The sequence below is a fragment of the Streptomyces sp. NPDC029296 genome (genome assembly GCF_055569255.1).
The window spans coordinates 1-56628 of record NZ_JBVHXT010000014.1 but is presented as its reverse complement, the minus strand read 5'-3'; the positions used below and the strand labels follow the sequence as shown (position 1 = coordinate 56628).

Sequence of the window (56628 nt, the reverse complement as noted above, 5' to 3'; positions counted from 1 at the left end):
GCCGTGCGACGCCCGCGCCCGCCGAACCCGGTTCCACCGCGAGCCGTTCGACGCCCGCGTCCGCCGAAGCCGGTTCCACCGGGAGCCGTGCGACGCCCGCGTCCGCCGAGCACCCCCGCCGCACCGAACGAACGGCGCCCACCGCACCCCCGGCACCACCCCGGCCCCCGGCGGCACCCCGGCCCCCCGTCACCCCCCGCGTGCCGGCGCCCCGGGACACCCCGGGCCCCCGCCCCCCGGCCGCCTCCGCCCCGGACACCCCGGCGCCGGACGCGGTGCTGCCCGTGCGCCCGGGCAAGCCGGTGGCCCCGCGTCCGGTCGTACGGCCCGTGGAGGCGCCGGACGAGGTGGCGGGGACGCCCTGCCCGGCGTGCGGCACGCCCAACCCGCCGGGCCGCCGTTTCTGCCGGCGCTGCGCGGCCGCGCTGACACCGCAGGCGAAGCCGGCCCCGCTGCCGTGGTGGCGGACCGTGTGGCCGCTGCGCCGCCGGGTGCGGGCGAGTTCCGGCCGGGGCGTGCGGTTCCTGGTGATCCTGGCGGTGCTGGTGGCGCTGTGCGCGGCCGGCCTGTTCCTGCTGCCGGCCGGACGCGCCCTGTTCGAGGACACCCGGGACAAGCTGAGCAAGACCAAGCCGGTGACCCCGGTGAGCGTCCGGGCGAGCGCGGAGGTGCCCGGGCACCCGGCGAGGAACACCACGGACGGGGTGAGCAACCACTACTGGGGCGCGCCCGCCGCGGGCGCGTCGGTGACGTACACCTTCCAGCAGCCGTTCCGCCTGGTGGACCTGATCATCACGAACGGCGCGTCCAAGTCCCCGGAGGACTACGCCAAGGAGGGCCGGGCGCTGCGGATCGACCTGGAGGTGACGACGCGGGACGGTGAGCGGCACCACAGGCAACTCGCCCTCGGCGACAAACCGGGCCCCCAGACGATCCCCACCGCCTTCAGCGACGTCACCACGGTCCGCCTGTCCCTGAACTCCCCGACGGGCCTGACCGGGGGCCGCCACCTGGCCCTGGCGGAGGTGGAGTTCTTCGCCCGGAGCTGAGCGGACGGCCCCGTGCGGCGGCCGGCGTCACCGCACGGGGTCCAGGTGGATCCCCTCGATGCCCTCGTCCCAGAACGCGGCCAGTTCCCGGGCCTCGGCGTGGACGGCCTCCCGTTCCGGGGCGGTGAGGGGGCGCAGGGGGCTGACGCGGAGGCGGTGGTCGCGCACGGTCCAGGTGGCGGTGACGCGTCCGTCGACGAGGACCATGCGGTGGCCCGCGACGGACAGGCCGAGGTGAGGGGCGTCGATGACGCGGCCGCGGTCGTGGTAGCCGAGGATCGCGTTGTCGAAGGCCGGCAGGAACCGCACCGGCGCCGGGGTGCCGGGGTCGGGGCGCGGCGCGTCGGGCAGGTCGAGCAGTTCGCGACCGCGTTCGTCGCGGAAGGCGACGAGTTCCTCGCGGACGGCCCCGACCGCGGCGGGCAGGCCGGCGAGGCCGCACCAGGCGCGCAGGTCCGCCGTCGCGGCGGGACCGTACGCGGCGAGGTAGCGGCGCACCAGCCGCTGCCCGACGGGATCGCCGTCCCCGGTGGGCAGCGGGTCGACGTCCCGGCCCAGCCAGGCGGCCAACGGCAGGTTGCGCACGCCGGCGGACCGCCGCCACAGGCCACGCGGCGGAAGCTGGACCATCGGGACGAGGGCGGCGACCAGCAGCTCGCCGAGGGCCCGGCGCGGTCGCCCGGGCCAGCGGTCCTCGACGGCCCGCACCAGCTCGCTCATGGTGCGCGGCCGCTGGTCGGCCATGACCGCACGGTCCGCGGCGGCCAGTTCGTCCAGGTCGACACCGGCCAGCTCGCGGCGGTAGGCGCCCAGCGCACGCTGCCGCAGCATCGCGTCGTGGCGGGCACGCCAGGCGAGCGCGTCGTCGGCGGTGACGAGGTGGACGGTGCGGCGCATCAGATGGGTGCGCACCACGGCACGGCCGGTCAGCGCCTCGTCCAGCAGCCCGGGCGTGAAACCGGCCAGCCGGGACCACAGCCCGGTGAACGGCTCCTGCGGCTCCTGCGCCTGGAGCCCGCACAGATGGGCCACCATCTCGGACACGGAGGTGTCGGCGCGCGCGAGCAGGTGCTGCCGGGCGAGGGTGGCACGGTTGAGGGCGCGGTGGTCGAGCACGGTCATGGCACTCCCGGGCTGGTGGTCCGTACGTGGGGTGGCTCGCTTCGGAGGACGCCCTCACCGTCGCGGGGATAGAGGACAGGGCGTGTCCTCTACCGGCCGGCGGACCTCATGGACCGGCAGACGCGCTCCACCGCGCCCGGGCCCTCCCGCGGGCAGCGCTGATTCCCGCATCGGCCCCGGACATGCGTCATTCCCCTCCTTCGGAGACATGGCGCACAACCCCCGGCGAAACGGCCCGCCACGGGGTATCCGAACCCCGGCGGCAGTCGTCCGACGTACTGTTGCTGTTTGACAACAATAGCCGCGAGGCAACAAAGTAACCGTGTCGGACGTGCACGGGGAAGGACCTGGAATGCTCCGGTGGACGGAGGTCGCTCCGTGTGCCGGCCACCATCGCCGAGAGGCAACGGTGGTACCGGTGCCGCGAACGGTGGCTCAGGCGGTCTGGCTGCCGGAACCCGAGGCGTCGTCGAGTATCTGCGTCGCCGCGGTGGCGCAGAACGCTTCCAGCCCCTCCAGCAGCGCGATCCGCTTGGCGGCCGGCATATCCGCCAGCACCTTGCTCAACTCCCGCTCCCTGCGCGCCCGCAGGTCGGCGAGGAAGGCGCGGCCCCGGCCGCTGAGGTGCAGCCGCACCTCCCGCCGGTCCTCCGGGCTCGCCACCCGCTCGATGAACCCGGCGGCCTGCAGCCGGTCGCACAGCCTGCTGGTGGACGGCGGGGTGGACGCCAGCGACTCGGCGAGCGTGCGCAGGTTGATGCCGTCGTGGTGCTCCAGGATGTGCAGCACACGCAGTTGGGACGCGGAGGTGGGCGCCGTCGAAGCGCGACCCCACACGACTTCCAGCAGCTCGACGGCCGTGGTGGTCACACGCGCGACCTCGTCGGGCTCTGGGCGGCGGCGGAAGGCAGTCACGGTCACACTCTCGCAGGCACTGGGGCGCCTGTCAGCGTACTAGGCACGCGCTCCGGCCTCAGGCGGCCCAAGGGGGCCGACGCGGCTCGCCCGGCAGACCGGCCCTCGTGGACGAGGCATGTACGCAGTCCGGCAAAGGATAGGTGATTCTTCCCTTATGAACAGATTCGTGGCCGCTGAACGCGCACTGCGCGCAGCGGCTCCCGACGCGTTGCTCGACGTCACCCGTGCCGTACTGATGGAGCAGTACGGTGCGGAGGACATCGAGCTGTACATGGCCGACTACGGTCTGAGCGTCCTGCAACCGGTGTCGGTCCTGCCGCACACCCTGGAGCCCCTCCCGGTGCACAACAGCCCGGCCGGCCGCGCCTTCGGCTCGCAGCGGCCGTACTGCGAGGACGGCCGGGACGGACGGGTCCGCCTGCACCTCCCGGTCAGTGTGCGCGGCGACCGGCTCGGCGTGCTGAGCGTGACCCTGTCCGGGGGCGACGCCGTACGCCGCTGGGAAACAGAACTGGCCGAGATCGCCGACGTGCTGGGGCACGAGGTGATCGTGGCCGAACGCGACACCGACCTGTACCTCCAGGCGCGCCGCAAGGACCGGCTCACCCTGGCCGCCGAGATGCAGTGGCAGCTGCTGCCCGGCCGCTCCTCCTCCCGCCCGGAGTACGAGCTGGGGGCACAACTGGAACCGGCGTACGCCATCTTCGGCGACAACTTCGACTGGTCCGCCACCGCCGACCACCTCATGCTGTACGTCACCAACGGCATGGGCGAGGGCATAGAGGCGTCGCTGCTGACGAACCTGGCCATCAACGCGCTGCGCAACGCCCGGCGCGCCGGCATCTCCATCGCCGACCAGGCGGCCCTCGCGGACCAGGCCGTCTACGCCCACTACCGGGGCCGCTGCTATCTGTCGGTCCTGATGTTCGACTTCGACCTGGCCACCGGCCGGGCCGCGGTCGTGGACGCGGGCTCCCCCCGGCTGCTGCGGCTGCGGGACGGCTGCGTGGAGCACGTCAACTTCGAGGCCCAGCTCCCGCTCGGCATGTTCGAGGAGACCGACTACGTCGCCCAGGAGTTCCGGGTCGAGCCCGGCGACCGCCTGGTCTTCGTCAGCGACGGGGTGCACGCGGTGGCCTCCCCGAAGGGCGAGACGTACGGGGACGCGGCCCTGGCCCGGGCGATCCAGTCCACCCGGCTGCTGCCCGCCGCCGACGTGCCGCGCGCGATCCTGCGGGAGCTGACCGGTCACCGCGGTAAGCCGGCGGCCGACGACGACGCGCTGGTCCTGTGCCTGGACTGGCGCGGGAGGCCCGCCGCCGGGTGAGCGGCGGGACCGCCCGATTGTGACGATCGCGTGTTGGCCGGCTCACGCCCTCGCGTTGTTGCTTGCCATCTGGCAATGATTGTCCTATGGGCCGCCATCAGGCCGGCCGAACCGCACAGCAGGGAGACGATGCAGGTGCCGGAGCACGACTCGACGCTCGAAGCGGCCGAATGGCTGGGCGCGTTCATGGAGCGGCGCCGGGAGCAGATCGCGCAGCGCTGGGCGGACTCCGCGCTGTTCCGTACGGTCTTCACCGTATCCCGCGACGAGGCGGTCGAGGCGTGCAAGGCCGTGGTCGGCGCCCTGGCGGAGGTGGCCCGCACCGGACGGCTGGAGGACGCCGGCGCTCCCGGCTTCGGCGCCGTCAGGGAACAGCTCGGCCGTATGGCCGCCGTCCGCGCGCAGGCGGGGTTCAACCCGTCCCAGGTCGCCGGGGAGGTCGCCGATCTGCGGGAGCCGGCCGCCGCGTTGCTGCTGGCCGAGTTCGAGGACCCCGCCGACGAGCGGGCGTACGCGGGTGTGCTCGCGCTGACGGTCCTGATGGGCACCCTCCGGCTGGTGGTCATGGAGACCACCGTCAGCGCCGGTCAGGAGCTGATAGCCCGGCAGCGAGAGCAGTTGCTGGAGGTGGCCACCCCGGTCGTCAAGCTGTGGGAGGGCGTCGTCGCCGTACCGCTGATCGGCACGCTGGACAGCGCCCGCAGCCAGGTCGTGACGGAGAGTCTGCTGGAGGCGATCGTGGCGGAGCGGGCCCGGTACGCCATCCTCGACATCACCGGTGTGCCGGCCGTCGACACGCTGGTGGCCCAGCATCTGATGCGGACGGTCGCCGCCGCCCGTCTGATGGGCGCGGAGTGCGTCGTCTCCGGGATCCGTCCCGCCATCGCGCAGACCATCGTCCACCTCGGCATCGACCTCGGCGCGATCACCACGCGGGTCGGCCTCGCCGACGCGCTGGCGTACGCGCTCGCCCGCCAGGGAATCGTTGTCTCCCCGGGTCCGGTCGCGGGGGCGGACCCGCGGTGACGGGCCGCTCCGCCGCCCCGCGGGGCCCGGTGCGGGTGCCGGTGCCCGCACCGGTGCCGGGAACCCCCCTGCGGTCCGCACCGTACGACGGGACGGCCGGACAACTCCCGCCCCCCACCACCCGCCCCGCCACCCCCGAGCCGGCCGCCGGGCCGCCGACCGGCATCCCCCGCGCGGAGGCCGCCGGCTCCCGCCCCGGCCGTCTCACGGCCGGGGCCCTCGCGTGCGCGCGTCCGCCGGCCGTCCGTGCCGGCCGGGCCGGGACCGTGGGGAGCGGGTGGCCGCCGGTCGTCCGCGGTGCCGGGGCCGTCGCGGGTGCGCGTCCGCCGGTCGTGCGTGGTGTCCGGGTCAAGGCCGTCGGGGGCGGGTGCCTGCCGAACGGCCGTGCCTTCCGCACCGGGACCGCCGTGCGCGCGTGCTTGCCGGCCGGGGTCGCCCCGTACGCGCGGTTCCCGGCCGCCCCTGCCGGGCCGGTCCGGTTACGTCCCGCCGTGGTCCCCGTCCCGTCCGGTCCGGGGCTCGCCCGTGCCGGCCCGGACGCCGGACGGGCGGGGGCCCTGCCGGACCGTGGCCTTACGGCGACCCCGTCCGCCCACCCGGAAGAGGGTGCGTGATGCATGCCCCACCCGCCTCGACCACCTGCCTGCCCATCGGCTCGGACGCGGACCTGGCCCAGGTGCGCCGGCACGTGCGCCAGGTCGCGACCGACCTCGGATTCCGTCTGGTGCAGCAGACCAAGCTGGTGACCGCCGTCAGCGAACTGGCCCGGAACACCCTCGTCCACGGCGGTGGCGGGCACCTGGAGATCACCCGGCTCGACGAGGGCACCCGGCGCGGGCTGCGGCTGTCCTTCGTCGACGCCGGTCCCGGCATCGGCGATGTCGGCCTGGCGATGACCGACGGCTACACCTCGGGCGACGGCCCCGGGCTGGGCCTGAGCGGCGCCCGGCGGCTCGTCCAGGAATTCGCCCTGGACAGCAGCCCCGGCCGGGGCACCACCGTCACCATCACCGACTGGGTCTCCGGCCTCCCCTCACCCCGCACGGGTACGCCATGAGCGCGGCCCGGGGCATCCCCGACCCACCGGACGGACCACCATGACGGGAACCCCTGCCCTGTGGACCATCGCGTCGGTCACCGACGCGGCCCTGGCCCGGGCCGCCGCCGCGCACGCCGCCAGGGCGGCGCCGGCGCTGGAACGGGCCCGCTTCCTCAGCTCGCTGACGGCACGGCTGCGCAGCTGCCTCGGCACGGGCGGCGGATGGGAACTGCTGCTCCGCGTCCGGCGGGCCACCGCCGGGCACGACGCCCGGCTCGACGTGTCGTTGCGGCCGGCCGGCTCGTCCGCGCCGGACCCGGGCGACGAACCCGACCTCAGCTGTCCCCTGCCCCACGCGCCCGCCGGGGAGACCCCGTCCGCCGGACCGCCGCTCGCCGAGGCCCTGCTGCGCGCCGACGAGGACACCGCCGCCGTGCTGCGCCGCCTCGACGAGCAGGAGCGCCTCGTCCGGCTGCACCGGGAGGAACTGCACCGGACCGACCAGGGCGTGCTGGCCCTGCACTCCGAACTGGAGGCCGCCGCCCACGCGCAGCGCGGTCTGCTGGACGCCGAGCGGGCCGCACGTGCCGAGACCGAGCGGGCCCGGCGCCTGCTGTCCTTCCTCGGTGACGCCAGCGCCGCCGTCACCTCGTCCCTCAGCCCCTCGGCCGTGCTGCGCCGTCTGTCGGGACTCCTGGTGCCGCGGTACGCCGGACACCTCGACGTCTGGCTCTTCGACGAGGACGAGGTCCCGCTGTTCACCGGGGACGACGACGCGCTCCGCGGCGGCGTCCCGGAACGCTCCGCCGTCACGGTGGCCGCCGCCCGCACCGGCCGTCCCGTGCACGCCGCCGCACACCCCGGCCTGCTGCCCGGCGTGGACGACCTGCCGCCCTCCGCCCCGCCCCCGCGCCGCCCGCGGCTGGCCATCCCGCTGACGGCCCGCCGCCCGCTGGGCGTCCTCACGCTCACCGCGCAGGGCCCCCGCTTCGATCCGGACACCTCGGTGATGCTGGTCGAGCTGGCCCGCCGCGCCGCCATCGCCCTGGACAACGCCCGCCGCTACGAACGGCACCGCGACACCGCCGAGACCCTGCAACGCGCCCAGCTGACCGAGCTGCCCGCACCGCCCGGACTGCTGCTGGCCGCGCGGTACCTGCCCGCCACCCGGGGCCTGAACATCGGCGGCGACTGGTACGACGCCTTCCTCCAGCCCGACGGCGCCGTGCTCGCCGTCATAGGGGACGTCACCGGGCACGGCCTGCACGCCGCCGTCGTCATGGGCCGGCTGCGCACCGCCCTGCGCGCCTACGCCGTCGAGACCGACAGCCCCGCGGAGATCCTCACGCGTCTGCACCGCATGCTCCGGCACCTGGAACCCGAGCTGTACGCCACCGCGTTGATCGCCCGCTTCCGCCCCGGCGAACCGGAGGTGGTCTGGGCGTCGGCCGGTCATCCGCCCGCCGTCGTCCGCGGGGCCGACGGCGCCGTACGGGTGCTGGACGCCAGACCGGGCGTGATGCTGGGGATGCCGGCGCCGTACGTCCACACGGACCACCGGGCCGGCCTGCCGGCCGGCTCGTCCCTGGTGCTGTACACCGACGGCCTGGTCGAACGCCGGGCGCTGGGCATCGACCCGGGCATCGAGCGCCTCGGCCGGACCCTGGCCACGCTGAGCGCCCCGGAGCTGGAGCAGGACCCGGAGGCCGCCGCCGACGCCCTCCTCAAACCCCTCCTGCACGACTGCGCCCGCGATGACGACGTCTGCCTGCTGCTGTGCCACACCGTGGCGTGACCGTGCGGCAGGGGCCGCCCCGGTCAGGAGCGCGGTGCGCCGGGCTGCCGGCCGGTGGCGTCCCGGGCCGTCAGGAAGGCCCGCATGCCCCGGCTCAGCGCCTCCCGCTCGGCGGGCCGCATGCCGGCCAGCACCGCGGCGAGCGCCTGGGACCTGAGCGCGGCCACCTCGTCCAGCACCTGCCGGCCGCGCCCGGTGAGAACCAGCTGCACCTCCCGCCGCTTGTGCGGGTGCAGCAGCCGCTCCAGCAGACCCGCCGCCTCCAGCCGGTCGCACAGCCGGCTGGCGGTAGGCGGGCCTATCTCCATGCCCTCGGCCAGCGCCGTGAGATTGAGCCCCGGCTCGGCCTCCAGGATGCGCAGCGCCCGCAACTGATGCGGCGACAGCCTGAGACTCGCGCCCTGGGCGGCCACCGACCACAGATTCGCCAGACCGTCCACGGCATCGGCGATCTCCCGCGCGACGGACGGGGGATCGCCACCCGGTCCGTTCGGCCGGTCGTCCCCCGAGCCGCTGAGGCGAGTCACGAATGCATCACTTTCAGTAATTGCCTGCCCAAACCGATACCACCCTCATTCAAACGCGGTACCCGACGAGCCGTCGCACAACCACCACCGGCCGGGCCATCGTAGGGACTTCCCGCTCGCCCCGGGGCGTCCGCCCCGGCCGGTGCCGGTGTCCGTATTTCCGCCACATGGCCGAAATCAGCCCTCCGCTGCCGTCTGATCACATCCGCCTGAGACCGAACGGATCGCGGCAAGTACGCTTCATTCATTGCCGCATGGCAATAAGCAGCTCCGAGAGGCTCGGCCAAGGCGTTGGAGGGGAAGCAGGAACCGATGCTCCCAACACAGCATGGGCTTGCCGGCGTACCCGTTCCCCGCGACGCCGCCACCGCCGCGGACGCGGCCTGGGCCTGGCACGAGCCGTCGGTGCTCCTGATCGAGGACGACGAGGCGGACGCCCTCCTCGTGGAGGAACTGGTCGCCGACTGTTCCCCGGGGATGCGGCTGACCTGGGTCCGTTCCCTGGCCGAGGCGGGCGCCGCGCTGGCGGCGGAGGCGCCGGACTGCGTCCTGCTGGACCTGCACCTGCCCGACTCCCACGGCCTGGAGGGCGTGGCCCGGGTGCGGCGGTACGCGGACGTGGCGGTCGTGGTGCTCACGGGCCTCGCCGAGGAACGCACCGGGCTGGCCGCGGTCGCCGCGGGCGCGCAGGACTACCTGGTCAAGGGGCGCGTCGACGCGGAACTGTTCGCCCGCGCGGTCCGGTACGCCATCCAGCGCAAGCTGGCCGAGCAGGCGGCCGCGGCCCTCCAGGCGGGCCAGCTGCGGGCCGAGGAGAACCGGCGGCTGGAACGCGGCCTGCTGCCCACCCCGCTGCTCCGCGACGCGTCGGGCCTGGACATCGTCGCCCGCTATCTGCCGGGCCGGGAACAGGCGCTGCTGGGCGGCGACTTCTACGACGTCGTCCAGACCCCCGACGGCCACGTCCACGTCCTCGTCGGCGACGTCTCGGGGCACGGCCCCGACGAGGCGGCGCTCGGCGTGGGACTGCGCATCGCCTGGCGCACGCTCGTGGTCAGCGGTGCCGGCGGCGCCGGGCGCCTGAGCACGCTGGAGGAGATCCTCGTCGCGGAACGCACCAGTGACCACATCTTCGCCACGCTGACCAGCCTGGAGCTGCCGCCGGACGGCCGCTCGGCCCGGGTGACGCGGGCCGGCCACCCCGGGCTGCTGCTGCGCTCCGGCGACCGCGTGGACTGGGTCGAGGTGCCCGGGGGACCCGCGCTCGGGGTGCTGCCGGACGGCCTGGCCCGCTGGCCCGTCGCCGAACTCGCCCTGCCGCCCGGCGCGGGAGTCGTCCTCTTCACCGACGGCCTGTTCGAGGGACGGACCGGCCCCGGACACCAGCGCCTCGGCGAGCAGGGCCTGCTGGATCTGGCCCGCTCGATCGCGACCCTGCCCCCGGAGGCGTTCGTGGACGAACTGATCGGCCGTGCCGAGGCACTGGCCGAGGACCACGGCGGTCTCGCCGACGACGTGGCGGTGCTGCACCTGCGGTGGCACCGGCAGCCCGAATGAACGAGGAAGAGTGACGGTGACAACGCCCCCCGTATCGCCCGGCCCCCGCGACCGCGGCCGGCTCACCGTGCAGGGCTGGTTCCATCTGGCCCTCGCCGTGATGATCACCCTGGTCGTGGCCGGCTCGGTGGTCGGCACGGAACTGCTGGCCCGCACCTCGCGCGTCTCCGACCGGCTGACCGAGAACATCCAGCCGGCCCGCGCCGAGGCGCTCCGCCTGCAGAACGCCCTGCTGGACCAGGAGACCGGCGTGCGCGGCTACGTACTCGGCGCGGACCGCCAGTTCCTCGTCCCGTACACCGAGGGCCGGCAGGCCGAGCGCGACGCCGCGTCCCGGCTGCGCGCCCTCGTCGGCGACCGGCCGGTCCTGCGCGACGACGTGAACACCATCGAGCGCGCGGCGGCCGACTGGCGCCGCACCTACGCCGATCGCCTGATCGCGGGCGTCACCCCGGGCGCTCCCCGGCCCGCCGACAAGGCCACCACCGCAGGCGGCAAGGCCGCCTTCGACCACATCCGCGCGCTGTTCGGCACGCAGAACCGCAACCTGACCGAGGCCCGGGAGCACAGCCGCAGCGAGCTGTCCCACATCCGCACCGTACGGAACTGGGTGCTCGGCGGCATGGTCGCCGCCTTCCTGATCACCGCAGTGGTCCTGGCCGTCCTGGTGCACACCCTGGTCGCCCGGCCCCTGGCCGGACTGCGCGCCGCCTCCCGCCGGGTCGCCCAGGGCGACTTCCAGCACCGCATCGTTCCCGAAGGGCCCGCCGACATCCGGGCCGTGTCCGGTGACGTCGAGGCGATGCGCCGGCGCCTGGTGGCGGAGCTCGACGCCTCCCGCGTCCAGCAGGACCACCTCACCCGCCAGGCCGCCGACCTGGACGCCCAGGCGGTGGAGCTGCGCCGGTCCAACGCCGAGCTGGAGCAGTTCGCCTACGTCGCCTCCCACGACCTCCAGGAACCGCTGCGCAAGGTCGCCTCCTTCTGCCAGCTGCTGGAGAAGCGGTACGGCGACAAGCTCGACGAACGCGGCACGCAGTACATCGCGTTCGCCGTGGACGGTGCCAAGCGCATGCAGATCCTGATCAACGACCTGCTGACGTTCTCCCGGGTCGGCCGGGTCAACGACGCCCACGTCCCCGTGGCCCTGGACAAGACCCTGGACAAGGCGGTGGCCAACCTCACGGCGGCGGCGGAGGAGTCCGGCGCGGTGATCGAGCGCCCGGCCGAACTGCCCGAGGTGACGGGCGACCCGACGCTGCTGGTCATGCTGTGGCAGAACCTGCTCGGCAACGCCATCAAGTTCCGCCACCCCGAGCGCGCGCCCCGCGTCGTCGTCACCTGCGAGCCCGATCCCGACGCCGGCGAGGACGGCGCGGCCTGGCGGCTGAGCGTGACGGACAACGGGATCGGCATCCCCGAGGAGTTCGCCGAGAAGGTCTTCGTCATCTTCCAGCGCCTGCACGGCCGGGACGCCTACACCGGCACGGGCATCGGCCTGGCCGTCTGCAAGAAGATCGTGGAGTTCCACGGCGGCAGGATCTGGATCGACACCGCCCACACCGGCGGCACCCGCTTCAGCCTCACGCTGCCCGCCACCGCGGCCGGCCGCCCCGCGTCACCCGACGCGACGGCGCCCGCCCGCACCACCCCGGAAGGACAACCCGCATGACCACGCCCCCCACAGAGCCCATCGAGGTGCTCCTCGTCGAGGACGATCCCGGCGACGAGCTGATGACCCGGGAGGCGTTCGAGGACAACAAGATCGGCAACACGCTGCACGTCGTCCGCGACGGCGAGGAGGCCCTCGACTTCCTCTACCGCCGCGGGGACTACGCCGGGGCCCCGACCCCGGACCTGATCCTGCTCGACCTCAACCTGCCCAAGTACGACGGCCGGCAGGTCCTCGAACGCATCAAGTCCGATCCGGACCTCGCCCACATCCCCGTGGTGGTCCTGACGACGTCCTCCGCCGAGGAGGACATCCTGCGCAGCTACAAGCTGCACGCCAACGCCTACGTCACCAAGCCCGTCGACCTCGACCAGTTCATCGCGGCGGTCCGGCAGATCGACGAGTTCTTCGTGACGGTCGTGCGTCTGCCCCGGCCGAACATGTCGTAGCCGGGGCAGGACGCGGGGCGGGGCGGGGTCAGCCGGTGGCGAGCATCCCCGCGCGCAGTCGCGCCACGATGCGGGAGATGAGCCGGGAGACGTGCATCTGCGAGACGCCCAGCTCCTGGCCGATCTCCGCCTGGGTCCGCTCCTCGACGAACCGCAGGTGCAGGATCCGCCGCTCACGCTCGTCCAGGGACGCGACGAGCGGGGCGAGGGCGTGGAAGTCCTCCACCAGTTCCAGGGCGCTGTCCTCCTCGCCGATGAACTCGGAGAGGGCCGCCTCGCCCTCCTCGGCGTCGCCGGTGATCGCGGCGTCGAGGGAGGCGGAGGTGTAGCCGTTCGCCGCTATCTGGACCTCGACGACCTGCTCTTCCGTGAGGTTCATCAGGGCGGCCAGCTCCGAGACCCGGGGCGCGCGTCCCAGCCGGCTGCGCAGCTCCTCGCTCGCCTTGGCGAGTTCGGTGCGCGCCTCCTGGAGCCGTCGCGGCACGTGCACGGACCAGGAGGTGTCCCGGAAGAACCGCTTGATCTCGCCGACGATGTACGGCACCGCGAAGCTGGTGAACTGCACGTCACGGGAGATCTCGAACCGGTCGATCGCCTTGATCAGACCGATCGTGCCGACCTGGACGACGTCCTCCATGTCCTGGCCGCTGTTGCGGAACCGGCGCGCGGCGAAGCGCACCAGGGACATGTTCATCTCGATGAGCGTGTTGCGCGCGTACTGGTACTCGTGCGTGCCTTCCTCCAGCACGGCGAGCCGGTCCAGGAACGTCTTGGTCAGCTCCCGGGCGTCCTGGGGCGCGACCTTCTGCGGATCCGCGATCTCCGGCAGCTCCGTGCCGGCGTCGGTCGTCGTAGCGACGAGTCCCGTCGTCATCCCAGGCCCTCCCTGCCGTTCACGCCCACTCCGACGAGCGGGCTCTCTGGGCGGCGCCTACCCGGGCGGTCACCCATCATGCGCACTTTTTTTGATGTCCGCGTTTCCCGGCACACCCGCGGTGAACACGGCGACCGCGCAGGCTCCACGACACGTTCACGGAGCCCACCCTTGTTCGTTTAACTTTCCTTTCCTTTTCCCCTCATTGGATGGATCCGGCCACAGGGGTGACAATGAGCCCTGTCCCGGTCCGGGAGCACGGGGGTTCGGGGGGTTTCGTGCTCCGTCGTCCACGTATGTCCGGGTCGGTGCTCCCACCCGTCCGGCCTCGGCCGTCGGTCTGACGGCCCCCACGGTCGGTCTCAACGGAACGGGTGGACCAGCCTTGCAGCGTGACATAGAAGTGAAGCTCCTGCGCACCCTGCTGGCCGTCGTGGAGGAGGGCGGGTTCGCCCGGGCCGCCCAGTCGCTGCACGTCACCCAGCCGACCGTCAGCCAGCAGGTGCAGCGGCTCGAATCGATCGTCCAGGCCCCGGTGTTCCACCGCACCAAGCGCCCGCTGCGGCTGACGCCGGCCGGGCGGGAGCTGGTGAACCACGCCCGGCACGTGATCAGGCTCAACGGCGACGTGCTCGACCGGGTGTCGGCCCTGTGCAGCCAGGAGACGCTGAGCATGGGCTGCTCGATCCACTTCGCGGACGGGCTGGGCCGGATGTTCTCCCGGCTGGACGCCGAGATGCCCCACCTGCGGTGCGCGATGGTGACCGACCTCAGCGCCGCCCTCGCCGACCGGGTCGCCGAGGGCGACATCGACGCGGCCCTGCTGCTCGGCACCAGGACGCCCCGCTCGGAGATGCTGGGGCGGGTGCGGCTCGACTGGTTCGGCAGCCCGCCGCCCACGGCCGGGCGCGGGGTGCCCATCGCCCTGCTCGGCGGCAGCTCCGCGCTGAGCCGGCACATCGCCGAGACGCTCGACCGCAACGGCGTCGCCTGGTACTCCGTCCCCTGGTGCGCCGACCCGCACACCGTACGGGCCTCCGTCCAGGCCGGTCTCGCCTGCACGGCGCTGTGCGAGAACTCCCACCAGAAGCACCCCGGGATCCGCCCGACGCCGCCCGGTGTCCTGGGCCCCGCCCCCTCACCCCTCCCCGTCTACCTGGCCTTCTCGCCCGCCGTGCGCGAGTCCGTCGTGGACGCCGTGCGGGCGGTGGCCCGGATGATCCTGGCCGGTACGCCGGTCGGGCCGCCCTGACCGGCTGCGGAGACGTTTCTCCAGCGGCGGCGGGCGGTGGTGCGCTCCGGCGGCGGCCCGCGCCGCGAAGGCCCGGGGGAACGGCCGTCCGGGCACGGGCCGCCGCCGGAGGCGCCGGGGGCCGCTCAGTAGGAGCCGCGGCCCGCTCCCCGCGCCGACAGCTTCGGGCCGTACGGCGCGGAGTCCAGCCACTCGCCCGCCCTGCGGCCGGCCTCGGCCACCGCGGCGGCGGCGCGCTGGCGCAGCCAGAGGGAGGGGCTCTGGGCCAGCATGTGTTCCAGCGCGGCGGCGGCGCAGGCGCGGTTGTAGGCGGCCGCCTCCTTGCGTTCCCGGGCGAACCGCGCGATCGCCGCGCCGGCGGCGGCCCGGTCGCCGTCTGCGTCCAGGGCCCGGGCGATCGCCTCCACCGCCCGGACGGCGTCCGGGATGCTGGAGTTCATGCCCCGCGCGCCGAACGGCGCGAACAGATGGGCCGCCTCGCCGGTCAGCAGGATCCGTCGGTGGGTGTCCGTGAGACGCTCCGCGACCTGCTGGGCGAAGCGGTACGTCGACACCCAGCGGACCCGGTCGCCGTACGCCTCGGGAAGGATCCGCGGGATCCAGCGGCGCAGGCCCTCGGGGGAGACGAACCGCTCGGGGTCGTCGTGCACCAGCAGGTTGAGGTCGACCCGCCAGCCGCCGGTGAACGGCACGGTCAGCACGTTGCGGCCGCCGACGCCCGGATGGCGGTAGTGGAAGACGCGCTCCATCGGCAGCGGGTTGTGCTCCGGGTCGTCGTCGAGGTCGACGACCACGAACGTGTTCCGGGACCGCGGGCCCTCCAGGGGAGCGCCGATCGCCGAGCGCAGCGCGGAGCGGGAGCCGTCGGCCGCGACCACGTAGCCGGCCTGCCACTCGCGGCCGGCGGAGTCCTGGAGCAGGACGCCCTCGGGGGTGCTCAGCGCCGAGACGATCTCCACCCCCCAGTGGAACTCCACGCCCCGCTTGCGGCAGGCCGCCGCCATCAGGTCCTCGGTGATCACCTGCGGCAGGCTGGTGAAGTGCGGCAGACCCTCGCGGGTGCTCGGCGGGTAGGTGCGGGTGTAGACCTCCTTGCCGGCCCAGAACGAGCGTTTCGTCGCCCACATCACGCCGCGGCCCGCGATCTCGTGCCCGAGGCCGGGGCTCAGCCGCTCCAGTTCGCGCAGCGAGGCGCCGTGCAGATAGGCGGCGCGGCTGCCGGGCCGTACGGTGCTCTCCGTGCGGCGTTCCAGGACCACCGCGGGCAGCCCGGCGGCGCGCAGGGCCAGGGCCGCGCCGAGGCCGGCCGGACCGGCGCCCACGACGAGGACCGGGTGGCAGGGGGTGGGACCGGTGCTCGTGCTCACGCCGTCTCCTTGGCGAGGTGGAGGGTGGTGGGGGTGAAGCGGACGATGCGGCCGTCGAGGCCGCCGGTCAGGGCCGCGTGCCACACCGCGGTGCGGATCGCGGACTCGTCGCGGCGCAGCACGGCCTCGTCGGCGTCGGTGCTCAGTTCGAGGTAGTCGCCGGTCCGCCGGGCGGTCAGCCCGGCGGCCTCGGCGGCGTGCGCCACGGGCCGGAACTCGGGCACGTCGAGCACGTACAGGGCGAGGCTCACCGGCGGGCTCCTTCCGTCTCCTTGCGGATCAGCTCCGCCTTGCGCCGCCACAGCGCCTCCACCGACGGCCGCGGGGACTCGGCGACGTCGGCGAGCGCCCGGACCGTCAGCTCGGCGTCCCGGGCGTCGGTCCCCGTCATGGGCCGCAGCGGACGGGTGATCTCCAGCTGGATGCCGTTGGGGTCGTCGAAGTAGACGGACTCGATCAGTTCGTGGGCGAGCGGCCGGGTGACCCGGACGCCGTGGCCCTTCAGGCGCTCGCGCCAGGCGAGGAGTTCCTCCTCGGTGTCGACGTGGAAGGCCAGGTGCCGCGAGCGGTGCATCAGGTCGCTGGGGGCGTCCTCCTCGGGCAGTCCGAAGTAGTAGAAGAAGGCGATGCGGTTGCCCGCGCCCATGTCGAAGAAGAAGTGCACGAAGTCCGGGTAGTCCTCGGTGACCCAGCCGGTGGCGGTGATGGCGTGCACCAGCGGCAGGCCGAGGGCCTGGGTGTAGAACTCGACGGTGGCGCGGGGTTTCCAGGTGACGAAGGCGAGGTGGTCGACCCCGTCCACGCGCAGGACCGGCGGACCGGCCGGGGGACGGACGGGCGGTGACGCGGTTGCCAATGCTCCTCCAGTGGTTGGGGCAGGGGCGCTGCACGTGGGGCCGGGGCCGGTTCAGCTCGCGGGACGCCCCCGCAGGCCCGTCCCGGTGATGGCCGCCCCGAGCAGCAGGGTCAGCCCGCCGACGACGAGCGCCCACTTGGTGCCGCCGGCGTTGGTCGAGGACAGGTTGAGCACCACGCCGAGGACGGCGACGCCGAGGGAGGCGCCGACCTGGCGGGCGGAGTTGAGCGCGCCGGCCCCGATGCCGGCCAGCTCGGGCGGTACGGAGCTCGCCATGCCGGCGACCAGCGCGGGCAGGGCGAAGGAGACGCCGAAGCCGAAGGCGAGCAGACCGATCACGGTGGCGGTCAGCGCCAGGGCGGAGTCCCCGGTGAACGGCGCCTGGAGCAGCGCGCCGACGCCCATCAGGACGAACCCGAGGGTGGCGGGGCGGCGCGGGCCGACGCGGCCGACGAGGCGCCCGGTGTAGATCGGGTTGAAGGCGGTGGGCAGGGTCAGCGGCAGGAACGCCAGGCCGGCGCTGAAGGAGGAGTAGCCGCGGCTCTCCTGGAAGAACAGCGACAGCACGAACAGCAGCCCGGACAGGCCGAAGTTGGCGAGCAGGCCGGAGGCGAGCGCGGCGGAGAAGCCACGGCTGCGGAACATGCGCAGCGGCAGCATCGCCGCGTCCCCGGCCCGCGACTCCGCGGCGAGGAACACCGCGGCGGCCGCGGCGGCCAGCACCAGGGAGCCGACGACCCATCCGGCCCCCCAGCCCTTGGCCGGGCCCTCGATCAGCGCGTACGACAGGGCGCCCAGGGCGACGACCGCGCCGGCCTGGCCGGTGACGTCGAGGCCGCTGCGCTGCTTGAGGGCGGTCTCCGGGGCCAGCCGCAGTGTGATCACGAAGCTGACCAGCGCCAGCGGCACGTTGATGAGGAAGATCGCGCGCCAGCCGACGGTGTCGGTGAGCGCGCCGCCCACCAGGGGACCGGCGGCCAGGGCGAGTCCCGTGATGGCGGCCCAGTTGCCGACGGCGCGGGCGCGGTCGGCGGGGTTGCTGTAGGCGTTGGTGATCACCGCCAGGGAGGCGGGCAGCAGCAGCGCCCCCGCCACACCGAGCGCGAGGCGCAGGGCGACCAGCGCGCCGAGGGTGTTCGCGGCGGCGGACACACCGGAGAGGACACCGAAGGCGGCCAGACCCCACAGGAACACCCGCCGGCCGCCGAGGCGGTCGGACAGCCAGCCTGCCGTCAGCAGCAGGGCGGCGAAGGTGATGGTGTAGCCGTTGGTGACCCACTGCAGACCGCTCAGCCCGACGTGGAGGCTGGTGGAGATGGCGGGCAGTGCCACCGAGACGATCGTCATGTCCAGCAGGACCATGAAGTAGCCGAGCGAGAGCCCGACCAGCAGGGTCCGCGAGGGCTTGTCGGTTCGTGCCGGTGCGACGGAAGCCCGCTGCGGTTCCGCCTGCGTCGACATGTAATTCTCCTTCGTTCGATTGCGTGAATTACCGCCATAGAAGAGGAAGTTGCGGGGGCGGCACAAACCATTCAAGCGGACCGGAAAGGCGAATTGCCGCTGGTGACGACGGGAATGCCCTATGGGTAACATCGGCTGAGCCGATGGGTCGACCTAGGGGGAACCACGACGTGGAGCTACGGCATCTTCGGACGTTCGAGACGGTCGCCCGGACGCTCAGCGTCACCCAGGCGGCCAGAGAACTGCATTACGCGCAGTCCAGCGTCAGTGATCAGATCCAGGCACTGGAACGCGAGCTGGGGGTGGACCTGCTCGACCGTTCCCAGCGGCGGGTGCGGCTGACCCCGCAGGGCGAGACGCTCTCGGAGTACACCGGGCGGATCCTGAAGCTGCTGGAGGAGGCGCGCTGGGCGGTGTGCCGGCCCGGCACGGAGGTGGCGGTGGGCGCGCTGGAGACGGTGGGCCTGCATCTGCTGCCGGGGGTGCTCTCGCGGTACCGCGCGCTGTACCCGGAGGCGCGGGTCCGGGTGACGCAGGGCAACCGGGGGGAGCTGTACAACGCGGTGCGCCGCGGTGACGTGGACGTGTGCCTGACCTTCGGCGCTCCGCCGCCGGACGCGGGGCTGCTGGCCGAGACGCTGGCCGAGGAGCCGCTCGTGGTGATCGCCCCGCCGGACCATCCGCTGGCCGAGCGCGGCCGGGCACCGCTCGCCGAACTTGTCAAGGAACCGTTTCTGGCCACCGAACGCGGTTGCGGCTTCCGGGAGATGTACGACGGCGCGTTCTCCGGCGCGACCGCCAAGGAGCCGGTCGCGGAGGTGTCGAGCATCGGTACCCTCGGCGCGTGCGTCGCCGCGGGGATGGGGTGCGCGCTGCTGCCGCACGTCGCGGTGCGGGCCCAGGCGGACCGGCGCGAGGTCGCGGTGATCGAGGTGGAGGACGCCCGGTTGCGCACGGCGGTCACGATGACGTGGCTGGACCGCAACTCGGCCAACCCCAACCTGGTCGGTCTCCAGACGGTGCTGCGCGGGCAGCTGGCCGGCTGACGCGGGCCGCGCGCCGCCGGTCACGCTCCCGCCTCCGCACGGCTCGCGGGCGCCACCGGGGTGCGCCGGGGCGGTTGCCGGGGCAGCGGGGGCAGTGCGATGGTCCGCAGCCGGGCGCGGGCGATCTTGCCGGTCACGGTGGTGGGCAGCCGGTCGACGACGACGAGCTGTTCGGGGAGTTTGTAGGTGGCCAGGCCCTTGCCGGCCAGGTGCCCGGTGACGTCCTCCAGGGTGAGGCGCGTGCCCTCGCGCAGCGCCACGAGCAGGCAGGAACGCTGGCCGAGGCGGGGGTCGGGGCGGGCGACGACGGCGTGCTGGGCCAGTTGCGGCAGGTCGTCGAGGAGTGCCTCCACCTCCAGCGCGCTGAACTTCAGCCCGCCCCGGTTGATCAGCTCGTCGGCACGGCCCCGGTAGACGACCGAGCCGTCCGGCCGCAGCGCGGCCAGGTCGCCGGTGCGCAGCCAGCCGTCCGGGGTGAACGCGGCCCGGGTCGCCTCGGGGGCGCGGTGGTAGCCGGCGAACATCCAGGGGCTGCGGTACTCGAGTTCGCCGGTCTCGCCGGGCGCGGCCGGACGGCCGTCGCGGCGGACGCGTACGGCCGCGCCGCGGGCGGGCCGGCCGATGGTGCCGGTCGCCTCGGGCGGGTCGTCGGGGCGGGTGTACGTACCGGCGCCGATCTCCGTCATCCCCCACTGCACGACGAGCCGGGCGCCCAGCACGCGCCGTACGCCGTCGGCCAGTTCGCGGGGCACGGGGGCGCCGCCGGTGCGCACCTCGCGCAGCGTGGGCGGGGCGCCCGGCGAGCCGTCCGCCGGCAGGGCGAGCAGGTCGCGCAACTGGGCGGGGACGGCGAAGGCGGCGGTGGCGCCGCAGCCCCGCAGGGCGGCGGCGAAGGCGCGGGGCTCCCAGGCGCCGGACAGGCCCACCGCCCCGCCGGTGACCAGGGCGAGATGCACGGAGAGCAGGCCGAAGGCGTGGCTGAGCGGGCTCGCGGAGACGAGGGTGTCCCGGCCGTCGAAGCCGCCGTCCGCCGCCACGGCCGCGGCGTTGCCGAGGAGCCCGGCGTGGCTGTGGACGCACAGCTTCGGCCGCTGGGAGGTCGTCCCGGAGGACGCCAGCAGCACCAGGGGGGCCGCCGGGTCGGCGGGCGGGGGAGGCAGCCGGACGGCGGCCGGGTCCGGTGCCGCGTCGAACAGAGCGGCGAGGTCCGGCAGCCCGCCGGCGGCGGGGCCGGCGGGGACTGCGGGGCCGGTGGCGGCAGGATCCGCGGGGACCACCGGGCCGGTGCCGGCGGGTCCGGTGGCTCCGGCGGTGGTGGACACCCAGACGTGCCGCAGCCCGGGGCAGTCCGCGCGCAGGGCGCGGATCTCGCCGAGGCGGTCGTGTCCGCGCCGGCCGGCGGCGGCCACCAGCGCGACCGCGCCGGACTGCTCGATCAGCGCCCGCGTCTCGCGCGGTCCGTAGGCGGCGTGCAGGGGCAGCAGCAGGACACCGAGCCGGGCGGTGGCCGCGTGCAGCACCACCAGCTCCCAGGAGTTGGGCAGTCGGGCCGCCAGCACGTCACCGGCCGCGAGCCCGTGCCGGTGCAGGGCCGCCGCGGTGCGTTCGGCCCGGTGCAGCAGGTCCCGCCAGGTCCACCGGCGGTCGCCGTCCCAGACGGCCGGGGCCGAGCGGCGGCCGGCCGCGCGGACCAGGGCGTCGGTGAACGTGCCGGGCGAGGCGGGGAAATCGGGGGGTGGAGCGTTCACGAGGAAACCTCCGTCGCGGCAGAACGAATCAGGCGCTGCCTTGCGAGAGGGGATTCTGCGGGGCGCCCGATCGCCTCGTCCAGCATCGCCCGATAAGGAATTCCCATCTCGTCCGCGCGACCGGGCTCGATAAGAAAGCTCAATGAAGAGCGAAGACCTCGACGGCTGCCCAGGGTGTTCCGTCGTCACCCCCGCGATGTCGTTCGGCACCCCCGATGAGTCCCATCGGGAGCGACGAACCCCGGATTCCCCGACGGTAAGAAACATCAATAAGGAATGCGTGCGTTCCGCTTCCCCGGGGATCCGGAAAAAGTCCGGCCCGGATCGATCGCCACCCCCGATATAGGTCATCTACAAGACCGAATCATCGCGTTTGCGCAGCTCACGACGGTGCTACGGGCCGGTAACCCGCACTCTCCGCCTTTCTTGCACTCCGCGCCGGCGGATCGCTCTTGCCCGGAAACCGAAGAGCTGCACAGAATTCCGGCGGCCCTGAGGCAGGAGGTATCAATGGCCTTCGTTCAATCCTCCGGCACCACCCACCCGTCCTTCCGGCAGACCGCCGGTCCGGCCGCCGACGGCGCGTTCCGCGCGGCCGACCTGCGCCGCCTGGACGAGGTGATCCGCGACGCCCGGCACGCCAGTACCGCACCGGCGTCCGAACTTCTCGCCCCGCTGCGGCCGGACGGCCTGGCTGCCGCGCTGACCGAGCGGGAGTGCACGTTCGACCACTGCGCCGTCCTGTTGTTCCCCGTCACCCTCGACGCGGGCCTGCGCCACCTGGAGGAGCGGGGGCTCGCGCCCCTTCCCACCGTGCCCAGCACCGTGGTGCGGGCCCGGCTCGCGGCCCGGCACGGGCTGGACCCGGCGCGCTGCGAGGTCCACATCACCCGCCTGCGGCTCCGGCTGCCGGACGGGCGGCGGCATCCCGCCGTCGAGGTCTTCCTCTTCCCGCGCGACAGCGGGGCGTTCGACGAGCGGGTCGAGGCGGCGGAGTCCGCGTACGGCTTCGAGAACCACACCGCGTTCGTCGTGGACCGTCCCTCCGCGCCCCTGCTGGGCCGGCTCGTCACCGCCTGGCACACCGAGGCGGGGCTGCTGTGGGAGGGCGGTGGCCACAACCCGCACGAGGGCGGCCCGCTGGGATCGACCGTGACGTACTTCGTGCGCGACCACCGGCGTCCCGCCCGCCGGCGCCGCTTCGAACTGCACTGCGCCGGCGACCTGCGCGCCGCCGTCGCCGGCCTGCCCCGCCCGGCCGAGGCGGTCCGCCGCGCGTACGAGGCGTGGCCGGCCGCCCCGGACCACCCGGAGGCCTGAGCCGGACCCGCGGGGCCGCGGGCCCCCGCGCCCCGTCCCGTCGCCCCACCCTGCGCACCCATCCCCTAGACCACCGGGAGTACCCGTGCTGCGGAACGAAACGCTCAGGAACATCGCGCTCACGCCCGAACTCCACGACTACCTGCTCACCCAGGGCAGGATGGTCCCCGACCCGCTGCTGGCGGAGCTGGCGCAGCGGACCCGGGAGGCGATCCCGGACCAGGCGCACATGGTGGTCGCCCCCGAGGAGGCCGCCCTGCTGACCTTCCTGGTGCGGCTGCTCGGCGCCCGCACCGTCGTGGAGGTCGGCACGTTCACCGGCTCGTCCTCGCTGTGCCTGGCCCGCGGGCTGGCCCCCGGCGGCTCCCTGATCACCTGTGACGTCTCCGCCGAATGGACCGCGCTGGCCCGCGAGTTCTGGACCCGGGCCGGTGTCGCCGACCGCGTCGAGCTGCGCCTCGGCCCGGCCGTGTCGACCCTGCGCGCCCTGCCCGCCGAGCCGCACCTGGACCTCGCCTTCATCGACGCCGACAAGCCCGGCTACATCGACTACTGGGAGGAGCTGGTCCCCCGGATGCGGCCGGGCGGCCTGATCCTCGTGGACAACACCCTCTTCAGCGGCCAGGTGATCGACGAGTTCCCGGGGGTCAAGGCCGCCGCCGTCCACGCCTTCAACGAGCACGCCCGCAAGGACGAGCGCGTCGAACTGGTCCTGCTGCCGGTCGCCGACGGACTGACGCTGGCGCGCCGGCTGCCCGCCGACGGGTCGCCGTTCTGATGGCTCCCGCCACCGCGCCGCACGCGATCGCGCCGACCCCAGGAGGACGACCGTGACCGGGCTCACGCGCCCCGGGTATCCGCTGCACCCGCTCGCCGTCGAGGTGCCCCTGGACGATCTCGACGAGGACTTCCCCCGCGACCTCGGCGCGGCCCCGCAGCAGCCCGCCTGGCACGACCCCGTCCAGGCCGCGGCGGCCCGCGCCGAACTCGCCCAGCTGCCCGGCCTGGTGACCGGGGAGGAGGTGCGGCTGCTGCGGACCCTGCTGGCCGAGGCGGCGGCCGGCCACTACCTGGTGATCCAGGCCGGCGACTGCGCGGAGGACCCCGCCGAGTGCACCCCGTCGGCGGTCCTGCGCAAGGCGGGCCTGCTGGACGCGCTGGCCGGGGTGATGCTGGCGGGCACCGGCCGGCCGGTGGTGCGCGTCGGCCGGATCGCCGGACAGTTCGCCAAGCCGCGCAGCGCGCCCACCGAACGGGTCGGCGGACGCGACCTTCCGGTCTACCGGGGCCACTTGGTCAACGCGCCGGAACCGACCGAGGCGGCCCGCCGCGCGGACCCGCGCCGCATGCTGGACTGCTACTACGCCGCCCACCGCGCCGTGACGTATCTGCGCCAGCGCACCAGCGACTGGGCGCTGCCCACCGGCGCCCCGGTGTGGACCAGCCACGAGGCGCTGGTCCTCGACTACGAGCTGCCGCTGCTGCGGCGCACCACCGCCGGCCACGTCCTGCTGGCCTCCACCCATCTGCCGTGGATCGGCGAACGCACCCGGCACCCGGACGGCCCGCACGCCCGGATGCTGGCGCAGGTCACCAACCCGGTCGCCTGCAAGGTCGGCCCGGCGACCCGCCCGGCGGACCTGCTCGCCCTGTGCGCCCGGCTGGACCCGGACCGCGAACCGGGCCGGCTGACCCTGATCTCCCGGATGGGCGCGTCCGCGGTGCGCACCGCGCTGCCGCCGCTGGTCGGCGCCGTCCGCGAGGCCGGGCACCGGGTGGCGTGGCTGTGCGACCCGATGCACGGCAACACCGTCAGGGCGCCGTCCGGGGCGAAGGTCCGGGTGGTGCGGACGGTGGTGGAGGAGGTCCGCGCCTTCCTGGAGGTGGTCACCGAGGCCGGCGGCACGCCCGCGGGCCTGCACCTGGAGACCACCCCGTACGACGTCGCCGAGTGCGTCCGGACGGATCCGGCCGAACTCGGCGCCCCGCCGGCCGGGCCGGGGCCCGCCACCCTGTGCGACCCCCGGCTCAACCCCGAGCAGGCGCTGGAGGTGGCCCGCGCCTGGGCGGCCCCGCCCGCCTGACCCCCATGCCACCGCCATCCCGACGATGAGAGGAACCCCTGTCGTGTCCGAGACCGTGATCCGTGAGAACGACGGCACCTACGCCATGATCAACGTCTTCCACGTGGAACCGGAGAAGCAGCGGGAGCTGGCCGAGGTGCTCGGCGAGGGCGCCGAGAAGTTCATCCGGCACCGGCCCGGCTGCATCTCCGTGAACATCCTGACCAGCCTCGACGGCAAGCGCCTGGTCTACTACGCCCAGTGGCGCAGCAAGGCCGACATCAAGGCCACCATGGGCGACCCGGACGTACAGGTGTACCGGGACCGGGCCGCCGCGCTGGCCCAGCCCGACCCGCACGCGTACACCGTGTTCGCCGTCCACCACCCGGAGAGCTGACCTCCGCACCGCCCGCCCGCCCGGCTCCGCACCGCCCCCGCTCCCGCGGCGGTGCGGGGCCGGTTCCCCGCCGCCCCCTTCCCCGGGTAAGGAGACGCCCGAACCATGTCCCGTCGCCTGTTCACCTCGGAGTCCGTGACCGAGGGCCACCCCGACAAGATCGCCGACCGGATCAGCGACGCCGTCCTCGACGCGCTGCTCGCCCAGGACCCCGCGTCCCGGGTCGCCGTGGAGACCCTGATCACCACCGGCCAGGTGCACGTGGCCGGCGAGGTCACCACCACCGCCTGGGCGGACATCGCCGGCCTCGTCCGCGAAACGATCCTGGACATCGGCTACGACTCCTCCAAGAAGGGCTTCGACGGCGCCTCCTGCGGTGTGTCGGTGTCCATCGGCGCGCAGTCCCCGGACATCGCCCAGGGCGTCGACACCGGCGGCGCCGGCGACCAGGGCCTGATGTTCGGCTACGCCACCGACGAGACCCCCGAACTGATGCCCCTGCCGATCCGCCTCGCCCACCGCCTGGCCCACCGGCTCTCCCGGGTCCGCAGGAACGGCCGGGTCCCCTATCTGCGCCCGGACGGCAAGACCCAGGTCACCATCGAGTACGACGGCGACAAGGCGGTCCGTCTGGACACGGTGGTGGTCTCCTCCCAGCACGCCTCCGACATCGACCTGGAGTCGCTGCTCGCCCCCGACATCCGCGAGTTCGTCGTGGAGCCGGAGCTGAGGGCGCTGCCGGAGGAGGGCATCAAGCTGGACACCGAGGGCTACCGTCTGCTGGTCAACCCGACCGGCCGCTTCGAGATCGGCGGCCCGATGGGCGACGCCGGCCTGACCGGCCGCAAGATCATCATCGACACGTACGGCGGCATGGCCCGTCACGGTGGCGGCGCCTTCTCCGGCAAGGACCCGTCCAAGGTGGACCGCTCGGCCGCGTACGCGATGCGCTGGGTCGCCAAGAACGTCGTGGCGGCCCACCTGGCCTCCCGCTGCGAGGTCCAGGTCGCCTACGCCATCGGCAAGGCCGAACCGGTCGGGCTCTTCGTGGAGACCTTCGGCACCGCGCGCGTCCCGCAGGACGTCCTGGAGAAGGCCATAGGCGACGTCTTCGACCTCTCCCCGAAGGGGATCATCCGCGACCTGGACCTGCTCCGCCCGATCTACGGCCGGACCGCCGCGTACGGCCACTTCGGCCGCGAGCTGCCCGAGTTCACCTGGGAGCGCACCGACCGCGCGGACGCGCTGCGCGCCGCGACAGGGGTGTGAGATGCGCATCGCCGTCACCGGATCCATCGCCACCGACCACCTGATGACGTTCCCGGCCCGCATCACCGACCAGCTGCTGGCCGACCGCCTGGACCGGGTGTCGCTGTCCTTCCTGGTGGACACCCTGGAGATCCGCCAGGGCGGGGTCGCCGCCAACATCGGTTACGGGCTGGCCCGGCTGGGGTACCGCCCGCTGCTGGTGGGGGCGGTCGGCGCCGACTTCGCGGAGTACGGCGCCCGGCTGTCGGCGCTGGGCGTGGATACCGGTGCCGTCCTCGTCTCCGCCACCCGTCACACGGCCCGCTTCCTGTGCACCACGGACCCGGACGGCAACCAGATCGCGTCCTTCTACCCGGGCGCGATGACGGAGGCGGCGCGCATCGACCTGACCCAGGTCGCCGCCGACGCGGACCTCGTGCTGATCGGCGCGGACGACCCGGCGGCCATGCTGCGCCACACCCGCGCCTGCCGGGCGCTGGGGATCCGCTTCATGGCCGACCCGTCCCAGCAGCTGGCCCGGCTGGACGGCCCCGCCGTCCGCGCGCTCGTGGAGGGCGCCGACCACCTGTTCACCAACGAGTACGAGCAGGGACTGCTGCTGCGGAAGACCGGCTGGACCAGGGAACAGGTCCTGGACCGGGTCGGCACCTGGGTGACCACGCTCGGCGCGAAGGGCAGCCGTATCGACCGCGCGGGGGAGCCCCCGGTGGAGGTGGCCGCCGCCCCGGCGACCGAGGTCGCCGACCCGACGGGCGTCGGCGACGCGTTCCGCGCGGGCTACCTCGCCGCGCTGGCGGCCGGCCGGTCCGCGCCCGATGCCGCCCGCACGGGTTCGGTGCTGGCGTCCCTCGCCCTGGCGACGGTGGGCACCCAGACCTACGAACCCGACCCCGCCGCGCTGCCGTCCCTGCTCGCGGCGGCCTACGGCGCTCCCTCCGCGTGACGGTCAGCCGGGGCCACCCGCCGATCCGCTGGCGGCACGGCGGTACTCGGCGTTGATGCGCTGTGCTTCCTCCAGCTGGTCCTCGAGGATGACGATGCGGCACGCGGCCTCGATCGGGGTCCCTCTGTCGACGAGCTCGCGGGCGCGAGCGGCGATCCGCAGTTGGTAGCGGGAGTACCGGCGATGTCCTCCCTCCGAGCGGAGCGGAGTGATCAGCCGGGCCTCACCGATGGCCCGGAGGAAGGCCGGGGTGGTGCCGAGCATCTCTGCTGCCCTGCCCATGGTGTACGCGGGGTAGTCGTCGTCGTCCAGACGATCATTCAGAGGGTTGTCCGATGTCATGTCACCTCGCTGTGCAACGCGTCGAGGGGCCCTGGTGCCGTACGGCACCAGGGCCCCGAAGGAAATTCAACACCATCTGTCGGCCCTACTGCTGTGCCGACCTTCTGTTTCCGCTACCCGGCCCGACAGGGCGGAGCGGGGGATCGCAGCTGCTTGACCGGGGACCACCATCCATTCCGGGGTCTTGCGGTACCCGGTCCGAGTGCCTCTCGGGCCGGGCGATCCTGATGGCGTCTGCTCCTCCATTCCTCTCTGGATCAACCTCTGAATGAACCGGTACTGCTGTCGGCGGCCCTTCCGCGCGCGTCCGGGGACGCTGCGGCCGCCACCCGCCAGTTCGTGTCTGCCGGGGCTCCTTGACCTCGTCTACGAGAGAAAGCGTACCCACACAGGCGACAGAAATCTACTGCGACAAGAAGAGATTTCACTCTTCCAGTGGAGAAGGAAGCGCGGCCCGGTCCGTCCTGCCGGTGGGTGCGGGAGCCGCGTCCCGCCGTCCCCGCGGTCACTTCGGGCCCCGCGGGCGGTGCGCGGGCGGGCGGGCCGAATAAGCTCTGGTGTCATGTCGAACCCTGATGAGCTGCTCGTCGCCATCTCCGCCGCGGTGGAGTCCGAGCGGAGCAATCAGATGTCGCTGACCGTGGTCGTCGGCGGAGCCGTCATCACCGGCCGGCTGGCTCCCGAGGCGGTGTGGCGGGAGCGGGTGGCGGAGGTCCTGAAGGACTCGGACCGTCTCGGCCCGTTCTCGAACGTCTTCACCCGGGGCCCGCGCGGGTCCCGGGCCGATCGCGGCGAGGCCCCCACGCATCTGCACTTCCATCTCGCCCGCATCCTGCAAGGCAGCCTCGGCATCCCGGAGACGGGAGGAATGTACCGAGTCGCGATCAAGGACGTCAGCGCATGGACCGTCGGCGACATCAGCTACTCCGACCAGTGAGCCGCCGGCTCCGCCCCTGAGCCGCCGCCCGGGCCCGGCGCCCGGCCGGCGCTTCCCGAGCGGACGGTGACATGACAGCGGGGCCCTGTCGACAGCTGTCGACAGGGCCCCATCACATGCGTTCCCGAGGGCGGTCTCCCGCCCGTCCTCACACGGCCGCGGTGGCGGTGCCGGTGCCGCCGAGCAGTGCCGACGCGGCCTGGAGCGCGGTGGGAGCGCCCTCGGCCGCGGCCCGGGGGCCGTCGTGGCAGGTGAAGCCGAGGCGCGTCATGGCCCGGGTGACCTCGCCGGCGCTGAAGTCACGCGGGTCCTGCCGGGTGAGGACCCGGCCCACCTGCTTGACGGGGTAGCGGCGGCGGCCGATGGTCACGGACGCACCCGTGATCGGCTCGGGCTTGACGCCCTTCATCGAGTCCAGCACCCCGGTCCGGGTCAGGTCGAACGGGTACCGGGCGATGACACAGCGCATGATGCCTCACAGGGGAGAAGACGGGGGAGAGGGGGAACGGGCCGCCCCGGCCGGCCGGATCAGCCCGTAAGGGCGAGCGCGCCGGGAGCCCGGCCGTACGCACCGGCGTCACCGGGGCGGGCGCCGGACGGGCACGGCGACCCGTCGAGGACGTCCCGCAGCCGGATCCGGTCCGTGTACGCCGAGCTGTCGCGCAGGCCGGCGAGCCGGACCCGGGTGACCAGGCCCGTGCTGCGGTCGTCCTCGTCGCACACCGTCAGGTACTCGACCCGGGCACCCGCCATGACGGCCAGGGCCACCTCGACGGTCATGTCGTCCCAGACCCGGGGACCGTGCCCTTCGCCGTCCTCGCCCAGGGTCACCGGAGCGGGGTCCGGCATGCGGTGCTGTGTCCGTGCTGGCGTCAAGGGTGACTCCTTCGATGGGGAACGGGACGGCGGGGGCCCCTCGCGCCTTCCGGGAGGCCACGTGGGAGACCACGAAGGCCCCGGGCGGGGCGGGGGGCCGCTCCGGGCTACGCGGCCGACTCGTTGCCGGGCCGCCGCTGGGCCCCGCGCCGCATTCCCGCACCGACGGGACGGCCCTGTCCCGGCCGGCCGCCCTGCCCGGCACGGCTCCGGCGGTTCCGGGACGGTGCGGAGCCGGACGCGCGGCGGGGGCGTTCCACGGCGGGCGCGGTGATGACCACCGGGACCCCGGAGGGCGCCTGGGCGCCGGTGATGCGGCTCAGCTCCGCCTCGCCCGAGCGGACCGGGGTGACGTGCGGGGTGATGCCGGCCGAGGCCATCAGCCGGGTCATGTCGCGGCGCTGGCCGGGGGTCACGAGGGTGACGACACTGCCGGACTCCCCGGCGCGGGCCGTACGGCCGCCCCGGTGCAGGTAGTCCTTGTGGTCGCTGGGCGGGTCCACGTTGACGACCAGGTCGAGGCTGTCGACGTGGATGCCGCGCGCCGCGACGTTCGTGGCCACCAGGACGGTGACGTGACCGTCCTTGAACTGCGCCAGGGTCCGGGTGCGCTGCGGCTGCGAGCGGCCACCGTGCAGGGCCGCGGCGCGGACACCGCTGTTCAGCAGGTGCTTGGTCAGCCGGTCCACCGCGTGCTTGGTGTCCAGGAACATGATGACCCGGCCGTCCCGGGCCGCGATCTCGGTGGTCGTGCGGTACTTGTCGGCGTCGTGCACGTGGAGCACGTGGTGCTCCATCGTGCTGACGGCACCGGCCGACGGGTCGACGGAGTGCACCACCGGGTCGGTCAGGTAGCGGCGCACCAGCAGGTCGACGTTGCGGTCCAGGGTGGCCGAGAACAGCATCCGCTGACCGTCCGGGCGGACCTGGTCGAGCAGGGCGGTGACCTGGGGCATGAAGCCCATGTCGGTCATCTGGTCGGCCTCGTCGAGCACCGTGATGCTTACGTCGGCGAGGTGGCAGTCCCCCCGCTCGATGAGGTCCTTGAGCCGGCCGGGGGTCGCGACGACCACCTCGGCGCCGGTGCGCAGCGCGCCGGCCTGCCTGCCGATGGACATCCCGCCGACGACGGTGGCGAGCCGCAGGCGCACGGAGCGGGCGTAGGGCGTCAGCGCGTCGGTGACCTGCTGGGCCAGCTCGCGGGTGGGGACGAGGACCAGGGCCAGCGGGCGGCGCGGTTCGGCGCGCCGGCCCGCCGTACGGGCCAGTGCCGCGAGTCCGAAGGCGAGGGTCTTGCCGGACCCGGTACGGCCGCGGCCGAGTACGTCACGGCCGGCCAGGGAGTTCGGCAGGGTCGCCGCCTGGATCGGGAACGGTGCGGTCACGCCCTCCTGGCGCAGGGTGGCCAGCAGCGGCGCCGGCATGTCGAGATCGGCGAACGTCTCGACGGCGGGCAACGCGGGCGTCACCGTCTTCGGCAGCGCGAACTCGCCTCGCACGGGCTGCCGGTTTCCAGAGCCGCCCGAGCGGCGCGGGGCACCGGAGCGGCCGCCGCCACTTCCGCCGGAGCGGTCGTATGAGCGGGTGGTGCGCGTACGCGTGGAACTTGTGCGCGAGTTCTTGGCTGTGCGGTTCATGCGGAACCTTCCTTGATGCGGGCGCGTATCAAGGAGTTTCCGCGGCAGAAAGAGCGGCGCAGAGAATCGCGAGAACGGGCCGAAAATGACAGGGCCGAATTGCCCTGGAAATAAAGCGAGCCGGGGCCCGCACCCCAAGGTGCGGGCCCCAGCTGTGAAGAATGCGTCGCTTCCGCGGATCAGGCGGTGACGATGTTCTCGGCCGTCGGGCCCTTCTGGCCCTGCGCGATGTCGAACGACACCTTCTGGCCTTCCTGCAGCTCACGGAAGCCCTGGGCGGCGATGTTCGAGTAGTGGGCGAAGACGTCGGGGCCGCCGCCGTCCTGCTCGATGAAGCCGAAGCCCTTTTCCGCGTTGAACCACTTCACGGTACCAGTAGCCATTTTGTTTCTCCTTCGGAGACGGTGCCAGGAACACGCCCTGTGCGTATTCCATGTCGCCGTGATGATCAGCCGTCGGAAAAACCTTCTGGCAACCACACCTGCAACTGATGACGACACTAGCACGCCGAGGCGGGCCCTGCGCGGTCCGCAATTCCGCCCCCGTCTGTGGCCGCAGGAATATGTAGCGCGTGCCGAGTCGATATCTCATGTCGCCACCACAGATATTGCCTCCCGGGACCACGGCATTACCATCGGTCGGTCCACCGGCAGCCCTCTGACCTGGTACGAAGCACCGTTCGCACCCGCTGGCGTCCCCACCGGACAGACCGTCCGAAAACCCACGGAACCCCGGACGGGAGACGAAGCCCACATCACCCCACCGGGTCAGTCCCCGTCCCCCCGGGCCGGCTGTTCAGGAGAACACGACGGAGCGCAGCAGCAATCGCTCGGACGCTCCCGCGCCCGGCCGCAGACTGTAGTAGACGTCGCCCTCGCAGTCGGCGTCGAGGAAGACGGTGGCGGTGGCGTTCGTGAGGTTCTTCGGCGCCCTGGACACCGTTCCGGGCGCGGCGGCGGGCGTGGGGAGGTTGACGCACTCGCGGCCGGCGGGGTTGTTCAGGAAGCCGACGGCGTCGTACCCCTCCGCGGTGGTGTAGGTGTAGCGGAACTGGCCGGTTGCCGCGGCGGCCGAGCCCGGAACGGCCAGCAGCAGGACGAAGGCACTGCAGGCGGCGCCGACGGCCGCCGTGACGGAACGAAGAGACACAGGGGTTTCCTTCTGTCGGGTACCGGTACGGTCAGTGCCAGCGATGCCCCGACGCCGCCGGGATAGACGCGTTGTCCCCCGAACGGGGGTCGGTGATCACCCCTGGAGCGAGCGGGCCCCCGGGCTGTCGCCCGCGAAACGCCACCCCGTGGCGATCTCGCCGCCGACGGCCGGCCGGCCGGCCTCGTCGTCCCGGAAGGGAAGCGGACCGGTGCCGGTCGTCTCCTGGCGGACATGTTCGGCCTCGCGCTCAAGGCGCCGGATTCCTCGTCGCGGGGGGAGAGAGGCGTCCGTGTGGGCCCCGCACGGTGCCGTGGTCGGGGCCGAAGGCGACACCTTGCCGAACCCGGACCCGGGGCCGAGGGGGCGGCGTGCGGCGGGCGGGATCGCGAGAGCCGGTCCCCATCGAAGATGCCGACGAGATGGACGCGCGGACGGAGAAAAGCACGGCCGGAACTCCGCACCGGGCGGCGGCGGGGCGCCGCCCGGTCCCGGTGGACGCGAGGGGCACGGGCCGCCGCCGTCGGCCACGGCGCGAACGTGGACCCCGGACCCCGGACCCCAGGCGTCACCGCGAGAGCGCGCCGGTTGCCGCGCCGGAGGCTCAGGCCGTCACGTGCTGCCGGCCGGGCTGATCGCTGCGGTCGGCCTCGTCCTGGACGAGCAGGGAGAGGAGCGCGGCCACCGTCAGGCCCTGGTTCGCCTCGGTGGGATGGCGAAGGATCTGCGTGGGATCGATCCGGTAGGTGTTCCCGCGCCCCTCCCGCCTGTGCGAGAGGTAACCGTCCCGTTCGAGGTCGGCGATGATCTTCTGCACGGCACGCTCGGTGAGCCGGCAGTGCGCCGCGATGTCGCGGATGCGCGCGTTCTGATTGTCCGCGATGGCGGCGAGTACGCGGGCGTGGTTCGTCAGGAAGGTCCAACCAGTGTGTGACTCGGGCACTCCGTCCATGCCCCGAGTTTACCCAACCCGACTTTCACGCATCCCGAAACACGTATTACCGTTCATGTATCGTTGGACGTGTCCCAGACTCGCTGGGAGGCGTCACCGTGGACGTCGGCGACCAGACGCGGGAGTGAACCATGCACGGCCCTGCCCACGGCGGCACGCCCATCGCGGTGCCCGGCTCCAGGGGCCCCGGAGGCGCCGCGACCGCCGCGTACGCTCCACGCGGAAGCCGGACCCGGGTGACGGTCCTGGGCGAACTCGACCTCGACTCCGCCCGCTCCCTGTGGCCCGACCTCTTCCAGGCGCTGGCCGACTCGACCACCGGCCTGGACCTCGACCTCGGCGGCGTCGACTTCTGCGACTGCGCCGGCCTCAACCTCCTCCTGGACCTGCGCAGACGGGCGATGAGCCAGAGCAAGACCGTCACCCTCGACACGGTCAGCCCCCCGGTCGCCGGACTGCTCACTCTCCTCGGCGCAGATGAACTGTTCCTGCTGCCACAAGCCGCGCAAAAGGGATAAAAGCCTCATAGAGGAACCCGCCAGGGGAACCCGACAACGGCAGCACCCTGGAAGGAGCCGAGATGAGCAACCCACAGGAGAACGAGTCCTCCCGCCCGCTCGAACACAGCCCAGAACGAGCGAGAGAAGGGATAGGGAAGCCCCAGACCTGTCTGGACAGGCAAAGCCGGGCCGGCCGCGCACGTGCCGTCCTTCTGTTGCGGAAGTGCCGCCTGGGCCGGTAACCGCCTGTCCCAAGAGGGCGTCTTGTCCTACGTTGTGGGCAGCACCGAAGCGTCGACGGGGTGGAGACAGCTGTGGGTAACGGGGCCACGCTCGCGGAGCGCATCGCCGACAGGCGTGCGGGGACGGGCGATCCACGTGCACTGGTGGGCGCTTTACGGCGGGCGTTGCTGCTCGTGCCGCTCGACGGCGGCGGCCTGTGGACGGCCCGCTTAGGCGGGATCCGCTGGGTCTGTGCCTTCACCGACGAGCAAACGGCCGCCCGGTTCCTGATCCGGTACGGCCGGGGTGACTGGGAGTGGGAGTACGCGGAACTTCTGGGTGCCAGGTTGCTCGACGAGATCGTGCCGGCGATGGCGGAGCCGGCCGGCATCGCGGTCGACGTGGCCGACGAGAACAGGGCGATGCTCTTCCCGCCCGTCGTGGGCATCGTGCCCGAAGCCGTCGCGGTGGACGCCGAAGCCGAAGGGCCGGCGGCGGGCGCCGCACAGTCCGCTGTCACGGGATTCGGGCCAGCGTGGGGAGGCGCGCACTGATGGGGGACAGCGCCAAGGATCTGCACGTCGACGAGTACAGCGTGCGCAGGCTCACTCGTGGTCTGCGGGACGCCATCGGGGAGTTGAGGGACGTCGGCTCCGCCACGGGCGCCGTCCTCGGCAAGGGCTTTTCCGACTTGGCGATGACCGGCATGGAGACCGGCCACCACGGCCTTTCCGTCGATTTCGAGGACTATTGCGAGCGGTGGGAGTGGGGGGTCCGGGCGCTTCTCCAGGACGCCAACGCCATTGCCGAGAAGCTCGGCCTGGCCGCCGGAGCGCTCTGGGAAGAGGACCAGTACGTCGGGACCGCCCTGAAAGTCGGCGTGAACGCCCTCGCCGGTGGCAATCCGCACGCCTCCGAAGAGGAGATCGGACAGCAGGACTGGGGTGATGTGTTCACCCCTGACTGGACGCGCCCGGACTACAGCCCGGAGTCCTTCCAGCGGGCCGGTGACGACATCAAGCAGACCTGGAAGGACACCGGGCACGCCCTGGTCACCGAGGGGAGAGGTGGTCAGCAGTCCCGGTTACTCAACGACCTGCTGGGTGTCGACCAGAAGCAGTTCGACCGGGCGGTTGACGACACCTTCGGGCCGTCGCCCGAGGAACGCGCGGCGCATCGGCAGGAGCACGGCGGGGGGAGTTAGTCATGGGAATCGGCGATTTCATCAGCGACATCACCCCGGATTCCGTGGAGAACGCGGTCGAGGGCGCCACCGAGTGGGCCGGCAACCGTATCGAGGACGCCGGCAACTGGACGGCCGACCGGCTCGACGACGTCGGCTGGGAGTCCGGCGCGGACTGGGTGCGGGAAAAGGGCCGTTCGGTCGCCAACCGCATGGGCGCCGAGGTCGACGAGATGGACCTCGGGCAGACCGAGGACAAGACGAAACTGATCTACGGCAGCCCGGACAAGCTCCGCTCCACCGCCACCCACCTGCGGGGATTCCAGAAGGCTTTCAACAACGTCGGCCTCGGCCTGGAGGGCCTGGACTCCGACTCGCTGAAGGGCCAGGTGGCGGACGCCTTCCGAGCGGCGGTGAAGATCCAGCCGCCGAAGTGGTACAAGGGCGCCGACGCGTTCGAGGACGCCGCCAAGGCGCTGGAGGCGTTCGCCGACACCGTCACCTGGGCGCAAGGACAGGCACAGCACGCTATCGACAAGTGGAAAGAGGCCACGAAGGCGTCCGAGGAAGCCGCCGGCGCGCACAAGAGGAAGGTCGAGGATTACAACAAGGCTGTTGTCTGGTACAACGCACAGCCCGCCGACAAACGCGACCCGTCGAAACTGCCGCCGAAACCGGGTGACACGTTCCCGGATCCCGGGGAGAGCCTGCGTAAGGAAGCGCAAGACATCCTCACGGAGGCACGCCGGCAGCGCAACGCCGCCGCCGAGACCGCCCGCTCCGCCATCACCCACGCGCGCGACGCCGCCCCGCCCAAACCGTCGTACGCGGAACAGGCAAGCGACGGCCTGGACGAGCTGGACATCATGAAGGCCCACTTCGGTGGCGGCGTCGTCAAAGGCACCGCGGGTCTCGTGAACTTCGTCCGGGGCGTCAATCCCATGGACCCGTACAACCTCACGCATCCGGCCGAGTACGCGATGTCGCTCAACAGCACGGCAGCCGGTCTCGTCCAAGTGGCCAACGACCCCTGGGGAACCGGCAAGCAGATGCTGAGCGACTTCATGAAGGATCCGGCCGAGGGATTCGGACGACTGGCGCCCGACGTCGTCCTCACCGTGACCACCGGGGGCGCGGGTGCCGGTGTGAAGGGCGCGCGGGTCGCCGAGGAGCTGGCCGATGCGGCCAACGCTGCCCGGCGCGCCGAGGGGCTGGAGGACGCCGCGTCCGGGGCGCGACGCGCGGAGAACCCGGCCGATCCGAGCCGCGAACCCAGCTGCAAGTGCACCGGCCGGGAACCCGTCGACTTCGCTACGGGCCGCATGTTCCTGCCCCAGGTGGATGTGTCCCTTCCCGGCTCGCTCCCCATGGACTTTCGACGTGACTTCGAGTCCTCCTACCGGGCCGGCCGTTGGTTCGGGCCCACCTGGTCCTCGACGATCGACCAGAGGCTGACCGTGGACGCTATCGGTGTCGTCTTCCACGGTGAGGACACTCTGCTGCTGTCCTATCCGCACCCGTCACCCGGCGCCCCGGTTTTCCCGGAGGCGGGTCCACGCCGTCCGCTGGAGCGTCATCCGGACGGCAGCTATACCCTCACCGACCCTGAAACCGGTTTGATCCGTCATTTCCTTGCCCCGGTCGGCGTCGAACCGGGTGGCGATGGAACGGCCCTGTTTGACGGGATCACCGACCGATGCGGTCGTGTGATCACCGCCGAGTACGACGAGCATGGCCACCCGCTCGCACTCACTCACTCCGGTGGCTATCGCATGGAGTTCACCACCGAAGAGGGGCGGATCACCGCACTGCGCGTCCAGGGCACCGAGTTGATCCGCTACGGCTACCAGGACGGCCACCTCACCGAGGTCACGAAGTCCTCCGGCGTGCCGACTCGCTTCGATTACGACGCCGAGGGCCGCATCGTCGCATGGACCGACACGAACGGCTCACGATTCACCTTCACTTACGACGACGAGGACCGATGCGTCAGCCAAACCGGCATCCAAGGACACCTGGCCTCCGAGTTCCACTACGGTGAACCGAACCCGGACACCGGCCTGCGCACCACCACCGTCACCGACTCCCTCGGCCACACCTGGTGTTACACCGTCAACCGCCGTCTCCAAGTGATCGCCGAGATCGATCCCATGGGCGGTACGGTCCGTACCGTGCAGGACCGCTACAACCGTCTCCTGTCCCGTACCGACGCGCTGGGCCGCACCACCACCGTGGAGCGCGACGAGCAAGGCCAGCCGATCGCGGTGACGCGACCTGACGGCAGTGTTATCACTGTGCGCCCGGGCCCTTTCGGCCGGCCTGTCGAGCTGAGGGCTGCCGACGGCGCACGCTGGACGATCGAGTACGACGGCGGAGGCAACCGCACGGCGGTCACCGACCCGGCCGGAGGGACCAGCTGCTACACCTACGACGAGCACGGACATGCGACGTCGTTCACCGACCCCCTCGGCGCGACCACGCTGTTGCGGCACGACGCTGCCGGTCTTCTGATGGAACGCGTCGATCCGATGGGCGGTACCACCCGCTACCTGCGCGACGCCTTCGGTCGTATCACCGAACACATCGATCCAACCGGCACACGCACCCTCCTCGACTGGACACCGGAAGGTCGTCTCGTCCGTCGCACCGGCCCCGACGGCGCCACACAGACCTGGACCTACGACGGTGAGGGCAACTGCCTGAGCCACACCGATGCGCTGGGTCGCACCACACGTTATGAGTACACCCACTTCGACCTGCTCACCGTCCGCACCGAGGACGACGGCATACGTCACGAGTTCACCCACGACACCGAACTACGGCTAACGCAGGTCACCAACTCGCTGGGACAAAAGTGGAGTTATTGCTACGACCCGGCGGGCCGCCTGGTCTCCGAGACCGACTTCGACGGGCGCACCCGCCGCTATGAACTCGACGTGGCTGGACAGCACATCGCCACGGTGACCGCTATGGACGAGGTGATCTCACATACGTACGACAGCATGGGCCGCGTCGTACGCAAGGACGCGGCAGGCGAGATCACCGAATACGCCTACGACTCCGCGGGCCGCCTGCTCCAGGCCACCGGACCGCAGAGCGAGCTGATCTATCAGTACGACCGCCGGGGCAACGTCAAGGCGGAGCTGTCCGACGGCCGCGTCACCGCCTACCAGTACGACAGGGCGGGCCGCCGTGTGCGGCGTATCACCCCCAGCGGTGCCATCACAACGTTCGAGTACGATGCCGCAGGCCGCCTGAGCGGTCTCGACTGCGTCGGCCACAGCATCGCCCTCACACACGACGCCTCGGGCCGGGAACTCGCCCGTGAGTTCGGGAACGCGCTGGCCCTGGCCTCTGCCTGGGATGCCGCGGGCCGTCTCGCCGAGCAGCAGCTCACCGCCTCCGGCACCGTCCTGGTGCATCGGGGTTACGCTTACCGCGCCGACGGGCACTTGGTCGCCTCCCGCGACAGTCTGCGCGGCATCCGGCGCTACACCCTCGATGGGGCCGGCAGGGTCACGGGTGTGTCGGCCGATGGTTGGCGAGAGTCGTACGCTTATGACGCTGCTGGCAACCAGACGTCCGCGATCTTGCCTGACCGGCACCCGGGCGCCGGCAGTGCTGGCGAACGCACCTATCAGGGCACCCGGATCGTACGCGCGGGTACCACCCGCTACCGGCACGACCCGGCAGGCCGGCTGATCGGCCGAACCCGCACACGCCTGTCCCGCAAGCCGGACACCTGGGTCTACGTGTACGACGCCGAGGACCGACTTGTCGGTGTCACTACTCCCGACGGTACCCAGTGGCGCTACCGTTACGACCCTCTCGGTCGCCGCACTGCCAAGCAGCGCCTCGCGGCCGACGGCGCCACCGTGGTCGAGGAGACCCTTTTCAGCTGGGACGGCTCGACGCTTGCCGAGCAGGTCTCCACTACGCCCGGGTTACTCCATGCCATCGCACTGACCTGGGACTACCGTGGGCGCACCCCTCTGGCGCAGACCGAACGCCGGTTGGATCCGGCCACGCGTCGGGAGGTCGATATTCGCTTTTTCGCCATCGCCACCGACCTGATCGGCACTCCGAGCGAACTCGTCGACGAAACCGGTCACATCGCCTGGCACACCCGTACGACCCTGTGGGGCACCACGACCTGGAATACGGACGCCACGGCCTACACACCACTGCGTTTCCCTGGCCAGTACTTCGACCCCGAAACCGGACTGCATTACAACCTGAACCGTTACTACGACCCCGACACGGCCCGCTACACCTCCGCCGATCCGCTGGGTCTCGGCCCGGCTCCCAATCCCACCACCTACGTCAGTAACCCGCACACCTGGTCCGACCCGCTAGGCCTGACCGCTTGTCCGCGTGACGGCGCCTCGAACCGGGAACGACCAGCCGTCGAGGGGGATACCAACTACCAGGTCGACAACCCGAACGATCTCTCGGACACCATCACCGACATCGATCGGATCGAGGACGGGGTGCTGTGGGAGGAGAAGACGGCCACCGGCGCGCACCCGAACATGAACTACCAGAAATGGATCGACAAGAACGTCGACGGCAAACTCGATGCGTACCTGCGAGCTCGCCAGTACATGCCCGGTTACACCAACGCGCCTATCGGCATGAGTTTCACCGAGCCCGGGGCGACCCCTGCGTTCCGCTCCGCGGTAGAGTCCGCCATCGACAACTGGCGGGCGGCTCATCCAGGAGTCGACGTACGGATCAGGTGGGCTAATTGAGCTGTTTTGTCGACATCGACGGTAACGACGTCTGGAATCCGGCTAACCAGGTAGCCCGGCTCTTCATCGCCCAGGCCAGGGCAACGGCCGAGGTGTTCCGCTTGGACAGCGGAGTTGGTGAGGTCATCGAGGACCAGTGCGGTATTGACGGCAGGGTGTTCAGCGCGTTCGTCACAACCCTGCTCACCGAGTACGAGCGCACCAACAACCCCACGCTGCGCGGCCTGACCGAAGGTGTACTGGTCGTAGGCATGGTTCTGCTGCAGCGCGCCGGCTTGCCCCCCGAGCCGACTGCCGGGTGGCGCGAAAACGTGGAGAGACAGAGCCGTCACATGCCGAAGGCCTGACCGCAGGGCACCTATGCCCCGACCGGCCAACGGTCAGGCATCGCCGAAGGTCCCACACAGATGGTTGCTCAACCGGTTCCGGAACGAGCAACGAGAGACGAACACGCGCTCTTGGCTGGGGAGCGCGGGTTCCTTGGCGATGGCCGCTGAGATGATCACATCCGTCACGGACAAATCGCTGCAAGGGCCCATCGGGTTCGCCCTCGATTCCAAGGCAACGCCTGGGTGGCCAGCAACCGGTCGAAGACCATCCCCCCCGGGGCCGCCGGTTTGGTGGATCTCATCGGTGCCGCCACACCGGGCCGCACGCACTTGACCCCACTCTCGTCGCGTACGTCGTCAGCAATCTCAAACTCACGTTCGAAGTAGTTGGGTATGGGACATGGGGAGTGAGCGACGGGAGCGGATGGGAACCGGCCTGAGCCAGGCTCCCCGCCGGCGCGAGTACCCGTCACCCCAACGGCTCAGCACTCGTGGCCGCAGGCCGCCGGGGAGCGGAAGGTCGAAGCACGTGAGGCGGGCCGCCCGGACGCCGCCCGCCACGGGAGAACGGAGTGCGACCATGACCGCACAGCCTCGCCCGGGAGAACCGTCCGGCGGTTACGGCCCGCCCCCCACCGGACACAGCGCCTTGGCCGTCGGCGGCGCCACCTTCGCCGGCGTACTGCTGCTCGTCAACGGCATTCTGGCGATCTTGCAGGGCATCTCCGCGATCGCCAGGGACGACGTCTACGCCCGCGTCGGCGACTACGTCTACAAGATCAACCTAACCGGCTGGGGCTGGATCCTGCTGATCCTCGGCGTCATCGCCGCCATCACGGGCTGGGGCATCCTCTCCCGGGCCGCCTGGGCCCGCGCCGTCGGCATCGCGCTGGCGTCGCTGAGCCTGATCGCGCAGTTCCTGTTCCTGCCGTACCAGCCGCTGTGGTCCTTCATCGTCATGGCCATCGACGTGTTCGTGATCTGGGCCCTCGCCTCCCACCGGCCGGAGCCCACCCGGCGATGACACAAGGCCGCCGATGGCCGCTGGGGCGGTCAGTACAGGACCTTGTAACCCTGCCACCTGGTGGCGATCCCGGTGCGAGGACCGAAGGAGCCCTTGCCGTCGCCGTTGTGGCGTCACAGCTTGCCGGAGGTGTCGCGGGAGATGATGTCCGCCCTCCCGTCCCCGGCGATGTCGCCGGCGGCCACCACGGCGGTGTAGGAGGCACCCCAGTTGTCGGCCACCTCCGTCACCGTTCAGGTCGCCGACGCCGACGCCGACGATCCTCTTGTAACCGGACCACTTGGAGAAGAGGGGGACTCCCTCTCACTCATTAGAGGAGTCGGAGGCAGGAACCTGGACCGTGATTCTTCCCGCGTTTCTCCGCCGGGAGCTGCGCTGGCACCTGGGGTCGTACGCCGAGCCGGGGCCGGACGGGCTGGTCTTCGTGGGGCAGAAGGGCGCCCCGCTCCGCCGTAGCACCTTCGGGCGGAAGTGGCGTAAGGCACGTGAGATCGTCGGCAGGCCCGAGGGCTTCCGGTTCTACGACCTCCGCCACACCGGGCACACGCTCTCCACCCGGTCCGGCGCCACCCTCAAGGACACGATGGTCCGCGCCGAGCAGTCCTCCGAGAAGGCCGCGCTGATCTACCAGCACTCCGACGAGGAGCGCCAGGAAGAGGTCGCCGCCGGCCTCGACGCCACCGTGCGGAAGGCTCGGGCGGAGGCTGCCAAGAAGACGATCGACAAGCCTTCTGGCACGAATCTGGCACGCGGCGACTGATCGCCGGACACAACAACAAGGCCCAGGTCTCTGACCTGGGCCTTCAGCAGGGAGCGGGTGACGAGAAGCGAACTCGCGCTCTCAGCTTGGGAAGCGATGGCGCTCGGGCGGGCTTTGCCGCTCTGACCTGCGCAGATGCATTCGCTCTGGGGTGGTCGCGCGGGCCGGATCGCACCGCTATTGACCGTGGTTGTCCTGTCTTATGGGCACGCTATGGGCACGGCGCCGCGCAACGTCGGGACATCACGTAAGTGTGGAGGGCGATGGCTCGGTTCGGCTCAAGTCTGTCCTCCTCCGTGAACGTCGTCGCGAGTGCACACACCAGACCTGCTTGGGGGGTGCGGCAAGCGTGACCGGGCCAGTCAGGGACTCCGCAGAGTTCACCGACGGTGTTCCCTTTGTCCCCGAAGAGGTCCAGATTGCAGGCGCCCCCTAGGCAGCCGCTGACAGGCGGGTAAGCGCCAGAGCACGGTGACGATTCTCCAACACACCACGCAGGGGCGGTGTTCACCGTATCCGTAGGTATTCGCCAAGGGCCTGGGCCGCGTCCGCGATCACGCACAAGAACGCGGCACCATCCCGCTCGGTCCCTGCTGCTGGGGATCCCCCGGTGCCCCTGCCAAGGGTGGTTGTCAGTGCTCAGCCCTAGGGTGCCGGCGTGACGACATTTCGATCAGGCTTCACGCTCTGGCAGATGGTCCAGAAGGCACGCGAGCTCACCGAGGAGGTGCGCGTCCGGGAGCGTATCGACGCGGTGCTGGACATCATGGGTGGCCCCGGTGGGACGTACGGCAAGGGCAGATCCTTGGTGGACGCCTTGGAAGATGTAGCCCAAGAGGCCATCCTGCAGGGGGACTTCGCACTCGCTCAGCGTTTTCAGCGCTTCGCCGCCTATGCCGGTGGCAATCTGTTTCTCGAAATCCTGGAGAACTACTACGACGACGAAGCCCGGCAGCGCAGTGAGGAATACATGCGCAGGATGGCTGCCATCGGTGCTGACCGGGCCGTCGCCGCCCTGGACGTTCTGTGCCGAGACAATCCCGACGCGACCGCAGCAGACGCTCGTGACCTCTTCCGTGGCATAGCCCGCTCCGTCGACTACCTGGGCCTCGGGGACGGCGAGGGCGGCATCCGGCTGTCCACCCGGGAAGTGAGGCGACTCCAGCAGTTCGGGCACATGGAGATGGTCCTCCGCAACCTGCCCAGGCCGGCCTCCGCCGAGGCCGCACGGATGATGAACGACGTCCTGGGCGACGTCGACGCAGGCATGCTGGCACAGTTGCTCGAACTGAGGGCCAGACAGGCCAGCCTGGCGGCCCTGCGTTCCGTGGTGGAAGACGCGGACAGCTTTGAAAGCGCCCTCCACGCCTGTCTGAAGAACCAGGAATGGATCTTCGGCGGGGCCTACGTGGCCGAGCTGGCACGCCGGCAGTACACCCCGGAAACGATCCTCGACATCCCGCTCCTGCGCGGCGACGGCTCCCTGCACGTAGTGGAGCTCAAGCGGGCCAACATCAAGGACTTGGTCATCCGACGCTCCGGCCACCTCATGCTGGGTGCCGCGGCGCACCGCGCGGTCTCCCAGGCGCAGAACTACCTTCGGGCCCTGGACGAGAACCGCCCGAGCATCCTGGCCGAGCACGGGCTCGACACCCGCCGGGCCTCCGCCACGGTCGTGATCGGGCACCCGCGGTACGTGACCGGGGACGTCACCTCTCAAGAGATCGCGGAGACGCTGCGCACCTACAACACGCACCAGGCGCGTATAGAAGTGATCACATACGAGACCCTGCTGGATTCCGCATCCCGCATGCTGGCGCTGTCATCGGCACGACAGGACGCTGACCCGGACGAGGAGCCTGCCGCATGACTGACACGCCACCCGCGATCGAACCGCTCCTGGCCCGCCTGTGCGGCGGTGAGATCACCGATGAGGACTACGTCGGATACTTCATGAACGAGCACGGAGAGGAACTCGTGTTCGCCCAGCGTCCGGGCGAGAAGACCGCCCGACTCTGGCACAGCGACGCGGACTGGCAGATGTTCCTCGTGGGCGACCACTCCATTCGGCTCGACGGCCCGCTGGACGGGGTGATCACTGCCTCCGGCCTGATCATCAACCGAGAGGAGGCGACATGGCTGTCCTCCTGCCTTGCCGCCTCCCGCCACCTACGGCAGGGACACGCCTGACCGCCACCTGCGCCGAGGGCCGCACGGGCCGGGCCAGAGACGCGTCGGCAGCGTCTCCTAAGAGACCGTAGAAGCCCGCCAAGCGACTGGTCACGGCGTTATGGTTCTGAACGCGGCGCGCAGCGCACCACTCGACCGGACAGCAAAGAACCCCCGGGTCTCTGACTTGGGGGTCTCTCACGGAGCGGGTGGTGAGAACCGAACTCGCTCTTTCACAGCAGGCGGTGTGCAGCTCCGAGCGTAAGGCGCGTCGCAGGAACGACGTTGTCCGCTATGCGGAGCTGTTCGGGCTGTCTTAAAACGACAGATCCACCGCCACGGGTGCTGCTAGCGTCACGTTCGTCACATGGGCATTTATATGCCCCACCAGTAACGGACACCCAGGACGACCGTGAAAATCAAGCGCGTTCGCATCGAGAACTTCTGTTGTCTGCACAAGGTGGACGTGTCCTTCGAAGACATAACCTCCTTCATCGGACCGACCGGCGTCGGCAAGTCCACCGTGCTGCGCGCGCTCGACTGGTTCTTCAACGGCGAACGGGGCGTCTCGCTCAGCGATGACGACGTCCACTCCGGATCCACCGACGGCCGTATCACCGTGGAGGTGGAGTTCGACGGACTCACCGACCACGACCGGCAGGTTCTCGGCCGGTACGCGCCCGAGGGCGCGCGGAGCGTGAGCATCTGGCGTACGTGGCAGAACGGCGACGACAAGATCACCGGAAAAGCGCTGGCGTACGGGCCGTTCGAGGACGTACGCCGGAACGAGAAGGCGATGGACCTGCGCCGTGCCTACGACCGGCTGCGGGAGAGCGACCCCAGCCTCGGTCTGCCGGCCGCCGGAAGCAAGGACAAAGCTCTGGAGGCGATGCAGACCTGGGAGCTGTCCCACCGTGAACGCCTCACCGAGGCCGAGGTCGAGGACACCCACTTCTTCGGCTTCGCCGGGCAGAGCCGCCTCGCCCAGTTGATCGACTTCGTGTTCGTCTCCGCCGACCTGCGGGCGTACGAGGAGGCGGACGACCAGAAGACGACCGCGGTTGGCCGCATCCTCGACCACGCCGTGGATCGCTCGCAGGCGAACGAGCAGCTCGGAGAGATCGAGGAGAACGCCCACCTGGCACGTCAGGAGTTGCACACCAAGGTCTACGGTCCGGTGCTCGAAGAGGTGTCGGACGCGTTGTCCGCCGAGGTCGCCAAGTTCACCACCGGACGCAAGGTGGTCGTCACCCCGACGGTGCACGTGCCGAGGCCGGCCCGGACTACCTTCCAGGTGAGCATCCGCGATGGAGCCGCCCAGACCTCGGTCTACCGGCAGGGCCACGGCTTCCAGCGCGCGCTGATCATTGCGGCGCTTAAGTACCTGGCTGACCGCAGGAGTTCGGCTAGCGGCGTGCGCACGTTGTGCCTGGCCGTCGAGGAGCCGGAGCTCTTCCAGCACCCGCCGCAGGCCCGCACCTTCGCGAAGGTGCTACGCGAGCTGGTCGCGTCCTCGCCGCGGGAGCGCACCCAGATCATGTACGCCACCCACAACCCCGTCTTCATCGACCCGAAGGGCTACCACCAGATCCGCCGGCTGAGCCGCGACGCCAGCGCCGAGCACCCGGCCACCGAGGTGTGGCAGGCCACGGAGGAGGACCTGTGCCGGGTCCTGGACGGGCTGGTCGACAAGCAAGTAATCCGGCGCCGGACCGAGGCCACACTCGGCGGTGCGCTGGCCGAGGGATTCTTCGCCCATGCCGTGGTGCTGGTCGAGGGCGGCGGGGACGAGGGCGTAATCGCCGGCTGTGCCGAGCGGTCGGGGATCAACCTGGGCGCGGAGGGCGTAAGCATCATCCAGGTCACGGGTAAGGACAACCTCATGCTCTCCGACGCGCTGTTCGGCGCTCTGGGAGTGCCCTGCCACGTCGTCTTCGATGGTGACACCGGCACCGAGGAGCGCAAGCGGGAGTCGGTGAGCCACCTCCCCCAGCCCGAGCGCGAGGAGGCGGAGCGGAAGATCGAGGCCGAGGCCCGGCGCGACCGGACCAAGAACGCGAACCTCCTTCAGTACCTGGGCGCGACGCCCAATCCCCAGCCCGCCGACGACTCGACCGGCCGCTATACCGTCTTCGGGGAAAACCTGGAGTCCTACCTCGGCCAATACTGGCCGGCCTGGGAGGAGCGCAGGAAGGAGCTGGTGCGCACCGGCCAGGGCGTGGACAAGAAGAACTCGGCGACGTACCTGGAGACCACCCGCACCGTCGCGACGGAGCCCCCGTTCCTGCTGCACGCCTTGCTGGAGAACGTCCGATCCATGGCCGCCCGCAGGTAGTCGGCGCGGCACCCACTCGGTATGTACTCGCGTCATTTCTACGGGCCTATCTGATGGTGCTTCCTCTGGTCCACACACTGGGCCGTCGCCACTATTCCAGTCCCCCGTGATCGACAGCGACGGTTCAGCCGCTCAAGTTCGGCTGCCGATTCTGCCCTCACCCCGCCTGGTGAGAGCAAGCCGAAGAAGCACCTGGGCGTACTGCTCGGCGGACATGTTGGCGACGGCCGCGATCCTGGCCAAGGCGCGGTGTTCGGCCGGCTCCAAGTGGATCAACACGCTGTGGGACGGACCGATCCCGAGGAGGCCGGGCGTATAGGGCCGGTGCAGGTGCCCAGTGAGCAGGTCGGCGAGGAGTTCGGGGACGGGTGGGCGTGGTTTCTCGCCTCGGCGTATCCATCGGCTGACCCGTGACCGATCTGCTGCGACGCCGTGGTGGCCCCGCTCCTGGGCCAAGGCGTTGATCCGTCGGGCGGTCTCGCTGTTGTTCCAGCCTGCCTCGGCGAGGGCCAGCGCGAGCGCGTAGTTCGGGGCCCTCATCTGGTGCTCTCCGAACACCACGGTCCTGCGTGAGCCTGGAGGCCGTGTTGCGAACGCATCCGCAACGTCGCAGGTCGTAGACGGTCCGAGGGGCCTGGCGGGACTGTTGCCGTGCGCCCGGCAACGCGGGCGCGCTGGTTGTCAGAGGCGGCGGTCGTCGCCTCGGAGGAGGCTGTTTCATGGCAGAAACCGCAGTCCCCACGGTCACACCGGATCTGTCGGCCGGCGGGCCGGTCGACCTGAGCCGGGTGCACTTCGTCGGTGTCGGAGGCACCGGCATGCTGCCGGTGGCGCGGGTGTGCGCCGAGCGGGGGTTCACCGTGTCGGGCAGCGATGTCCGGGGCACGGAGGCCCTGAAGGCGCTGGCTCGTCTCAACGTGCGGGTGCGCACGGGTCACGCGGCCGAGCACGTCCCGGCTGACGCGACCGCGGTCGTTTTCACGCACGCCATCGGACCGGACAACCCGGAGATCCGTGCGGCGCGAGCGCTCGGCGTGCCGGTCGTGCACCGGTCGGCGGTCCTGAACGCGTTGATGGCCGCACAGCCCAAGAAGGTCGCCGTGATGGGGACGCACGGCAAGTCGAGCACCGCGGGCATGCTCGCCTTCGCCCTCGCGCGCCTCGGGCAGGAACCGTCGTACGCGGTCGGAGCGGACCTCGACGTGCCGGGCAGCGGCGGTCACGCCGGGCAGGGCTCCTTCTTCGTCGCGGAGGTCGACGAGTCGGACCGCTCGCACGTCGGTATGAACATGGACGTGGCCGTGATCACCAACATCGGCTACGACCATCCCGAGGTCTACGACGACGAGGAGCAGGTCGTCGGCGTCTTCGAGAGCGGCCTCGCGCTGGGTCTGCGCGAAGGCGGCACGGCTGTGGTCGGCATCGATTCGTCGGGCGGTCTGGAACTCGCCTCCCGCCTGATCGCGGCCGAGAACGGACCGGAGGTGGTGACGTTCGGCTTCTCTACGTCTGCGGACTGGCGGTTGACCGAGGTGTCCGCCAAGGGCCGGGGCAGCAGTGCGGTGCTCGTCGGACCGGGAGGGGCGGGGTACGCGCTCGACCTGCGCACCGCAGGCGGGCACCAACTGCTGAACGCCGCTGCCGCCGTCATCACGCTGCACGTGCTGGGCCAGGACTGCGGTCAGGCGGTGGAGCAGCTGCGGTACTTCGACGGTGTGGTGCGCCGCATGACGCCTGCCTTCGAGGCGGGAGGCGTCCGGGTGTACGACTCCTACGCCCATCACCCCGACGAGGTGCGCGCGGACCTCGCCGCCGCGCGTTCGGTGGCCCGGGAGCAGGGCCGGGTGATCACGGTGTTCCAGCCGTCCGGCCCCACCCGGCTGACGGTCTTCGGCCGGGAATTCGGGAAGGCCCTGGCGGGCAGTGACGAGGTGGTGGTCACTGGCAGCGCCCAGCGTTTCGCCCTGGCCGGGCTGGAGACGTTGTCCGCCCGCATCGACGCCGCAGGTGGCACGTGCCGGCACGTGGAGCCCGACCGGGCCGAGGCCGCCGTCCTCGCGGCGTCGCTGGCCCGGCCAGGTGACGTGGTGGTGTTGATGGGGCCTGGTGATATCGCCGAGGCGGGCCAGGTACTGCGGACGGCGCTCGGCGACACCGTCGGTACGGCTGTCTGACCGCTCCGGGGTCAGGGGTTCGGTTGCAGCAGCGCGTCGGCGAGCTGCTGCAGCTGGACCCCGCGACTCGCCTTGACCAGGACGACGTCCCCGGCGCGGAGGATCCTGTGGAGCAGTTCGAGGGCAGCGTCCTGGTCGGGCAGGTGCACGGCCCTTCCCTCGACCCCGCCGGCACCCTGCTGCATCCATCCGGCTTCGTCCCCTCCCACCAGGATGATGCGATCGAGCCCCAGTCCGGCCGCGTACCGGCCGATCTCCTCGTGTGCGCTGCGGGCGTCGTCGCCCAGCTCGTTCATCCGGCCGAGTACGGCGACGGAACGCTGGTCCTGACCGCGGGTCATGGCTGCCAGGGCGTCCAGGGAGTGGCGCATCGAGTGCGGGTTGGCGTTGTAGGCGTCATTGATGATCGTGACGCCGTCCGGCCTGGTGGTGGTCTCCATCCGCCAGCGGGAGCGGGGCAGGGCTTCGGACAGGCGGGCGGCGGTCTGCTCCACGTCGAGGCCGGCTTCCCGGGCGACGGCGGCGGCAGCGAGGCTGTTGTGGACTTGGACGTCGCCGACGAACTGGAGTCGTACGCCGGCTCGTCCTTCCGGGGTGACGAGGGTGTAGGAGGCGCGGCCCTGCCCGTCGATCTCGATGCGGGTGGCGCGGATGGTCGCCTCCGCTGCGAGGCCGTAGGTGACGACGCGGGCCTGGGTGCGGTTGCGCATCACGTCCACGAAGTCGTCGTCGGCATTGAGAACGGCGAGCCCGCCCGGCTGGACCGCTTCCACGATCTCCCCCTTGGCCTCCGCGATGTTCTCGCGGCCCCCGAACTCGCCGACATGAGCGGTACCGACGTTGGTGACGACGCTGATGTCCGGCGGTGCGATCCGGGTGAGGTCGCGGATGTCGCCGATGTGGCGTGCGCCCATCTCCAGCACGAGGTAGTCGGTGTGCCTGTCGGCCATGGTGATGGTCAGCGGGAGGCCGATCTCGTTGTTGAAGGACTGCGGAGTGGATACGACGTTGCCCGGCAGCACTTGAGCGATCAGGTCCTTCGTGCTGGTCTTGCCGGCCGAGCCGGTGATGGCCACCACCTTTGCCGCGGCGAGCCCGTCGTGCAGCAGGAAGTGCCCGAGTCGGCCGAACGCCCGCAGGACGTCGTCCACGACGATCGCGGAGACACCGACCGGCCGGGTGACGAGCGCGGCGGTGGCCCCCTTGTTGATGGCGGCCTCGGCGTAGGCGTGGCCGTCGGTGTGCTCTCCCTCAAGGGCGAGGAACAGTGACCCGGGGGTGGCCTCACGTGAGTCGAACACCGCGGGCTGGGTGACCTGGGCTTCGGGATCGAGGACGTCGGCAAGGCGACCACCGACGACGTTGGCGATCCTGTTCAGAGGCATAGGTTGCAACGTGTTCTCCCTGCTCAGGTGGTGGGTTGCGACGCTACCGGCTGGGCGGTAGCGGTCGGTGTAACGCCGCGATGGACGCGGCGGCGCGGAACCGAGCGAGATACCTCGGCCGCCGAAGGAGTCCCTGAAGCGACCCGTCGGCGGCGCGTGCTTCGGAGGTGCGGCTGGGTTTGCCTGCCGAAGCGCGCCAGTGCGAGTGTCCGGCTATCAGGGCCTCCACCACGCCCGCCACGGCCGAGTGATGATCTCCCGGTAGGTGTGGTGTGAGGGATTACGGCCACCGTGCTCGAACACCCAGCCCTGCGGTTCGGCGAAGTCGGTACTGGTCGGAGAGCTCTCGTCGCAGACCCCGCACTGCATCGCGTAGGTGATGGGCGCGGCGTCCGGCTTCCGGTCGGGCTGGAGGGTCCACTCCTTGTGGCACACGACCGCTCGGGGACTCACCGGTACACCTTCTTCACGCAGGCGCTGACGTACGGGTGCCGCAGCGCGGCCCGGAGGGCGTCGGCATCGGTGAGGGTGTCGTCGTAGGGCAGCTCGTACCAGCCACCGAACCAGTCGTCGATCTGTTCCAGGCTGGGCGCGACGAGCCACGTGTCGCTGGAGAGATGCCGTACCGGTAGGCCCTCCCAGGTGTCGGCCGTGCCGGTTCCGATCGCGTAGTAGAGGCGATCGTTGGGGCCGTCGTACAGCACCGGGCCGATTTCCGCACCGGTGGCCCGTAGATGTGCCAGGGCCGGCAGGCCGACGTCTGCCGGGGTACGCAGCACGTCCCAGCCATCGCCGACCCGCAGCAGTCGCAGGGCGGGCACGTCGGCGACCATGGGAGCGCGCCTCAGGGCGTCGCGTACGGACATCAGGCGCCTCCTGGGTGATGATGCGGCTTTGCGTGTCCGGAACGCGTCGGGAGCGCCGACATCCCGGTGGAGCGGATCACGATCAGGCGGGTGCCCTTCTCCGCTATCTGCCGCATCCGCTCGGGGACGAGCCGCTTCGGGCCGAGGTGGCTGAGGGCCGGGACCACGGCGCTGTAGGTGCCGGGCAGTTCAAGCGCGTCCAGCAATCCGACGAAGGCGGGGGAGCGGACGTCCATCGCCGCTTGTCGGTCTGTGAAGACACCGCACAGCGTCAGTTCGTGCTGTCGGCAGTATTCGGCGAGGCAGTCGACGAGAGCGGCGTGGCGTGACGGACCACCGGCCACGTAGCGCAGGTAGCCGAAGACCTTCGGGAAGGCGATGGGGCGTTGTTCCGTGATGACTTCGTCGTCCATGGTCACAGCGTCGGCTTCCGCGAACGGCCGCGAAATGACCTGCTGTTGCACTTCCGTTGCACTTTGCGCCCCCTGTGGTCACAGAGAGTGCTTCCATGCATGACGGAGGGAGGTCATCCGTGGTCAGTGTGCAGCAGTGGACCGGCCGGGAAGCGAGTGCCCTGCGCGCCGCGCTGCGCATGAGCACGCGCGCCTTCGCCGAGCATCTAGGTGTCGCGCTGCGTACGGTCGCCAAGTGGGAGAGCCTCGGAACGGAGACCCAGCCCCGGCCGGACACGCAGGCCATTCTGGACACCGCGCTCGCCCGTGCGGACGCCGCCGCCCAGGCCCGGTTCGAGAACTTCCTCTTTCCCGACCGCAAGAGCACACGGCCGGCGGACTACGAGACGTGGACCGAGGACATCGAGCGCGCCGTCGTCTGCATCAGCCGCCAGAACTTCCCCTTCGCCACCACCCTGTTGAACCGTTGGCTGGGACGCCTTGACCCACACCAGCTCGATCCCAAGGGCCTCTACCTCTACGGCCGTTCCCTCGTGCTGCTGGGTGATGTGCAGCGCGACCAGGGAGCGATCCTCGGCCCGCTGTCCGCCCGGCACTCCTACCTGACCGCCCGAGGAATGTTCACGGAGCTGGACATCCCGCGCCGCGTCGCCCAGATCGAGCTTTCGCTCGCGGTCGTCCAGGAGATGTCGGGCCGGCTTCAGCCCTCCGCCCGCCAGTACAAAGTCCTCGCCGATGACGAGCGTCTCAGCCTCCGCGACCGGGCCAGGGCCCGGCTCTGGGTGGGTACGGCCCTCAGCAAGGACGGCGACAACGAGTACGCGACCCGGGTCATGACGGCCGCGACCCGCACCTTCGAGGACCTGGGCGAGCCGGAGGACTGGTCGGTCGCCCACCAGAAGCTGGCCCTGGCCCACCGCGGAGCCGGTGACCTGACCCAGGCCCTGCACCACATCGACATCGCACGCACCACCGGCACGGTCGACTCCCCGATGCAGCGCGTACGGCTGGACACCGCCTACGGGCACATCCTTCTGTCCGACGCGGCGACCCGGAATGATGGGCTGTCCGTCCTCGATCAGGCGGCGCAGGTGGCCCGGCAGTACGGGCTGAGCCACCAGCTGCGCAGCATCGAGGGCATCCGGAAGGGCCAGCAGGGATGAGCCAGGGAGTGCCAGTGCCGCAGCACGAGCAGCGCCAGATCACCGACGAGCAGTTCCACGACGCGACGCTGATCTGGAACTACCACCAGATGGGCCATGAACAGCGGCCCTGCTCGGCGGCGATCGGCCTGGGAAGCCATGATCTCGGAGTGGCGACCACGGCCGCCGATCTCTACCGCGCCGGCCTGTTCCCGGTCCTGGTCTTCAGCGGCGGCAACAGCCCCACGACCCGTGCCCGCTTCCCACGCGGCGAAGCCGTCCACTACCGCGAGCACGCGCTGAACCTGGGCGTGCCGGACGAGGCGATCCTGGTCGAGCCGAAGGCCGCGAACACCGGCCAGAACATCACCTTCTCGCGGGAGCTGCTGGCCGAGGCCGGCATCGCGATCGAGTCGCTGCTGCTGATCTCCAAGCCGTACATGGAGCGGCGTTCGTACGCCACCTGCCGCAAGCTCTGGCCCGAGGTGGAAGTCGTGTGCGCCTCCGAGCCGCTGGAGCTGGACGACTACATCAAGTCCATCGGTGACGAGAAGCTGGTCGTGGACATGCTCGTAGGCGATCTGCAACGGGTGATCGAGTACCCGAAGCTCGGCTTCGCCGTCGAGCAGGAGGTACCGGGGGATGTGTATGACGCCTACGAACGCCTCCTTGGCGCCGGCTTCGACAGCCGCCTCATCAGCACCTGAACTGCTGGGTGCCGGCCCGCCGGGCGGGCGCTGCGCGATCCACCAGCCGAATCTGTTCCCCCGGCTGGCGACGCTGGCGAAGCTCTTCGCCGCGGACCGGTGGATCGTTCTCGATGACGTACAGTTCGCCCGCCGCGACTACCAGCACCGCGCCCGCCTCGCCGCCCTGGACGACCCCGCTCGGCAGCAGTGGCTCTCGCTGCCGACACATCTGCCCCGCGGGCGGCCGACGCTGATCAGCGAGGCCCGGATCGTGGCTCGGCACCGTTCCCGCCGGTCGATCGAGCTTCTTGTGCGCCAGTACTACCGCCGCAGCCGCCACTGGTCTGCCGTACGTGATGTCCTCGGAGCGGTACTGAACAGCCTCGTTACGACCGACCGGGTGGGCGGCATCGCCCAGGCATCCACGGTCGCCCTATTGACCGCCCTGGGCTGGAACGGCGAAGTACTCGTCAGCAGCGGGATACCGTGCCGCCAGGGCCGCTCCGAGCGCCTCGCCGACCTCGCGGCCGCCACCGGCAGCACCCACTACGTGTGCGGCACCGGCGGCATGCGCTACCTCGATCACGCGCCCTTCGATGCCCACGGCATCCCCTCAAGGACACCATGGTCCGCGCCGGGCAGTCCTCCGAGAAGGCCGCGCTGATCTACCAGCACTCCGACGAGGAGCGGCAGCGTGACGTTGCCGCCGGCCTGGACGACATGGTCCGGGCCGAGCGTGCGAAGCACCACACCGACAAGAGCGCGCACCACAAGGAGAAGCCCACCGGCAGCTAGCCGCCGCTTATGGTGCGGATGTGGTGCGCGGCCCGCGCAGTGGTCCAGACAACAAACAACCCCCGGGTCTCTGACCTGGGGGTTTGTCATGGAGCGGGTGACGAGAATCGAACTCGCGCTCTCAGCTTGGGAAGCGATGGCGCTTGGAGAGCCGGATAGCTTCTGACCTGGGGATATGGTCCTCGGTCTGAGGCCCGGGAGCTCAGGATCGCGCCGTTGTTGTCCGTGGCTTACCGGCCTTATGGGCACGCTATGGGCACGCCGTCGGGATGGAGGTGCAAAGCATCCCTGTTAGCGGCTGTCGAGCGGCCGAGATCTGGAAGTGGGGGTTTACCTGGAGGTTGCCGTTGCGGGAGTGAACGTGGTCGAGCCGGAACCGCTCTACGCCTTTGGGGTGAACGGAAATCGGCCAAAGCTCTCCCTGGACCGACTGCTTGAGTAGATTGTCGCGTTTGTGATCTGGTGCTGCCCCAGATGTGCCGTGAAGATTGCCCGCCGTACGGAGGAACCGGGGGGCGGGCAATGGGGTTCGGGCGGGGGACGCGTGTCCGGGAGCAGGGCGCGGAGCAGGCGGTCGACGGACCCGAGGTCCCGGTTCAGGCCAGCCCTCCCGCTGCGGAGGAAACTCACGGTCAGGTGGATCCGACCTCGTCGGAAGTGACCAGGCTGCTGTGCCAGGCCGTGTACGCGCGCCCTGACCGCGTCAGAGCGGTCAAGGAGTGGTGGCGCAAGGTCCGAGGTAAGGGCAGCAAGACGGACAAGCCGCGACGCAGTACACGTCGGCGCATCTACCTGGAGGGCAGTGACGACTGTCCGCCGCTGGGAGAGCCGATGGCACGGTGGGTGATGGACCACGTCCTGCACGGGCCACCGCGGCCTGTCCCGTCGTACGGCTTCGATCTCGTGCCGGTGGTGGCGCATAGTCTCCGCGCGAGAAGGCGGTGGTGGATGCGGTGGCTGGGCGTCCTGCTCGTAGCCGCAGCTTTGGCGTATCTCACGCCACGGGCTGCCGTTGTCTGGAGCGGTGCGGTCCTGGTCGCTCTGCTGATGCGATGGGCCGCGCTGAGGGCGGCGCGGAAGGTGAAGAAGTCACGTTTGGCGCCTTCTCCCAGGTCCGCGTACATCGTCCTGTGCGTGCCGTGGGTGCTCGCGGTTGTTCCTTACGAGCCAACCGGAAGCGAGGTGGTGGGTCTGCGGCTCGGGCTGCTACTGCTGCCTTTCGCGTTCCCGATGGCGACGGCGCTGGTGCATGCTGGTGACCGGTTGGCGGCCCGGGCGGCCCTAGCGCGAATCATGCGTGAGGGGCTGTCGTCCGACCGGTTGCCGTGGGTGGCTCCAAAAGCCGCGCGTCGCTTGTCCCAGTTGGGTGGCGAGCAGACGGGCCTGGAACTGCCGTACGACCATCCGGAACGCTTCGTCGGCGCCGGACGTGACGTGTGGGGCGCCGCCGATCTTGGCATTCCGCTCGTACCCAAGGATCCGGACGAGTCGGTCCGGCAGTTCGGGGAATGGGAGCTGCTACGGCGGATGGGCTCGGCTCTGAGAGAGCTCGGACGCGGCGCGCGTGAGATCACTGATCCGCTGCCAGGTCTGGCCGTGACAGAGGTGCAGGGACTGCCTGCCCCGCTGTGGCTACAGCGCACCCGTAAGGCGAAGCGGGAGCTGCCGAACCTGCGTGGCAGGGGACGCCGGTCGCCGTCGAGCGTGCCAGACCGGCTGTATCTGCGCGCACAGTGTGTCAGCTGGAACGGTCAGGTCGTAGTGAGCGTCTTCGTGCACGCTGCGCTGGAAGCGGGAGAACTGCGACTCACCCTCCGACCGCACGTCATGACGCCCCTGTACAACGAACTGTGGGGGACTTCCACTCCGGTCTCCAAGCGCGGGATCCGCCTGCTCGGCTGGGTTGCCACGCAAGCGCTCCTGGACGCCGCGGCGGGGCCGCTGGCTGTCTGGCGAACCGTGACCCGGCTCGGGCGGCGTCAGCAGAGTGAGAACGACCGCGAAGAGGAGAAAGACCCGGTCAGCCTGCGTGACCGGTACTCCATCGAGGAAGTAACCGACATGCACCAGAGCGATGACGCCAAACGGCACGTCGTGTTGATGCAGACATGCATTTTCCGGGCCGTCTCCGAGTACCTGGAGGAACTGGGCGTCGACACGGCACCGTACGAGCGTCAGGTCGCCGCAGTTATTACCAACATCCAGGTGTACGGCGACAACCACGCTCCCATCCAAAACGTCGCGGGCAGTGACATCCGCGACGTGGGCCAGAGCAACGGAACCCAGGGAGGCAAATGATGATCAGGGGACGCGGTCACCGAGAAGACGAGCACTCGATGCGCGGCTCGGGCATTCACATCGGAGGCAACAACAACGCTCCGAACCAGAACGTGGTGGGTCAGAACATCTCCCATGTACACCAGCCAGCTTCTGTTCAGGGAGCCGTCGACATCGACACCGTCCGTGGGCTCCTCGCCTCCTTTCGCGCCGAAGTCGACCGCAACCAAGGCAATCTGGCGCATGCGGTGGCGTTGCACGCGATGACCGACACAGTCGATGCCTCGCTGGCCGAGCCCAATCCCGAGGCACGCGTCGAAGCGCTCCGAGGAGTCGTACAGGCACTGCCCGCGCTGGTAGCGGGGACCGTGGTCGAGCAAGGGGGCGAAGCACTCGTCCACGCCATTGCCGGCTGGCTGAGCTAAAGCCCACTGACCCGTCGCGGCGAGCGCTCCGGGAAGGGACGGGCCAGGGCATCGAGGTGTGCGTGCACTGTCCCCTCGTAGTGTCAGTGGTGCTTCCAACCAGCACAACGAGCAACCCGGTGAACCTAATCCGTAGATAAGGGCGTCCCAATGGAGCAAAAGCTTGTGGGGACGCTCGAGTAGAGGGCTGCGATGCCTGCGGCGAACCGGGTCTGCTGA

52 protein-coding genes and 2 pseudogenes are annotated in these 56628 nt (G+C 71.2%); 33 read left to right on the top strand and 21 right to left on the bottom strand.

The window, feature by feature from the left end:
- Nucleotides 1-200: 200 nt before the first annotated feature.
- On the top strand, nucleotides 201-1049 hold the full coding sequence (locus tag ACZ4W9_RS14615; RefSeq protein ID WP_467935610.1) for a zinc ribbon domain-containing protein: 849 nt from the start codon (nucleotides 201-203) through the stop codon (nucleotides 1047-1049).
- Between the two features lie 27 nt (nucleotides 1050-1076).
- Here ACZ4W9_RS14615 and ACZ4W9_RS14610 read toward each other — a convergent pair whose 3' ends face one another.
- Both ACZ4W9_RS14610 and ACZ4W9_RS14605 read right to left on the bottom strand, forming a co-directional pair.
- A complete protein-coding gene (locus ACZ4W9_RS14610; protein WP_467935608.1) occupies nucleotides 1077-2171 on the bottom strand; it encodes a winged helix DNA-binding domain-containing protein in 1095 nt (364 codons plus the stop codon).
- A gap of 435 nt (nucleotides 2172-2606) precedes the next feature.
- Nucleotides 2607-3041: a MarR family transcriptional regulator gene (locus ACZ4W9_RS14605; RefSeq protein ID WP_467935719.1), complete on the bottom strand. Its 435-nt coding sequence runs from the start codon at nucleotides 3039-3041 to the stop codon at nucleotides 2607-2609.
- A 202-nt stretch (nucleotides 3042-3243) separates the two neighbouring features.
- On the opposite strand from ACZ4W9_RS14605, the gene ACZ4W9_RS14600 reads away from it, so the two are divergent.
- The 4 genes from ACZ4W9_RS14600 to ACZ4W9_RS14585 all read left to right on the top strand — a co-directional run bounded on the left by ACZ4W9_RS14600 (nucleotide 3244) and on the right by ACZ4W9_RS14585 (nucleotide 8276).
- The gene (locus ACZ4W9_RS14600) at nucleotides 3244-4416 is read left to right on the top strand and encodes a PP2C family protein-serine/threonine phosphatase (RefSeq protein ID WP_467935607.1); all 1173 of its coding nucleotides are present in this window, start codon (nucleotides 3244-3246) and stop codon (nucleotides 4414-4416) included.
- Between the two features lie 129 nt (nucleotides 4417-4545).
- Nucleotides 4546-5442 carry an STAS domain-containing protein gene (locus ACZ4W9_RS14595; protein ID WP_467935717.1) on the top strand — a complete coding sequence of 299 codons (897 nt, stop codon included), beginning with the start codon at nucleotides 4546-4548 and terminating at the stop codon, nucleotides 5440-5442.
- Between the two features lie 613 nt (nucleotides 5443-6055).
- Nucleotides 6056-6499: an anti-sigma regulatory factor gene (locus tag ACZ4W9_RS14590; protein ID WP_467935606.1), complete on the top strand. Its 444-nt coding sequence runs from the start codon at nucleotides 6056-6058 to the stop codon at nucleotides 6497-6499.
- A gap of 40 nt (nucleotides 6500-6539) precedes the next feature.
- Entirely contained in the window at nucleotides 6540-8276 is a 1737-nt protein-coding gene (locus ACZ4W9_RS14585) for a PP2C family protein-serine/threonine phosphatase (protein ID WP_467935604.1), read from the top strand.
- A 23-nt stretch (nucleotides 8277-8299) separates the two neighbouring features.
- Here ACZ4W9_RS14585 and ACZ4W9_RS14580 read toward each other — a convergent pair whose 3' ends face one another.
- A complete protein-coding gene (locus tag ACZ4W9_RS14580; protein ID WP_467935603.1) occupies nucleotides 8300-8803 on the bottom strand; it encodes a MarR family winged helix-turn-helix transcriptional regulator in 504 nt (167 codons plus the stop codon).
- A gap of 312 nt (nucleotides 8804-9115) precedes the next feature.
- On the opposite strand from ACZ4W9_RS14580, the gene ACZ4W9_RS14575 reads away from it, so the two are divergent.
- The 3 genes from ACZ4W9_RS14575 to ACZ4W9_RS14565 all read left to right on the top strand — a co-directional run bounded on the left by ACZ4W9_RS14575 (nucleotide 9116) and on the right by ACZ4W9_RS14565 (nucleotide 12481).
- The gene (locus tag ACZ4W9_RS14575) at nucleotides 9116-10360 is read left to right on the top strand and encodes a PP2C family protein-serine/threonine phosphatase (protein WP_467935602.1); all 1245 of its coding nucleotides are present in this window, start codon (nucleotides 9116-9118) and stop codon (nucleotides 10358-10360) included.
- Between the two features lie 100 nt (nucleotides 10361-10460).
- Nucleotides 10461-12032, top strand: a complete 1572-nt coding sequence (locus tag ACZ4W9_RS14570) for a sensor histidine kinase (protein WP_467935716.1) — start codon at nucleotides 10461-10463, stop codon at nucleotides 12030-12032.
- Nucleotides 12029-12481 carry a response regulator gene (locus tag ACZ4W9_RS14565; RefSeq protein WP_467935600.1) on the top strand — a complete coding sequence of 151 codons (453 nt, stop codon included), beginning with the start codon at nucleotides 12029-12031 and terminating at the stop codon, nucleotides 12479-12481. The genes ACZ4W9_RS14570 and ACZ4W9_RS14565 overlap by 4 nt, the downstream gene beginning before the upstream one ends.
- A 28-nt stretch (nucleotides 12482-12509) precedes the next feature.
- Here ACZ4W9_RS14565 and ACZ4W9_RS14560 read toward each other — a convergent pair whose 3' ends face one another.
- Nucleotides 12510-13355 (bottom strand): RNA polymerase sigma factor SigF, encoded by an 846-nt coding sequence (locus tag ACZ4W9_RS14560; protein ID WP_467935599.1) that lies wholly within the window; start codon nucleotides 13353-13355, stop codon nucleotides 12510-12512.
- A gap of 385 nt (nucleotides 13356-13740) precedes the next feature.
- Here ACZ4W9_RS14560 and ACZ4W9_RS14555 point away from each other — a divergent pair, with 385 nt between their 5' ends.
- Entirely contained in the window at nucleotides 13741-14607 is an 867-nt protein-coding gene (locus ACZ4W9_RS14555) for a LysR family transcriptional regulator (protein ID WP_467935598.1), read from the top strand.
- Between the two features lie 125 nt (nucleotides 14608-14732).
- Here ACZ4W9_RS14555 and ACZ4W9_RS14550 read toward each other — a convergent pair whose 3' ends face one another.
- Genes ACZ4W9_RS14550 through ACZ4W9_RS14535 form a run of 4 tightly spaced genes read right to left on the bottom strand, consistent with a single transcriptional unit; the run spans nucleotide 14733 to nucleotide 18291 of the window.
- Nucleotides 14733-15974 (bottom strand): FAD-dependent monooxygenase, encoded by a 1242-nt coding sequence (locus tag ACZ4W9_RS14550; protein ID WP_467935596.1) that lies wholly within the window; start codon nucleotides 15972-15974, stop codon nucleotides 14733-14735.
- A complete protein-coding gene (locus ACZ4W9_RS14545) occupies nucleotides 15971-16225 on the bottom strand; it encodes a hypothetical protein (RefSeq protein ID WP_467935595.1) in 255 nt (84 codons plus the stop codon). Before ACZ4W9_RS14545 ends, ACZ4W9_RS14550 begins: the two co-directional genes overlap by 4 nt.
- Entirely contained in the window at nucleotides 16222-16830 is a 609-nt protein-coding gene (locus tag ACZ4W9_RS14540; protein WP_467935594.1) for a VOC family protein, read from the bottom strand. The genes ACZ4W9_RS14545 and ACZ4W9_RS14540 overlap by 4 nt, the downstream gene beginning before the upstream one ends.
- A 51-nt stretch (nucleotides 16831-16881) precedes the next feature.
- The gene (locus tag ACZ4W9_RS14535) at nucleotides 16882-18291 is read right to left on the bottom strand and encodes an MFS transporter (protein WP_467935593.1); all 1410 of its coding nucleotides are present in this window, start codon (nucleotides 18289-18291) and stop codon (nucleotides 16882-16884) included.
- Nucleotides 18292-18461: 170 nt separating this feature from the next.
- On the opposite strand from ACZ4W9_RS14535, the gene ACZ4W9_RS14530 reads away from it, so the two are divergent.
- The gene (locus tag ACZ4W9_RS14530; RefSeq protein WP_467935591.1) at nucleotides 18462-19337 is read left to right on the top strand and encodes a LysR family transcriptional regulator; all 876 of its coding nucleotides are present in this window, start codon (nucleotides 18462-18464) and stop codon (nucleotides 19335-19337) included.
- A 20-nt stretch (nucleotides 19338-19357) separates the two neighbouring features.
- On the opposite strand, the gene ACZ4W9_RS14525 is transcribed toward ACZ4W9_RS14530, so the two are convergent.
- On the bottom strand, nucleotides 19358-21085 hold the full coding sequence (locus ACZ4W9_RS14525) for a class I adenylate-forming enzyme family protein (protein ID WP_467935590.1): 1728 nt from the start codon (nucleotides 21083-21085) through the stop codon (nucleotides 19358-19360).
- Between the two features lie 510 nt (nucleotides 21086-21595).
- On the opposite strand from ACZ4W9_RS14525, the gene ACZ4W9_RS14520 reads away from it, so the two are divergent.
- The 6 genes from ACZ4W9_RS14520 (at nucleotide 21596) to ACZ4W9_RS14495 (ending at nucleotide 27077) form a co-directional block, all read left to right on the top strand.
- Nucleotides 21596-22405: a hypothetical protein gene (locus tag ACZ4W9_RS14520; protein ID WP_467935589.1), complete on the top strand. Its 810-nt coding sequence runs from the start codon at nucleotides 21596-21598 to the stop codon at nucleotides 22403-22405.
- Between the two features lie 85 nt (nucleotides 22406-22490).
- A complete protein-coding gene (locus tag ACZ4W9_RS14515) occupies nucleotides 22491-23183 on the top strand; it encodes an O-methyltransferase (RefSeq protein ID WP_467935587.1) in 693 nt (230 codons plus the stop codon).
- A gap of 103 nt (nucleotides 23184-23286) precedes the next feature.
- Nucleotides 23287-24489 carry a 3-deoxy-7-phosphoheptulonate synthase gene (locus tag ACZ4W9_RS14510; RefSeq protein WP_467935715.1) on the top strand — a complete coding sequence of 401 codons (1203 nt, stop codon included), beginning with the start codon at nucleotides 23287-23289 and terminating at the stop codon, nucleotides 24487-24489.
- Nucleotides 24490-24532: 43 nt separating this feature from the next.
- Nucleotides 24533-24865 (top strand): putative quinol monooxygenase, encoded by a 333-nt coding sequence (locus ACZ4W9_RS14505; RefSeq protein ID WP_467935586.1) that lies wholly within the window; start codon nucleotides 24533-24535, stop codon nucleotides 24863-24865.
- 105 nt (nucleotides 24866-24970) lie between these two features.
- Nucleotides 24971-26134 carry a methionine adenosyltransferase gene (gene metK, locus ACZ4W9_RS14500; RefSeq protein WP_467935585.1) on the top strand — a complete coding sequence of 388 codons (1164 nt, stop codon included), beginning with the start codon at nucleotides 24971-24973 and terminating at the stop codon, nucleotides 26132-26134.
- A 1-nt stretch (nucleotide 26135) separates the two neighbouring features.
- On the top strand, nucleotides 26136-27077 hold the full coding sequence (locus ACZ4W9_RS14495) for a carbohydrate kinase family protein (RefSeq protein ID WP_467935584.1): 942 nt from the start codon (nucleotides 26136-26138) through the stop codon (nucleotides 27075-27077).
- 3 nt (nucleotides 27078-27080) lie between these two features.
- On the opposite strand, the gene ACZ4W9_RS14490 is transcribed toward ACZ4W9_RS14495, so the two are convergent.
- Entirely contained in the window at nucleotides 27081-27419 is a 339-nt protein-coding gene (locus tag ACZ4W9_RS14490; RefSeq protein ID WP_467935582.1) for a helix-turn-helix domain-containing protein, read from the bottom strand.
- Nucleotides 27420-27981: 562 nt separating this feature from the next.
- On the opposite strand from ACZ4W9_RS14490, the gene ACZ4W9_RS14485 reads away from it, so the two are divergent.
- Complete coding sequence (locus tag ACZ4W9_RS14485) at nucleotides 27982-28356, top strand: hypothetical protein (RefSeq protein ID WP_467935581.1); 375 nt, start codon at nucleotides 27982-27984, stop codon at nucleotides 28354-28356.
- 148 nt (nucleotides 28357-28504) lie between these two features.
- Here ACZ4W9_RS14485 and ACZ4W9_RS14480 read toward each other — a convergent pair whose 3' ends face one another.
- The 6 genes from ACZ4W9_RS14480 to ACZ4W9_RS14455 form a co-directional block, all read right to left on the bottom strand.
- Nucleotides 28505-28825, bottom strand: coding sequence for an SCO5918 family protein (locus ACZ4W9_RS14480; protein ID WP_467935580.1), 321 nt, complete (start codon nucleotides 28823-28825; stop codon nucleotides 28505-28507).
- 59 nt (nucleotides 28826-28884) lie between these two features.
- On the bottom strand, nucleotides 28885-29232 hold the full coding sequence (locus ACZ4W9_RS14475; protein ID WP_467935578.1) for a CBS domain-containing protein: 348 nt from the start codon (nucleotides 29230-29232) through the stop codon (nucleotides 28885-28887).
- Nucleotides 29233-29339: 107 nt separating this feature from the next.
- On the bottom strand, nucleotides 29340-30869 hold the full coding sequence (locus ACZ4W9_RS14470) for a DEAD/DEAH box helicase (RefSeq protein ID WP_467935577.1): 1530 nt from the start codon (nucleotides 30867-30869) through the stop codon (nucleotides 29340-29342).
- A gap of 179 nt (nucleotides 30870-31048) precedes the next feature.
- Entirely contained in the window at nucleotides 31049-31252 is a 204-nt protein-coding gene (locus ACZ4W9_RS14465) for a cold-shock protein (protein WP_020113641.1), read from the bottom strand.
- Between the two features lie 412 nt (nucleotides 31253-31664).
- Entirely contained in the window at nucleotides 31665-32018 is a 354-nt protein-coding gene (locus ACZ4W9_RS14460) for a hypothetical protein (RefSeq protein WP_467935575.1), read from the bottom strand.
- 604 nt (nucleotides 32019-32622) lie between these two features.
- Complete coding sequence (locus ACZ4W9_RS14455; RefSeq protein ID WP_467935574.1) at nucleotides 32623-32970, bottom strand: helix-turn-helix transcriptional regulator; 348 nt, start codon at nucleotides 32968-32970, stop codon at nucleotides 32623-32625.
- Between the two features lie 131 nt (nucleotides 32971-33101).
- On the opposite strand from ACZ4W9_RS14455, the gene ACZ4W9_RS14450 reads away from it, so the two are divergent.
- The 10 genes and pseudogenes from ACZ4W9_RS14450 (at nucleotide 33102) to ACZ4W9_RS14405 (ending at nucleotide 46243) form a co-directional block, all read left to right on the top strand.
- A complete protein-coding gene (locus ACZ4W9_RS14450) occupies nucleotides 33102-33488 on the top strand; it encodes an STAS domain-containing protein (protein ID WP_467935573.1) in 387 nt (128 codons plus the stop codon).
- Between the two features lie 284 nt (nucleotides 33489-33772).
- Nucleotides 33773-34246, top strand: coding sequence for a hypothetical protein (locus ACZ4W9_RS14445; protein ID WP_467935572.1), 474 nt, complete (start codon nucleotides 33773-33775; stop codon nucleotides 34244-34246).
- Complete coding sequence (locus tag ACZ4W9_RS14440; RefSeq protein ID WP_467935570.1) at nucleotides 34246-34896, top strand: hypothetical protein; 651 nt, start codon at nucleotides 34246-34248, stop codon at nucleotides 34894-34896. The genes ACZ4W9_RS14445 and ACZ4W9_RS14440 overlap by 1 nt, the downstream gene beginning before the upstream one ends.
- A gap of 2 nt (nucleotides 34897-34898) precedes the next feature.
- Nucleotides 34899-39626, top strand: a complete 4728-nt coding sequence (locus tag ACZ4W9_RS14435) for a putative T7SS-secreted protein (protein ID WP_467935569.1) — start codon at nucleotides 34899-34901, stop codon at nucleotides 39624-39626.
- Nucleotides 39623-39973: a DUF6086 family protein gene (locus ACZ4W9_RS14430; RefSeq protein WP_467935568.1), complete on the top strand. Its 351-nt coding sequence runs from the start codon at nucleotides 39623-39625 to the stop codon at nucleotides 39971-39973. Before ACZ4W9_RS14435 ends, ACZ4W9_RS14430 begins: the two co-directional genes overlap by 4 nt.
- 562 nt (nucleotides 39974-40535) lie before the next feature.
- Nucleotides 40536-40979, top strand: coding sequence for a DUF7144 family membrane protein (locus ACZ4W9_RS14425; protein WP_467935566.1), 444 nt, complete (start codon nucleotides 40536-40538; stop codon nucleotides 40977-40979).
- Between the two features lie 316 nt (nucleotides 40980-41295).
- Nucleotides 41296-41739, top strand: a pseudogene (locus ACZ4W9_RS14420) (tyrosine-type recombinase/integrase); the annotation flags it as partial.
- 658 nt (nucleotides 41740-42397) lie between these two features.
- The gene (locus tag ACZ4W9_RS14415) at nucleotides 42398-43609 is read left to right on the top strand and encodes a Shedu anti-phage system protein SduA domain-containing protein (protein ID WP_467935565.1); all 1212 of its coding nucleotides are present in this window, start codon (nucleotides 42398-42400) and stop codon (nucleotides 43607-43609) included.
- A complete protein-coding gene (locus ACZ4W9_RS14410; RefSeq protein WP_467935564.1) occupies nucleotides 43606-43929 on the top strand; it encodes a hypothetical protein in 324 nt (107 codons plus the stop codon). The genes ACZ4W9_RS14415 and ACZ4W9_RS14410 overlap by 4 nt, the downstream gene beginning before the upstream one ends.
- Nucleotides 43930-44320: 391 nt before the next feature.
- On the top strand, nucleotides 44321-46243 hold the full coding sequence (locus ACZ4W9_RS14405; RefSeq protein WP_467935562.1) for an ATP-dependent nuclease: 1923 nt from the start codon (nucleotides 44321-44323) through the stop codon (nucleotides 46241-46243).
- Nucleotides 46244-46375: 132 nt separating this feature from the next.
- Here the strand turns inward: ACZ4W9_RS14405 and ACZ4W9_RS14400 are convergent, their stop codons facing one another.
- Nucleotides 46376-46783 (bottom strand): hypothetical protein, encoded by a 408-nt coding sequence (locus ACZ4W9_RS14400; protein WP_467935561.1) that lies wholly within the window; start codon nucleotides 46781-46783, stop codon nucleotides 46376-46378.
- Nucleotides 46784-46962: 179 nt separating this feature from the next.
- Between ACZ4W9_RS14400 and ACZ4W9_RS14395 the strand changes: the two genes are divergently transcribed.
- Nucleotides 46963-48417: a UDP-N-acetylmuramate--L-alanine ligase gene (locus ACZ4W9_RS14395; protein ID WP_467935560.1), complete on the top strand. Its 1455-nt coding sequence runs from the start codon at nucleotides 46963-46965 to the stop codon at nucleotides 48415-48417.
- Between the two features lie 11 nt (nucleotides 48418-48428).
- Here the strand turns inward: ACZ4W9_RS14395 and ACZ4W9_RS14390 are convergent, their stop codons facing one another.
- The 4 genes from ACZ4W9_RS14390 to ACZ4W9_RS14375 all read right to left on the bottom strand — a co-directional run bounded on the left by ACZ4W9_RS14390 (nucleotide 48429) and on the right by ACZ4W9_RS14375 (nucleotide 51132).
- Entirely contained in the window at nucleotides 48429-49811 is a 1383-nt protein-coding gene (locus tag ACZ4W9_RS14390) for a UDP-N-acetylmuramoyl-tripeptide--D-alanyl-D-alanine ligase (protein WP_467935559.1), read from the bottom strand.
- 207 nt (nucleotides 49812-50018) lie between these two features.
- Nucleotides 50019-50255 carry a DUF7848 domain-containing protein gene (locus ACZ4W9_RS14385; protein ID WP_467935557.1) on the bottom strand — a complete coding sequence of 79 codons (237 nt, stop codon included), beginning with the start codon at nucleotides 50253-50255 and terminating at the stop codon, nucleotides 50019-50021.
- Nucleotides 50252-50668, bottom strand: coding sequence for a hypothetical protein (locus ACZ4W9_RS14380; RefSeq protein ID WP_381553102.1), 417 nt, complete (start codon nucleotides 50666-50668; stop codon nucleotides 50252-50254). Before ACZ4W9_RS14380 ends, ACZ4W9_RS14385 begins: the two co-directional genes overlap by 4 nt.
- Complete coding sequence (locus tag ACZ4W9_RS14375; protein WP_467935556.1) at nucleotides 50668-51132, bottom strand: hypothetical protein; 465 nt, start codon at nucleotides 51130-51132, stop codon at nucleotides 50668-50670. Before ACZ4W9_RS14375 ends, ACZ4W9_RS14380 begins: the two co-directional genes overlap by 1 nt.
- Before the next feature lie 68 nt (nucleotides 51133-51200).
- Between ACZ4W9_RS14375 and ACZ4W9_RS14370 the strand changes: the two genes are divergently transcribed.
- From ACZ4W9_RS14370 to ACZ4W9_RS14350, 5 genes and pseudogenes are all read left to right on the top strand, one after another.
- Complete coding sequence (locus ACZ4W9_RS14370) at nucleotides 51201-52244, top strand: helix-turn-helix domain-containing protein (RefSeq protein WP_467935554.1); 1044 nt, start codon at nucleotides 51201-51203, stop codon at nucleotides 52242-52244.
- Nucleotides 52241-52930 carry a YdcF family protein gene (locus ACZ4W9_RS14365; RefSeq protein WP_467935553.1) on the top strand — a complete coding sequence of 230 codons (690 nt, stop codon included), beginning with the start codon at nucleotides 52241-52243 and terminating at the stop codon, nucleotides 52928-52930. The genes ACZ4W9_RS14370 and ACZ4W9_RS14365 overlap by 4 nt, the downstream gene beginning before the upstream one ends.
- Nucleotides 52866-53707, top strand: a pseudogene (locus ACZ4W9_RS14360) (WbqC family protein). Before ACZ4W9_RS14365 ends, ACZ4W9_RS14360 begins: the two are co-directional and overlap by 65 nt.
- Nucleotides 53708-54343: 636 nt before the next feature.
- Entirely contained in the window at nucleotides 54344-56005 is a 1662-nt protein-coding gene (locus ACZ4W9_RS14355; RefSeq protein WP_467935552.1) for a hypothetical protein, read from the top strand.
- Nucleotides 56002-56409, top strand: coding sequence for a hypothetical protein (locus ACZ4W9_RS14350; protein WP_467935551.1), 408 nt, complete (start codon nucleotides 56002-56004; stop codon nucleotides 56407-56409). Before ACZ4W9_RS14355 ends, ACZ4W9_RS14350 begins: the two co-directional genes overlap by 4 nt.
- Nucleotides 56410-56628: the final 219 nt, after the last annotated feature.

Coding starts and splice junctions, on each gene's coding strand:
- ACZ4W9_RS14610 (WP_467935608.1), bottom strand. CDS start 2,171: ATGACCGTGCTCGACCACCGCGCCCTCAACCGTGCCACCCTCGCCCGG.
- ACZ4W9_RS14600 (WP_467935607.1), top strand. CDS start 3,244: ATGAACAGATTCGTGGCCGCTGAACGCGCACTGCGCGCAGCGGCTCCC.
- ACZ4W9_RS14595 (WP_467935717.1), top strand. CDS start 4,546: ATGCAGGTGCCGGAGCACGACTCGACGCTCGAAGCGGCCGAATGGCTG.
- ACZ4W9_RS14590 (WP_467935606.1), top strand. CDS start 6,056: ATGCATGCCCCACCCGCCTCGACCACCTGCCTGCCCATCGGCTCGGAC.
- ACZ4W9_RS14585 (WP_467935604.1), top strand. CDS start 6,540: ATGACGGGAACCCCTGCCCTGTGGACCATCGCGTCGGTCACCGACGCG.
- ACZ4W9_RS14575 (WP_467935602.1), top strand. CDS start 9,116: ATGCTCCCAACACAGCATGGGCTTGCCGGCGTACCCGTTCCCCGCGAC.
- ACZ4W9_RS14570 (WP_467935716.1), top strand. CDS start 10,461: ATGATCACCCTGGTCGTGGCCGGCTCGGTGGTCGGCACGGAACTGCTG.
- ACZ4W9_RS14565 (WP_467935600.1), top strand. CDS start 12,029: ATGACCACGCCCCCCACAGAGCCCATCGAGGTGCTCCTCGTCGAGGAC.
- ACZ4W9_RS14560 (WP_467935599.1), bottom strand. CDS start 13,355: ATGACGACGGGACTCGTCGCTACGACGACCGACGCCGGCACGGAGCTG.
- ACZ4W9_RS14535 (WP_467935593.1), bottom strand. CDS start 18,291: ATGTCGACGCAGGCGGAACCGCAGCGGGCTTCCGTCGCACCGGCACGA.
- ACZ4W9_RS14520 (WP_467935589.1), top strand. CDS start 21,596: ATGGCCTTCGTTCAATCCTCCGGCACCACCCACCCGTCCTTCCGGCAG.
- metK (WP_467935585.1), top strand. CDS start 24,971: ATGTCCCGTCGCCTGTTCACCTCGGAGTCCGTGACCGAGGGCCACCCC.
- ACZ4W9_RS14495 (WP_467935584.1), top strand. CDS start 26,136: ATGCGCATCGCCGTCACCGGATCCATCGCCACCGACCACCTGATGACG.
- ACZ4W9_RS14490 (WP_467935582.1), bottom strand. CDS start 27,419: ATGACATCGGACAACCCTCTGAATGATCGTCTGGACGACGACGACTAC.
- ACZ4W9_RS14485 (WP_467935581.1), top strand. CDS start 27,982: ATGTCGAACCCTGATGAGCTGCTCGTCGCCATCTCCGCCGCGGTGGAG.
- ACZ4W9_RS14480 (WP_467935580.1), bottom strand. CDS start 28,825: ATGCGCTGTGTCATCGCCCGGTACCCGTTCGACCTGACCCGGACCGGG.
- ACZ4W9_RS14470 (WP_467935577.1), bottom strand. CDS start 30,869: ATGAACCGCACAGCCAAGAACTCGCGCACAAGTTCCACGCGTACGCGC.
- ACZ4W9_RS14465 (WP_020113641.1), bottom strand. CDS start 31,252: ATGGCTACTGGTACCGTGAAGTGGTTCAACGCGGAAAAGGGCTTCGGC.
- ACZ4W9_RS14455 (WP_467935574.1), bottom strand. CDS start 32,970: ATGGACGGAGTGCCCGAGTCACACACTGGTTGGACCTTCCTGACGAAC.
- ACZ4W9_RS14450 (WP_467935573.1), top strand. CDS start 33,102: ATGCACGGCCCTGCCCACGGCGGCACGCCCATCGCGGTGCCCGGCTCC.
- ACZ4W9_RS14440 (WP_467935570.1), top strand. CDS start 34,246: ATGGGGGACAGCGCCAAGGATCTGCACGTCGACGAGTACAGCGTGCGC.
- ACZ4W9_RS14435 (WP_467935569.1), top strand. CDS start 34,899: ATGGGAATCGGCGATTTCATCAGCGACATCACCCCGGATTCCGTGGAG.
- ACZ4W9_RS14425 (WP_467935566.1), top strand. CDS start 40,536: ATGACCGCACAGCCTCGCCCGGGAGAACCGTCCGGCGGTTACGGCCCG.
- ACZ4W9_RS14410 (WP_467935564.1), top strand. CDS start 43,606: ATGACTGACACGCCACCCGCGATCGAACCGCTCCTGGCCCGCCTGTGC.
- ACZ4W9_RS14400 (WP_467935561.1), bottom strand. CDS start 46,783: ATGAGGGCCCCGAACTACGCGCTCGCGCTGGCCCTCGCCGAGGCAGGC.
- ACZ4W9_RS14395 (WP_467935560.1), top strand. CDS start 46,963: ATGGCAGAAACCGCAGTCCCCACGGTCACACCGGATCTGTCGGCCGGC.
- ACZ4W9_RS14380 (WP_381553102.1), bottom strand. CDS start 50,668: ATGTCCGTACGCGACGCCCTGAGGCGCGCTCCCATGGTCGCCGACGTG.
- ACZ4W9_RS14365 (WP_467935553.1), top strand. CDS start 52,241: ATGAGCCAGGGAGTGCCAGTGCCGCAGCACGAGCAGCGCCAGATCACC.
- ACZ4W9_RS14350 (WP_467935551.1), top strand. CDS start 56,002: ATGATGATCAGGGGACGCGGTCACCGAGAAGACGAGCACTCGATGCGC.